This is a genomic window from Chryseobacterium sp. X308 (genome assembly GCF_020733145.1).
Lineage (GTDB): Bacteria > Bacteroidota > Bacteroidia > Flavobacteriales > Weeksellaceae > Chryseobacterium > Chryseobacterium cupriresistens.
Map to the genome: position 1 here is coordinate 1 of NZ_JAJFZH010000020.1, position 57,671 is coordinate 57,671.

The following is a 57,671-nucleotide window of genomic DNA, read 5'->3' on the forward strand; positions in this document are numbered from 1 at the left end:
CGTCAAATCTGTATAACAGACAACAATAACTCCTTTCATAGCCAAAGATAATGTAAAACCCTAAACGAAACTATACCACATTTAAAGATTCATTAAAAAAAAATTAATTTTAATTAACATTCCTAAAACATTAAAAATCAACTAAAGATGGCATGAAATTGGCCAAAGAATGTGAATTATTTTTTAATTTTGCACAATGATGAAACCTGTTGGAAAATTAATAGTTATCGGAGGCGCTGTAAACAAAGGAAGTTTTGCTGAAACCGATTATGATCAGAATATAGAAAAGAATCTTAATTTTTTTGAGCGTGGGATCCTGCGAAAGATCATCAACGAATCAAAATTAAAGGAGAATTCTGTCATTGAAATTGTAACAACTGCCTCTCAAATCCCTCAGATCGTAGGTTCCGAATATAAAAAAGCATTTGAATTTCTTGGGGCTAAAAATGTAAATGTCCTTGATATTCATAACCGCGAAGAAGCTAATTCTGATGCCATGGTGGCAAGAGCCAACGCTGCAGACGTCATGATGTTCACTGGCGGAGACCAGCTGAGACTGACTTCTATTCTTGGAGGAACAAGATTCCACGATACAGTTTTACTGAAATATCAGGAACAGGACTTTATTTATTCCGGAACTTCTGCAGGTGCTGCAGCAGCTTCTGAAAATATGATCTATCAGGGAAGCAGTTCTGAAGCTTTATTGAAAGGAGAAATCAAAACTACTCAGGGATTGGGGCTAATCGATAATGTCATTATCGACACTCATTTTGTACAGCGGGGAAGAATCGGGCGCCTTTTCCAGGCGGTAGTGAACAATCCGAGAACGCTGGGAATCGGATTGGGAGAAGATACAGGACTTTTCATTCATAATGATGTCATGACTGCTGTAGGTTCGGGTCTTGTTATTCTGGTAGACGGAAGGTTTATCAAAGATACCAACCTTACCAATATCAACCTTGGAGAGCCGATTTCTATTGATAATTTAACAGTACATGTTATGTCTATGAATGACCATTATGATCTTACGACAAAAACGCTGACGATTGAGAATTCGCAGTTTAACCCTATTCCACAGGATAAATAGAACAATAAATACAGCTATACAAACGGGACCTCGGTTCCGTTTTTTATTTAACATTCATTTTAATTTGGCTAAAGCCGATGGATTTAAAACGTTTATTATAAGGCGGGCGTTCTTCGTCTCCGCTCAGAATTATAGCCCACCTCTATTGGTGTTGATATCCAGATGCATAATAGTTGCTTAACAACATCTTTTATCTTTTATCTTTTATCTTTTATCTTTTATCTTTTATCTTTTATCTTTTATCTTTTATCTTTTATTAATTAACTTCGTAAAAGAAATCATTTATCAACCATCATCTATAATTTTATGAAAGTAATTATCCACGGCGGTTTTTTCTCTGAAAGCGATCAAAGCCATGAAGTAAAAACAGCAAAACAGGAGTCGTTAAAACAAATTGCTCAAAAGGCATTCGATTATCTTAAGACCCATTCGGCTTTTGATACTGTTGCTTATGCTGTTTCATTGCTGGAAGATGATCCGTTATACAATGCAGGAACAGGTTCTCAAATCCAGAGTGATGGTGTTATCCGTATGAGTGCTGCTATTATGAATGGAAATACCCAGAAGCTAAGCGGCGTAATTAATATTGAGAATGTGCAAAACCCGATTTTTGTTGCTAAAGATCTTATAAGTGAAGATGACAGAGTATTAGGAGGAAATGGTGCCAAAATCTATGCTACGGAAAATGGTTTTGAAAATTTTTCTACAGAAATTCCCCAGAGAAGAAAAGAATATGAAGCTAAACTTGCCAATGGAGGTAAAGGAACTGTAGGCTGTGTTGCAATTGATCGTGAAGGAAAACTGGCTGTTGCTACATCTACCGGAGGTAAAGGGTTCGAGATTCCCGGAAGAATTTCAGATTCTGCCACGGTGGCCGGAAATTATGCCAATGCTTTCTGTGCAGTAAGTTGTACCGGGGTTGGTGAAGACATTGTAAGCAATGCTACGGCTGCAAAAATTGTAACAAGAGTTACGGATGGAATGAGCCTTCAGCAGGCTTTCAATAAAACATTTGAGGAGCTTAAAACCATTGATGGGTTTGCAGGCGCCATCGCTATTGATAAAGATGGAAATGTACATCACCAGGATTCGTATCCTACTATGGTTTTCGCCAGTTTTGATGGTGAAAAACTTGAAGTCTTTTCCTAAATTTAACATTTATTTATAAGTCCATTTATTTTTTTGGCACGTATTTTACATTATTCATAATAACAAATTTTAATATTAATACTTAAAAAAATAGAAATCATGGGAAACAAGACAAAAGGCTTATTAGCTTTACTAGGATTAGGTGCATTAGCTTACTGGAAATATAAGAATTCAAGCCCTGAAGATCAACAAGCGGTAAAAGATAAGATCAATACAGCTAAAGATAATCTTAACAAATGGGGAAATGACCTTAAGAGCAAAGCCAATGATGTTGCTTCCCAGGTTCAAAATAAAGTGGACGAAGCAAAAACAAAAGCTGAGGACTCCCTGAGCTAACCAACACAGAGCAGTTTTTTTTAACATTCATATATAGGAAAAAGTCATCGTAATAATAATTGCGATGACTTTTTATTAGGATTAAAATAAATCTTATATTTTCTCTGCAATCAAAGCGAACACCAACGGTATTTTATTTCCGAACTGTGGAATTCTCCATTTTCCTTTTTCAAATTCATCTACATGTCTGAAGCACGGATAAGGTGACCAGTCAAATTCCTGAAAAGTCTCCAGTTTCAAACCTTTTTTCATTAAATTGTCAAGCACTTCTGCTAAGGAGTGGTTCCACATGACATACTCCTGTACAATAGGTGCAGACTGATCTGCATAAGTGCCTTCATAGGTTTCCACAATCGGTTTTTCATTGAAATAATGGTAAGCAACTTTTGTAAAATCATCATCAAACATCCAGACAACAGGATGAAACTCTGCCATAATAAACTGCCCTCCCGGCTTCAGAAAATGATTGATAATTTCCGCCCATCTCTCAAGATCGGGAAGCCAGCCAATGGTACCGTAACTTGTATAAACGATGTCAAACTTATAATCCAGAACACTGGGCAGATCATAAACATCTGAACAGATAAATTCTGTGTCTGTACAGCATTGCTGTGCAAGTTCCCTGGCGGTATCAATCGCTTTATCAGAAAGGTCAATGCCGGTCACTTTTGCTCCCATTCTTGACAGGGAAATAGAATCCTGTCCGAAATGGCACTGCAAATGCAGAATACTTTTTCCTTTTATATCTCCAAGAAGCTCCAGCTCTATGGAGTTCAGCGAAGTTCTGCCTTTTAAGAACTCATCTACAAAGTAAAAATCTGATTTCAGATGAGGTTCTACTTTGGCATTCCAGGATTTTTTATTGATTTCCAAGTAATTTTCCATTGTTTAATTCTTTAAATCATCTATCTCATCCAGCCTTGAATAATATAGTTTTTTGTAATTAATTTTCTATCAGGTTTATTGACATCATCTGGTTTAAACCAAACCTCTATTCTACTCCCATAAAACTGTCCCCAATCGCCTTCATAGATTGTAAAGTCATCTTTTAATTCAAATCTTCTTAATTCATCTGTTTTATTTTCAACTTCAATCTGGCTTTTCTTTTTTATGCTTTCCTCAGAAAGGATCTGGTTTTTAGTAATTTCAAATATTTTCAGATATGCTTTTCCTTTTTCAATCTTATATAAGAACAGATCATATTTATAAATCCCCGGCTGGAAATAGTCGTAAAGAATAAAATCCTGCTGATGAATATTTATCCTGTCTTTTTCATCATTAAGCTTTATAGGTTTTTCAAATTTAATATTTTCAGGAACTTTTAATCCTTCCGCAAAAAAATCATAAGGATAAAACATCAATGCAAAAGTGAAGTAACTAAAAGTAACCGCTGCCAATACTCCTGTAGAAACAATCTGCAAAATTCCTTTCAAATAATCTTTCTTTACAATTCTGATGATACCCAGAACCAAAGTTATCAGAAGAAAAATAAAAGGAAGAAAACAGCAGATATACAATGTATACCTATTAAATAGAGAAAGTCCAAAAAAGCAGAAGAAAGCTATAAGGGCCGAAACTAATACAGAGTTATACCAATTATTATTAAAAAATTTCAACATATTGTCTGTTTATGGCTGTTTCTCCATCAATTTTTTCTTTTGCTCAAGAAATTCTTCTTCGCTTAATACTCCGGCTTCTTTTAATCTTCCCAATTGTTCCAACTGATCTAAAATACCAGGTTCGGATTTACTCTGAAAATGTTGTTCCGGACGGGACATGAAATCTCTTACTTTTTCACAAAACAGCTCAGCATGATACTTTCCTACTCCGTCAATCTCTACAACATCATCACTGACCTGAATATCTATAGAGGCGAGTAAGAATTCCTTTTCATATTGGATGGAGCTTATTTTGCTGTAAGAAAAGTCTTCTACTTTCAATCCGTACATGAACTCCTTATCCACAAAAATCAGTCTTCTGTCTGTGGCTACCAGGATGATATGATGATTGTTCAATTTATTTCTGCCTTCTACGAGATAGACAATTCTTTCGTCCGGTGAAAGGATATCCGGTAATTCACGAATTTCTTTCCGGGCAAATATGGTAGGGCTGATATCCAGTTTTTTAAGCTCTTCTCTTATTTCGTCAAGTCTTGATTTTTCACTCATAGCGTTAGTTTTTTGGGTCTAAATTACTCTTTATAAGTAATAAAAATTTAATTCAATAAAATATTAGTTTTCTGATGGTATTACAATGGAAGTATGCAAACAGTATAGCTTCCAGCCTAAGGTTTCATACAACAGCTTTCCTTCTTCCGTTGCCACTAAAATATTCTTGTAAAAACCTTTGGATAAAGCGATCTTCTCCAGTTCTTTCAATAAAAAACGAGCGAGCCCTTTCCTTTGGTGATTTTTTTCGGTAATAATCCTGTCATACACAGCAACATCATCTATAAGAGAGATACGTCCTATAGAAGCCTGCTCACCATTCTCCGCCACAATAGTGATAACAAAGGTTGTATTGTACTCAGAAAATTCCAGATGGTATCCTTTTGCAAGACTTGTTTCCGGAAAATTCATCGGATGAAAACACGTCATCATATATCCCTGTGGCTGCAGTTTCCACCTTTCAGGAATTTGATCTGTAATTTGATCAGGGGGAACAGATGCTTTCAGATAAATCCAGGGCTCGGTAATTGAATTGGCAAGCTGAAAAAAATCGTCATTAAGCTCAGGAAATACAAAACGTTCTTTTTGTTTTTCATCTCCAACATGGACATGAAATCCGGATTTATAGGGAACGGCAAAAGGTACTTCTCTTGATAAGCACCAGCCTTTAAGCCAGCTTTCTACTATTTTTGCAGATACTTTATCTTTCATGATTGGGTATAAAATTTTTATGGTAATTGCTCCAGCAGTTTCTTTTTTTGTTCCGCAAATTCGGCATCGGTTAAAATTCCGTTTTCCCTCAGCCTACCCAGTTTTTCAAGCTGATTCAAAATTTCGTCTGATGAGACTGAAATACTTTTTCCTGCTGTACCCATTTGTTTTGGAGATTGATCCTTAGAATTATTATAAATGGTTTTTATTGTATCATAGAACTTCTCTGCATCTTCCTTATCCATATAGCATTCAAACTCCACTATTCTTTCTTCCAGATGCAGTTTAATAATCGGAGATCTCGGATGGGTTACAAAGCTTACCGACTGTATGTTTTCATTAGGATAAATATTGATCTTTGCGGCACCAAACATTCCTTTTGATACAGAAATCATCCTTTTGGGCGTTGCTACCAATACTCCGGCATCCAATGTATTAACAAACTGAGCATCAGTAATCGCTGTGATCTGCTCATCTTCTGAAATCAGATAAGGAAGCTCTTTGATTTCTCCTTTGGTAAACATGGACAGATTAGCATGAAGCATTTCCAGTTCCTTCTTTATTTTCTGATGTCTTCGCTTATAAACCTCTTTTGAGATTTGATGAGAATCATAGAGTACTGTTGCAGGAAGATTCTGCTCTGTAGTCATCAAAGTCTGAACGTCTTCAGCTTTTTCTGCACTCAGCATTTTATTGATATCCTTAATGCTGAATTTATTAAGATTGTAAAGCAATTCTTCATTGATATCACTTACTTTATTCAAACATTTATTGCATAAAACATTACCATCCGAAAGCGAATTCGCTCCCAGAAGCGTATCCATGGATGTTAATTCTGTATTACACAACGCACAATTATTAGTCATTCCTTTTTTATTCAAAAGTATTTAAATTTCTCAACATCCATCAAAAAAAACAACCACAAAAGTAATTTTGCAGTTGTTCTGTTTTTTTATATATAATTAAAAATTATTCTCCTAAAAACTCTTCTAAAGAAACCGTTTTCTGTACTCCGGCTTCAAGATCTTTAAAAGTAACGGTATTATTTTTAATTTCTTCTTCACCCAGGAAAACCAGATTCTTTATGCCTTTCTTTTCTGCATAGGTAAACTGCTTGTTGATCTTTGCATTTTCAGGGTATAGTTCTGCAGAAATCCCTTTAGCTCTTAGCTTCATGATCAGCTTTAATGCCTCTGTGATGCCTTCACCTCCAAAATTAGCAAACAGATACTCTATTTTGGCTGATGCTTCTTCAGGGAAAAGATTCAATTCTTCCATTACAAGATAGATTCTGTCTAATCCGAATGAGATTCCTATTCCGGGAATATTTTTAACTCCAAAAACTTCAGTAAGATTGTCATATCTACCGCCACCTCCGATGGATCCCATAGCAACTTCATCCGCTTTCACTTCGAAAATAGCACCCGTATAATAATCCAGTCCTCTTGCCAAGGTAATATTGAAGACCAGGCTTTGAATATCCACACCAAGGTTCAGAGATTGGGTAAGAACAAATTCCAGCTCTTCTACCCCTTTTAGTCCGATTTCGTTCCCTGCAAATTTTTCTTTTAACTGAAGAAGATTTTCCAGAGCATCATCCGACTGGCTGAACAGGAAATCCAGCTTATCAATAGATTCCTGAGAAATTTCTCTTTCCAACAGTTCTTTTACAACTCCATCTTTTCCAATTTTATCCAGTTTATCAAGAGCAACAGTGAAATCAATGAGTTTATCTGTAATTCCTGCATATTCTGCCAATCCGGACAGAATCTTCCTGTTGTTCATATGAATGGTTACAGGAACTTTCAGATCAGCAAAAGATTTCAGATACAACTGAACCAGCTCCACTTCCTGTAATAAACTCTCACTTCCTACTACATCGGCATCACACTGATAAAATTCTCTGAATCTTCCTTTCTGAGGTCTGTCTGCTCTCCAAACCGGCTGGATCTGATAACGTTTGAACGGAAACGTCAGTTTACCATGATTCATCGCTACGAATCTTGCAAAAGGTACGGTAAGGTCATAACGAAGAGCTTTATCTGTAAGGCTCTCTGCACTGAATGGTTTTTCCAATGCTTTTTGAAAGTCATGAAGCATCTGAGTTTTTTTCTCTTCTTTCGCTTCGTTGATGCTTGAATTTAAAATTTTAAAAATCAAGCGGTCACCTTCTTCTCCGTATTTTCCTGTCAAAGTAGAAAGATTTTCAAAACTAGGTGTTTCCAAAGGCTGAAACCCGAATAATTCAAAATTATTCTGTAAAATATTGATGATATATTTTCTTCTGGAAACTTCCTGTGCCGTAAAATCTCTCGTCCCTTTTGCTAAACTTGGCTTCATTTGTTGTATGTCATTTTGATAAATGCAAAAGTAAGGAATTGAAAGGAATTTTACACAGTATAAAAAGCTGAAGAAAGTGTTTCCCTCAGCTTTTCCTTTACTATTATCAATTATTTCAAAAAATCATACGCTTTCAAGAATCTCAAGAATCTCTTCACCATAGTTTTCAATCTTATGCTTTCCAAACCCTTTGATTTCAAGCAATTCTTCCTTCTTAGCAGGTTTATACTTGGCTACAGATATCAGTTCTTTGTTGCTCGCGATGAAGTAAGTGGGCAGGTTCTGCTCTCTGGCTTTTTCCGATCTCCAGAATTTGAGAGCATCCAGAATTTTTTCTTCATCGGTATTCAAAAGATCAGTATCGGCAGAGTATTTTACTGCCTTTGGTTCTTTTACTGTAATTTTTGTAGACTTTAATTCTTCAAAATACAATATAACAGACCAATAACGTTCTTCGTTCACAAAAGCAGTTTCTACTTTCATAATCTCATTGGCTTCCAGGAAATCGTCCAGCATTTTCTGATCTTTATAGAGAAATTCTTCCGGAAGCCTGATTTTAAAAACTTTTACTTTCATCATTTGTGTTTTTAGAATTATTTACCTCCTAATAAAAGAATCTCATCTACCCGAATTTCTGTGATATACCGTTTTACCCCATCTTTATCATCATAGGATCTGTAGGTGATTTTGCCTTCTATGGCAATTTCTTTCCCTTTCGACACATACTTTTCAAAGATTTCTGCTGTTTTCCCAAAGGCAATCAGATTGTGCCATTGTGTTTCTTCTACTTTTTCTCCTTTCGCATTCGTGTAGTGATCGCTGGTAGCTAAAGATACACTTGCTTTTACGTTTCCATTATCGAAGTTTACCATTTCAACTTCTTTTCCTGTGTAACCAATTAATGTTACTTTGTTTCTTAGTGACATAACTTTTAGATTTTAAAGATTAATAAATTCAGATAAGAGACGTTCACTGTTTTTCTCAAATCTCTGTTGCAAAGATTGCGATGTTCCGGTAAGACAGTCGGTTATAAACTATTTAAATCCGTTTGTAGTCGTTTGTAAACGGATAAAGAAATAAATAGAATTCTTTATAAAACACTATTTATCAAGTTTAAAAAGCAATAATCTTTACTTTTAAAGTAAAAATTAAATAATGAAAAGCCTTATCCTAAAATAAAATTCTTCTTTTAAAAAACATTGAAAAATAGATGTATGACAAGGATTTTTTTTCTTTTTAATTTAATTTTTTTTTGCAAATTTGTAAAAATGTCTGATATGCAAAAAGAAAAACTCCGTACAGTAAGAAAGATGAAAGGTTTCACTCAACAGCAAATGGCTGAAGTGATCCCTACCGACGTCTCCAACTATAGCAGAAAAGAAAGCGGTACTGTATCTATAACACAGACAGAATGGAACAAACTTGCCCAGTTTTTAGAGGTTCCTATCGAAGAGATTTACGAAGAAGAAGAAGCTAAAATTGTTATTGAAAATCCTGTTTTTAACGATAATAATGGAGTCAATGTAGGTAATAATAATGCTACAGCAAATATTAGCAATGAATTAAGCATAGAAATCATCAAGACGATGCAGGAATATATTGGTCTGCTGAAAGAAGAAATCAACAGATTGAAAAAGTAACAATACAAATATTAATTACGAATAGAGGCTATCGCTAAAAAAATAAATTTATATTTTTTCAGCGATAGTTTTTTTTAAAATAAGCATCAACCACTTTTTTTACAATAAACAAGATAAAAAAGGCACTCAACAAAATTGTTGAGCGCCCCCTACTTAATCATGCAACTAAAAATAAAAATTGAAACTTATATTTTTTCACATTCAATTATGGATTGTTTTTCCATAATTGTATTGGATGGTCATCTACTGCGTGTGAAAACAAGAACAAACTGATGAGTTTGTTCTTGTCTGACATGTGTCAAATTTGAAATTAAGCTTTAAATAATGAGATTAGTCTTTTGCCTGAGAAATCCTTGTTACACTGCTGATAGTAGCATCCAATGCGGTATCAGATTTTATTTTAATAAGATATCCGCTGCCTATAGACAAAGGATCGGCAACACTCACCAGGTAAAAGACCAGATCTCCGGAGGTTACCCCATTGGGTGCAACAGCGGTTTGATCTATGGAGAATGTTGAAGGCGGAACAGGATTGGAAAGATTTACCGTCACGAAGGCTACAGAACCATTATTCTTGTTGGCATAACTTACAATAACCCTCCACATATGAACCTGTCCGGCAATAGGGTTTTCTAAAAATCGTCCCGTTGCCGGATCATATATATCTCCGGGTACGGGGTTGATAATATTTTCCGGCCATGTGGTTGTAGGAGATGATGCAAAGTCTGTCACAATATTCATTGGAGTTTGATAGACAATGTTTTGATAGGTCATTAAAGGAACTCCTCCGGAAGCTCTGAATGCAAATGTGGGTTTTACTCCTGCCCCGCTATTGAGCTTAACAACTCCTTCATTAGCGGTTGTTAATGTCAGGGAAGAAATTACGGTACTCCACTGGGTTCCATTATAATACCTTAAGGTTTTATTGGTGGTATCGTAGATAATCATTCCTGCTGTAGGTGTTGTTACATTGGCCGGAGGATTGGCATTTCTGGAAAGTATGACTGCAGAATTTGCAGAAGTAACATCCAGAACTCCTTGCGGAGATGTGGTGTTAATCCCTACCTGTCCAAAAATAAGTGAAGAACACAGAAAACTGAGTAATAAATTGGATTTTTTCATGGTTTGTTTTTTTGATGCATTAAAATTACAAAAAAACACAATACAGTGAAATAAAAATTAAAATTATTCATTGAAAATAAGACTGTTATGCATAACAATAAATATTTATTAATAAAAAATCCACTCAAAATATCGATAAATACTAAATTTTTCAAAATACAGTGAGTAACACAGAATACATACCTATATTCAAAAAAAATAATTAGTCTAAATAAATTTAGATTTTTCTCAAACGTAATGACATCTCATATATAAACCATTGTTTTTCAGTTATTAAAATTCACTCCGTTCTACTGAGAAGTGAGTTTCACTATAATAATTAGCAATCTGACAGTTATCCATTTACAAACGGATATTTCTGTATCTTTGTGAAAATTCTTTTATGAAAAGAAATATCAATATTTTTGAGTTTCCTCTCAATTTGGAGCGTACTAAAAGGAATATAAAAAATAAAGAAGACTAAATGAAGAAGAGCATAAAAAGAACATTCAGAGTTTCAAAGTACGTAATCTATAAGGAAACACTTGTTGATTACAAGGAGCATTTCTGGTCATTTTTGGGCGCATTTTTTGGAATCGGGATTATTGCCTTTATCCAGTCCCATTCACTGGCAGAAACTGAGAATATATTCCTGATCGGTTCTTTTGGAGCATCGAGTGTTCTTATTTATGGAGCTATTCAGAGTCCTCTGGCCCAACCCCGGAATCTTATAGGCGGACATGTGCTGTCGGCATTGGTAGGGGTTACGGTATATCAGTTTGTTCCGGATATCATCTGGCTTTCAGCACCTTTGGCAGTAGCATTTTCCATTGTATTGATGCAGTATACGAAAACATTACATCCACCAGGTGGCGCTACAGCGCTGATCGCGGTAAGTTCTACAGGAAAAATTCCTGAACTGGGATATTGGTATGTTCTCTCCCCTGTTCTTTCCGGATGCATTATTCTTTTGATTGTTGCTCTGTTTTTTAATAATATTACACCCAACAGAAGTTATCCAGCTCACAGCATGTTCAAAAAGCTGTTGAAAAAAAGACACCACCATCACTTAAAATAAAAATTATGAATTGTCTGGAATGCGGCGAGAAAATCATCGGAAGGTCTGATAAAAAATTCTGCAACGATGCCTGCCGGAATGCCTATAATAATAAGCAGAATAAAGATTCTAACAATCTGATGCGGAATGTTAATAACAAACTCCGTAAAAACTACCGTATTCTGATGGAAATCAATACCGATGGCAAAACAAAAGTCCCCAGATCCAGACTGGATGGCTTGGGTTTTGATTTCGATTATTTTACCAACCTGAAAGTTTATAAAAATGGTTCTGAATACAAGTTCATTTATGATTACGGTTATAAACTTCTGGAAGATGATTTTGTACTGATTGTAAAAAATCAGGCATAAACCCACCCACCACAAATATAGAATTATGAAAGAAGTTGTCCTGATCACCGGCGCCAGCGGCATGATCGCTAAAGAACTGGCAAAAAAAATAGGGAATGAATACGAGATCAGATTTCTGACCCGGAAAAAAAAACATGATTATGAGTATGAATGGGACATCAAAAAAGGAAGTATAGATGAGACTGCCTTTGACAATGTTTCACACATCATTCACCTTGCAGGTGCCAATATTTCAGAAAAGCGCTGGACTCCGGAAAGAAAAAGAGAATTGATTTCCAGTCGTGTAGATTCCGCAGAATTGCTTCGAACCACTTTAAGAAAAAACAGGATTAAGCTAAAGTCTTTTATTTCAGCTTCAGGAATTAATTTTTACGGTACAAAAACCTCAGAAAAGATTTACACAGAAAACGATCCTCCGGGTAATGATTTTCTAAGTGAAGTGGTAGTTTTATGGGAAAGAGCTGCTGACGATTTCAAGGAACAGGATCTGGCAGAAAGGGTTGTCAAAATAAGAACTGCCGTAGTTCTTTCTGAAAAAGACGGAGCTTTAAAGAAAATGGTCCCTCCTATTCAGTATTATATCGGTTCTCCACTGGGAAGCGGCCAACAATATATGCCATGGATTCATATTGAGGATATCTGTTCTATTTATGAATTTGCATTAAAAAATCCGACAATGGATGGTGCTTATAATGCTGTTTCTCCGCAACATGCCACCAATAAAGATCTGACAAAAAAAATTGCCAAAGTACTTGGAAGACCCTTATTGATGCCCAATATTCCCGGATTTGTTCTGAAACTGCTATTCGGAGAACTGGCAAATGCTATTCTGGAAGGTTCCAGAGCTTCTTCAAAGAAACTTCAGGATGCAGGTTTCCATTTTAAATTTCCTGATCTGGAGAAAGCTTTAAGGGATTTATTAAAAAAGTAATTTCAAGAAAACATTTATTATAACACAACAATATTCCAATGAAAAACCCGAATATAACCTTATTAAACACGGAAATCCTTTCAGACAACTGGTATACTTTAAACAAAGTCACCTACTCTGTTTTAAAAAAAGACGGAACTACAGAAACTCAGAGCAGAGAAGCGTATGACCGCGGAAACGGGGCTGTCATTCTTCTTTATAATAAAGTCTCCAACACAGTCATTCTCACCAGACAATTCAGATTACCGACTTATATCAACGGAAATTCTACAGGCATGCTCATTGAAGCCTGTGCCGGACTTCTGGATAATGATAATCCGGAAGACTGCATTAAAAGAGAAACTGAAGAAGAAACCGGTTATAAGATTTCTAAGGTTGAAAAGGTTTTTGAAGCCTATATGTCGCCCGGATCTGTGACGGAGATTCTTTATTTCTTCATTGCAGAATATTCTCATGAAATGAAAATCAATGATGGAGGCGGCCTGGAAGAAGAAGGTGAAAATATAGAAGTTCTTGAATTATCTTTTGAAGAAAGTCTGAAAATGATTGACACAGGAGAAATCAAAGATGCAAAAACCATTATGCTTTTGCAGCATCTGAGGATCAAAGGAATCTTGTAAAATAGAATATGAGTGATGATTGATACAGAAAAACCGTCTATTTGAATAAAAGCAATAACTTAACTCCGGTAGTTTATACGATATGAAGTCTTTGGGAATACAGATAATTAAAGTTAGTGCTTTATTTTTAGTCCTTCTTTTCAGTATCCTGATGCTGAAAGTGATTTCCCAATATACTTCTTTGGATAAAAACACCGGATTTCTGGCCTTCAAACAACAGATAGTTGATAATCCGTACTGGATGGCTTTTTTCTACATTCATATTTTTTCAATAACACTTTGTCTGCTCGCTGGTCTTACACAGTTTTCGAACCGGTTTTTAGCGGAAAACAGAAACCTTCACAAGCTTATCGGGAAAATATATGTGTACAATATTCTGATCATCAATGTTCCCGCGTGTTTTGTACTGGGACTTTTTTCAAATGGCGGAATTATAGGAATTACAGGATTTCTGGTACAGGACGTACTTTGGGCTTATTTCACTTTTGCTGCCGTACTTTTTATCAAAAAAGGAAATGTGAACAGGCACAGAATGTATATGATTTTGAGCTATGCCATCACTACCACAGCTATTACTTTCAGAATTGTTAAAAATCTGTTGTATAACGAAGCTTATCATGACTACGGACTTTTTTATGGTTTGAATGTCTGGGCTGCCCTTTTTATCAACCTTTTCCTTGCTTATTTAATTCTTAGAAAAAACTCCTGGTTAACGGGAGAAATCAAGGGTAGAAAAGAAAACATACAGACTGAGGAACGACATCAGAAAAAATGACGCAATAAATATAAAGGTGTTAAAAATTAGTTCATATTTGCTTTGCCTGGTCCATTTACCGAAAAAACGCATGATGAGGTAAGAAATGCCTCCAAAAACTGCGATAATAAAAAGAAGAAAAAAATAATAGATCATGGTTTTGTGTTAATTGATGTAAATCTATTATTTTAAATTTAGAAAAACAACCAAACTGGAGAACTGATCTCAACTAACTTTATTTGAGGCAACCCACAGTTCCTGCAAGGTTAAAATTATAACCGGATGTGTAAAGAAAAATGCAATCCTTTTATTTCCGTAACCGGGATTACAGTCTTATTGGAGTAAGCAATTATCGTTAACAAAAACACCTATGTATCAGTTTATTACTGTCTATTTTTTAGAATTTGACACTCCTGAATTCTGAAAATACAAAAACGGAAGTATAAAATCCATATAAAATTTGCAAAATCAATTGAGAAAATCTATTTAATCCTTTATATTTCGAATTTAAAGCCTTAATTTTGCACTGAAATTCAGAAAATTCGGATTCTTTCAACAGGTTATGTACATGAAAAAAATGATGATCGGGCTTGCTTTGGCCTTATCCATTACTATTTGGGGGCAAAAAACTCCTGCAAAAGCAAACAGTCTGACCCCTTACAGCTATCAGACCTTTAACTGTGACAATAAAGGGTATTTTGACCCGGCCAAATATAAAAAAGAAGAAATAGACGGCATCAATAAACTTTTGTATCAGTTCAATGGGGTTGTATTTGATACCCAGCCTGTTTTTAAACTTACCCAGCTTGAAGAAATCCGTAAAAACAGAGAAACCTATTTACAGGAACTGGAAAAGCAGTATGAAGAAAAGAAAAAAGAATTGTACAGCCTTAAAGTAATTGATCTTCCAAAATGGAAAAAATTAATGGAAGAAACCATCGATTCTTTTGAAAATGAATACCAGCTTAATAAAGAAGAAATCCTTGCCTATTCTGATCCTACCACACTGAGAAACAGTAAATATTACAATACCTGCAGAGAACAGATTGACGCCATATCGTCTCCCGACAGAGAAAAGATGTTTGCCGCATGGAGAGCGTATACTGAACTTAAAAGTAAAAATAATGCTGATCCAAAGGGTGTAATGGCAAGATTTGATGCTAAAATGAATGATCCGCAGAGAGAAGACTACGCTTTGATCGACATGATAGGACTTGGTTTTCACAACTGTGCCAACAGCAGTTTCAGACAGAAACGTCATGACGAGGGAACTTCTTACAAGGATTTTGATAAGATTTTCACCAAGCTGAAGAAAACTTGTGATGAACCTTAGGATTGATGTAAAACCTGAAAGATTAAATATAGCAGCACTCAGATTGGGTGCTGTTTTTTTGTATTCCCAGATTGAATAAAAATTACGATCAAAGTTTAATCGGCCGTGAAAGTTAACTATATACATTCTACAGCACTTAATCATCCTAATTTAATGCTTTAAAAACAGCTAAATAAATTAATAATGAATAAGTTATGGTTTATCAGATTTAAATCTGTAATTTTGCACCCCGAAAATAAGGATTAGAGATATGAAAAAAATTGGTGAGCACAGAACACTTCTTGGAGTCGATAAAAACGTTACTTTAAAAGAATTAAAGACGATTTACAGAAATGTGATGAAAGATACCCATCCTGATAAATTCATTAATGATGAAGCAGGAAAGCAGGAAGCTGAAGAAAAAAGCAAATCTGTGATTGAAGCCTACCACTTTTTGGTAAGTATCAATCCTGAAACGCAGGAAAAATATAAGGAAGAATATACTGAAACCATTACAAAATCTAATATTCAGGACTTCTATCTTGAAAAGTCAATTTTAACGGTTCAGCATCTGAACGGGAATATGTATGAATATATGGGCGTTCCAAAAAACACGTATATCAAGATGATCAATGCTGATTCACCAAGCCGTTTTGCAAGAAGACATATCTACGGAAACTTCGTTTACAGAAAGTCCGGAGAGGCTATGGCAGATTAATTTTTTCCATTACAATATTTAAAGAGCTTCCAGTTTTTGCTGGAAGCTTTTTTTGTTGCCAAAACCTATATAATAACCCAAATCCTGAATATTATTAACCAACAAAAAAAGCCGCATCAAGATGACACGGCTTTCGGTTAATTAAAGGTTTAATTTATTTATCCAAATGCTTCGGAGTAAATCCGTCTTCATTCAGTTCTCTGTGTACGTAATCAGCTTTCATTTCAGCTTCGTAGTCTACTTTCTTATGTTGTCCCATTCTTCTTAAAAGAGAGTCAAATAATGAATATACTACCGGTACAATGATAAGGGTAAGGAATAGTGATGATGTCAGACCACCGATTACTACCCATGCAAGACCTTTGTTCATCTCTGCTCCGGCACCTGTTGCCAATGCGATCGGTAACATACCGAAGATCATCGCAATGGTGGTCATCAGGATCGGACGAAGACGTGCGTGGTTCGCCTGTACCAAGGCATCATGAGTATTGGCACCAGCTGCTTTTCTTGCATTCGTAAAGTCAACGATAAGGATCGCATTCTTCGCTACCAGACCAATCAACATAATCATACCCAACATGGTGAAAATGTTCAGCGAGTTGGCTGTTAAGGCAAGGATAACCATTACCCCGATCATTGCCAACGGGATTGAGAACAATACCACGAAAGGATATACGAAACTGTCATATAGTGAAACCATTACCAGGTATACCAATACGATAGCTGCCAATAAAGCAATTCCTAACGTACCGAAACCTTCCTGCTGGTTTTCCATATCTCCACTCCAGATGTAATCTACACCTACAGGTTTTTTATCGCTGTTCATGAACTGGTTTGCCCATTCATTCGCTACGTCCCCTACCGGTCTACCAACAGCTTTTGCTCTTACTTTTACAGAAGGAGATTTATCTCTACGTTCAAGCAAACTTGGTCCTGAACCCATTTCCACATTAGCAAACTGACTTAAACGAACCTGCTGCCCCTGAGGGTTTGTAAACATAAGGTTTTTAACGTCATCAATAGACTGTCTGTTCAAATCTCCGAAACGGATATTGATATCATATTCATATTCTCCCGCTCTGAATTTTCCGTCTGTATTTCCGTTGAATGCGGTCTGCATCGTCTGTCCTACACTTGAAAGATTCAGGCCTAAAGCTGCCATTTTATCTCTGTCGATACTTACCTGAACTTCAGGGCTACCAGTATCGGTTGATAATTCGGCGTCTACTGCTCCCGGAACTTTTTTCAATAGCTCAAGGATTCTTGTTGCTTCTTTTACTGCTGTAGCGTTATCCGGAGCTGTTACTACCATTTCAATAGGAGCATTTTCCGCACCCATGATACCGATTGGAGCCGTTTTAAACTCAACTCCTGTGAATTTTTCTTCCAGCTGTCTTTTTATTTTTGCAGCTTTGATATTGGTACTTTCAGAACGTTCAGACTTATCAGTTAAGTTCACCTGAACCTCAGATTGGTAAGTAGTTGCCTGGGCACCACCAAAACCTGTAGACTGCTGTCCGACTGTTGTGATAAGATCTACAACATCTTTATCATTTCTTAAGAATTTCTCAACATCTAATGTTAATTGGTTTGTCTTTTCAACGGTTGCATCTTTTGATAATTCCATTTGTACCAGGAACTGACCACGGTCAATTGGCGGGAAGAACTCTCCTCCGATGAACCCGAATGCTACCAGCATGAATGAACTGATTAAAACAATGAATGTGATTACCACTGTTGAAATTCTTCTTAACGTTGTTTTCAGACACCATTCAAGGATTCCTGTGATCCAGTGTGTAAACTTGTCAATTAATCCTTCAAACCAAAGAATGAATTTCTCAAACCAGTTTTTCCCTGTTAAATGCTCCAGCTTACCGAATCTTGATGATAACCAAGGAATGATGGTAAATGAAGCCAATAAAGATAATAAGGTGGCAATAACTACCGTGACGCAGAACTGGGCAAGGATGTTGGCTACAAGACCTGAACTCATCGCAATCGGTAAGAATACCACCACAATTACCAGGGTAATTGCCGCAACGGTGAATCCAATTTCTGAAGCTCCGTCATATGCCGCTCTGATCTTACTTTTACCCATCTCCATGTGACGGTAAATGTTTTCCAGTACTACAATCGCGTCATCCACCAGGATACCTACCACGAGTGATAGCCCCAGTAGACTCATTAAGTTCAAAGTATATCCCATCAGGTTCATTCCGATGAACGCTGCCACCAATGAAGCCGGGATAGAAACCATTACGATGAATGCGTTTCTGATACTGTGAAGGAATAGTAACATTACAATTGCCACGAGGATAATCGCTAAGAATAAGTCGAAAATAACGTGGTTGGCTGATTCAAGGGTAAATTCTGTAGTATCGTTTACAATTTTTACTTTTACTCCCTGAACTTTGTATGCTTCTTCTACTGTTTTAATGGTCTTCTGAACACTTTCAGATACTGCTACCGCATTGGCATCAGATTGTTTTTTAACCTGCATCAAAATCGTAGGAAACTGATTGAATCTCGCTACTTTCTCAACATCTTTCTGAGAGTCGAAAACGGTTGCGATATCAGATAAACGTACCTGAGCTCCGTTTTTATTGGAAACAACAAGGTTGTTCATTTCCTCCGTAGATTTATACTTTCCTGAAAGTCTGATCGTAGATTTTGTAGTTCTCGTCTTCAAACTTCCTGTCGGGAAATCTAAGTTTGATGAAAGAATGGCCTGTTGTACGTCTCCAATTGAAAGTCCGTACCCCTGTAATTTTTTCTCATCAAGATTTACCTGAATCTCTCTCTCCTGCCCACCTACAAGGTCAACCTGAGCTACACCGTTTACACGGGAGAAAATAGGTTCAATCTTTTTATCCAATAAGTCATAAAGGTCCTTACTATTCAGTTTATCCGATGAAATACTCATGGTGATAATCGGTAAATCATCTAAGGAGAATTTATTCAGAGACGGCGCCTTCACGTCTTCCGGAAGGTCTGCCAGAATAGCATTTACTTTTCTCTGTGCGTCATTCAAAGCGTAATCTACATCGGCTCCATCATTCAGCTGAACCATGATTACGGATAAGCTTTCGTATGAAGAAGATTCTACTTTTTTAACGTTTTCCAAAGAACCTACGGCATCTTCAATCTTTCGGGTTACGGAGGTTTCCACCTCTGCAGGCGAAGCTCCCGGATATACCGTAGAAATGGTTACCATATTGGTTTCAAACTTCGGAATCAATTCGTATCCCATGAGTGTATAACTCAGGATACCTCCCAACGTCAGAATTGTAAATAATACAATTACCAGCGAGGGTCTTTTGATCGATATTTCTGCTAACTTCATAGATCTGCTACTTTACAATGTTCACTTTAGATCCGTTGTCCAGGTTGATCTGTCCGCTGGTTACCACCTGCTCTCCTCCATTCAATCCACTTAAAATCTGAACTTTATCTCCGTAAACTTTTCCGATGGTTACTTTGATCAATTTAGCAACACCATTCTGAACAATGAATAATTGTCCTGAGCTTACTCCATTTACAAACGCTTCTGCAGGAACGGTCAGCATATTCTGAGTTTCTGCGCCGTTGTTTGTACTGAATTTAGCTGTTGCATACATACCAGCCTTAAGGTTTCCTCTGTTTTGTACTTCGATTTCAACAGGGAAATTCAGAGAGGCATCACTTTTAGGAGCGATGAAAGTAATTCTACCTACGAAAGAATCTTCCGGAAGAACATTTACTTTAATCGGAACTTCCTGACCTAGCTGGATTTTTCCGATCTGGCTTTCATCTACCAAAACAGAAAGTTTCAGACTGTTGATATTAACGATTTCAAACATCGATGTTCCAGGAGAAACCACCGTTCCGGGCTCAACCATTTTCTTGTTGATCGTACCGCTGATTCCTGCACGGATGCTTGTATCATTTACTTTTACACCTTGAGCTCTTACTGCAGCCTGAGCATTTTTCAGCTGTAGTCTTGAGTTATCAAGCTGTTGTTTTGTAACTCCGCCTGTTTTATATGCGTTCTCATAGCGTTGGTTATCAATAATAGCATTCTGAAGATTGTTCTGAGCCTGGGTAACATCCACTTCGATAGCATCTTTTTTAATGGTTGCCAAAACCTGTCCTGCTCCTACCCTTGAACCTTCTTTTACCAGAACGCTTACAATACGTCCTGATATTTCAGAAGACTGGTTCATTTCCTGCTTAGGAATAAAAGTTCCGTTGGCTGAGTAGTCTGTATCAATATTTTCCCTTGTAACGGTTACAATATTAACATTGATTTTATCTACCTGCTTGGCAACTTCTTTTACTTCCTGAGTCTGTTTTTCTTTGTTACCCGCAATCTTGTAAGCGGCTAGACCTACCAGTACAGCTGCTACGATGATATATATTAAAGTTTTTTTCATTTTAGTTTATTATAAGTTTTGTAGTGTGTTTAGTTCACCCTTAGCTTTTATCAGCTTGATCTCTGCCTGTTTATAATCCAGCAATGCATTGGAATAGTTCTGTTTTGCCTGCGTAAGAGCATTTTCAGAATCCAGCACTTCTGTAAGTGTTGCCAGTCCATACTGATAGTTTGACTGGGTATTTTTCTGAACTCTTTCCGCCAATCCTACATTATCTTTCATGCTTTCGAGATTGATCAATGCATTTTCCATATTGGTAACGGCATTTTTATAATCTAAACTTAAGCTCAGCTGAGTGTTTTCAATATCAACATCAAGATCCTGAATATCAATTTCTGCCTGGTTGATTTTCGCTTTGGTAGCTCCACCCGTGAAAATAGGAATATTGACATTCAAACCAATTGCTGAAAAATCGCTCCAGAGAACGCCTTTACTAAGGCCATTGGTCAATGGGAATTTTGCTCCGTTGGCCCCCCATCCGTAGTTCGCAGTAAGATTTACTGATGGATAAAGATAAGCTTCAGTCGCTTTTTTATTGAAAACCAAAAGTTCCCTGTTTTTATTTAAAACTTTAAGCTCTGTACGATCATTAAGATTTACGTTGCTCGCAATCAATTCAGGCTTTGGCTCGATTTGTTTTTCTTCAAGCTCGATGTCTGTAGAAATCGGGATTCCCATATAAAACTTAAGGGCATTTTTTGAAAGTTCAACAGAGTTGATTAAAGCCTGCTTGTTGGAACCGATATTGGTGAGCTGAACATTGGTTCTGTCCAAATCGATTGCTTTTGCCAAACCGTTATCAACCAGGCTTTTAATGACATTTCTTACTTTTTCAGTGTTGGCATAGCTGGCTGTTACCGTTTTAAGGTTTTCCTCCTGTACGAACACCTGATAATAAGCTGTTGCAACATTTTCAATAATCTGTTCATTGGTTAACTGAGCGTTCAGTACATAAAACTCTCTTGTTGACTTTGCAGCTTTCAATCCTGTAAATACTCTCTGATCAAATATCGCCTGCTGAAGTTGTACAGAAGCTGTTGAACCCCAAGGCTGCCCAAACTGAGCTCTGATCTTCTCTCCTCCAAATTCCAGCAAAGATTCCTGAATAATCGGATTATAGGTTAAACCTGCCGTCGCAGTGACCTGAGGAAGGGCACCGGCTCTGGCTTCATCAATCTTGTATTCGGCTTTTTTCACCTGTAAAGCAGCTTTTTTAGCTTCTGCTTTATTTTGAAGTGCCTGTTTAATTGCTTCCTGCAGGGAAACCTGCTGCTGGGCAGACATCAGTGTTGAGCCGAAAATCATAAATGCTGAAGCTATCCCAATTTTTAGCTTTGTAGCAGTTATACGTTTTCTATTCATAATTTTATACTTCGTTTATTTTTTATTTAATTTTCATTCATTATTTTATTTCTTTTGACGAATCATTTTCAGAAATACTTTAGTTTTTTTTAGTTTTTGAACAACATATTGATAATAATCTCTCTTCTTTCAGAAATAATTTTATCATATTCTTCATCATTAATTAATAAATTCTCCATGAATAATGGTCTTATAGCACTTGGGAATACCAACAGCGAAACCATATTCAGAATAAACTGAACGGGTGCCATTTTCTCAATATTTCCCAATTCCATTTCTTTTTCAATATCCTTGTACATATCGTTCAGGATATCTTCCTCAATTTCTCTGTGATGACAGGTTCCCTTATTGATCTGTGACACGATATATGTTTCCAGATACGGATACTGAAGGCTTGTAGAAAGACTGCTTTCTATGAATTTGCTGATCTTCTCTTTAAAAGGAAGAGCTGAATTCTGAATAATCTTCGACTTTTCCTGTTCTACTCTTTGTGCTTCATCAAAGATGATCTGGATAAGCTTATCTCTTGAACGGAAATAATAATTAATAAGGGTTCTGTTCACTCCTGCTTCATCTGCAATCTCCTGCGTAGTAGCATCAAACTTTCCTTTCACAAAGAATAAATTCTTCGCTGTCTCCTTGATCAATTCCTGTGTTTGGTCTTTTTTTGCTTGATTTGACATTTTTGTTAAACAAATTTGTGCAAATTTATAGTAAAATTTATTTTTGACAAAATTGTTAAACATAAAAATTAAACAAAAATGTCATGACATCCATCATGTTTGTGAATGAAAGTTTGTGATTAGTTATTATTTAATGAGAAGTCTATTTTTATATCTTTGCCGCAAAATTAATAACCTGATGAAGGAAATTCTTTCACTGTTCTCACTATTGAGCGCGGTACTTCTATTTTCACAGAAAAAAGTTTCTGAAAACAATTTCTATTATTTTTATGAAAACAAAGGTCAGATTACGGATCAGAACGGGAAGGTAAATCGAGATGTAAGATACCTTTTCCATTCAAACGGTCTTAATGTACAGCTTCGAACCGGAGGATTTTCTTACGATATTTACGAAATAAAGAAAACCAGCAATCCTGATTTTTCAAAAAAGGAAAAAAATGCGCTTCCGGCCCCAGATCAGTACCATATCCGTGAATATATTTATGAAAAACTGATTCACAGAGTAGATATTGATCTCGTGAATTCCAATACCCAATCAACAATTACTGCGGAAGGCAGATCTCCGGATTATGATAATTATTATAACCTTCCAGATAATCCAAAAGGCATTAGTAATGTTCACCGATATCAAAAAGTCCGCTATAAGAATATTTATCCTCATATAGATTTGGTATTCTTTAAACCTAACGATTCTTTAAAAGCTATCGAATATAATTTTATCATCAATCCTGGTGGAAAAATTTCAGACATAAAAATGAAATTTAATGGAGCTCCTACTTTAATAAAAGATGGAAGGCTCACCATGAATGTGCGATTTGGGGAAATCTATGAAAATATTCCTAACAGCTGGATTGCCGGAAATACCAAAAAAAATATTGATGTTTCTTTTAAGGATCTTGGGGATCATACTTTTGGATTTGCCGCTCCTGTAAATACTTCTGATAAGACCATTGTAATAGATCCGGTACCCACAAGAATATGGGGAAGCTATGCAGGAGGATACGGAGAAGATTACGGCAGGATAAAAACAGATCTTCAGAGTAAGGGCTATGTTTTCGGAACAACTACCAGTACCACAAATTTTGCTACTTCCGGGACCTATCAGCAAAATGTTGCCGGCGCTCTTGATGCATTCCTGATGAAACTGACCAAAACCGGGCAAAGGCTTTGGGGAACTTACTATGGTTTCGGAATGAATGACGGATTTGCAGATGTAGATTTTGATGAAAGTTTTAATATTTATGCAGGCGGAACCGTTCAAAGAGCACAATATAATGAAAATATTGTTTTGGTAAAGTTTAATAATAACGGAAGTTTTGCATTTGAAAAAGAGTTTTCTTCAAGCAGGCAGAATAAACTCTATACTGTTTCCTACAATCAAAATCATGTATACATTGGTGGTGATTCTTTCAGTGCTGACTTTCCGACTGTTAACGCCATGCAGCCTGCAAAATCAACACCGATCGGGTATACTGACGGCATTCTGGCATCTCTGAATTCAACAACAGGGAATGTCGATTGGGCTACTTACTTTGGAAGAAGTGACGGTTCTACTTCCATTTTCCAAATTCTCTCCTCAAGCGATAACCTTGAAATAATTGGAGCAACACAATCTTCTGCAATCCCTATGAACAATGCTTTTCAACCGTTAAAAGGCGGGGAATCAGACGGACTATACCTTAAGATTTCAAAATCAGGAAATACTGTTCTGAGATCAAGCTATTATGGAAACAGCGGTTCGGAACAGATATGGAAAGCCAGAATTGTAAATAATACTTTAATTCTTCCGGGAAGATATTCAACTACCGCTTTTCCAATGGGGCAGCCTGGAATATGGAGGGTAAATTTAACTACGAATGCGATTAGCAAAAGCTATTTTAACTTTACAGGCTCTTTCCAGCTATTGGCATATCCTGATACTAACGGAAATGTTTTTTTTACAGGACTGCATTCCAGCGGGCAGCCCGACATCTCTACTCCGGGTGCCTATATGGGAATGCCCGCAATGTATATTTCTACGTTTTTAATTAAATACAATCAGAATGATGTAAAAGAATGGGGAACCTATTACACAGGAAACGGTGCAACGCAACAGGGAGAGGCGACAAAAGATGATGAAGGTGCCATTTATCTGACAGGCATGTCAAGTGGGAATTCAGCTGGTATTGCAACACCGGGAACCTTTCAACAGTCGCCAGGTGGTGGAAATGATATTTTCATTGCTAAATTTCAGGATTGTACCTCTGCAGCGGTTGTTACTTCTAATTCGCCGGTATGTCCTAATGGGACAATCCAACTCAACGCTACCGGAGGAACAGTATATAGCTGGACCGGGCCAAATGGCTTCACATCCAATGAGCAAAACCCAACTATTCCAAATGCAACAACAGCTCAGGCAGGATCATATATATGCCAGGTTTCAGGATCAGGTGCTTGTGATGGGACTTTTACAGTAAACGTGATTGTAGGTGATAATGCGGCTCCGGTTCCTGATATTACTCTGCTGGCAGACATTACAGGAGACTGTCATACAATGGTTACTACTATTCCTACCGCTACCGATAACTGCGCGGGAGCAATTAGCGCAACAACAACAGATCCTTTATCTTATTCAAGCCCCGGAAACTATATTATCCACTGGACTTATCACGACGGAAATGGAAATACCGCTACTCAGAACCAGAATGTAATTGTGACATCAACAGCTCTTCCGACAACGGCTAATACCCAGCAAACATTCTGTGCCACCAATAATCCTAAAATCTCTGACCTTCAAATCACAGGCCAGAATATAAAATGGTATGATGCGGCAGGAAATATTGTACCTGCAACAACTGTTCTTATCAATGGACAGACCTATTATGCATCTCAGACTATTAATGGTTGTGAGAGTAATAAAACAGCAGTTCTGGTAACAGTAAATACAACTTCTAAACCGACAGCCAATGTAAATCAGGATTTCTGTGCTTCTGCCAACCCTACTTTAGAAAAACTGATTGTAACGGGAACTGCTCTTAAATTTTATAATGCAGCAGGAAATGTAATTCCAATGTCAACTCCTCTGGTAAGCGGACAAATCTATTATGTAACGCAAACATTAAACAACTGTGAATCTGAAAAACTGGCAATAACAGTAACTCTGTCTACGGATAATGTTCCTGCAAAAGATGTAACACAGGTTTTATGTAATTCAACTACCGCAAATTCAATGACTGTCGATCTTCATTCTTATGAAGCCAGTATTATTAATAATCCGGCCGGTTATATTTTTACCTACACTGATACTGCAGGCACCCCTATTGCCAATCCTTCAGCTTACGTATTGAATACCGGAACAACACTTATTCACGTAAGAGTAGCAACGCCTGACGGATGTTTCAAAGGAGTCCGGTTAAGTCTTACCCTAAATCCAAAACCTTTTGTTCAACTTCCTGATAAGCTTGATTTTTGTGAAGGAAAGTCTGTTGTTCTGGATGCAGGACCAGGATTTAATTCTTATGAATGGAATAACGGAGCAACCACTCAAACAATTACTGTAACGACTCCGGGAACATATACTGTAAAAGTGGCCAATATTTTCGGTTGTGAAAATACAAGTTCAATTCAGGTAAGCTATTCTGTTTTAGCACATATTGTCTCTGTCAATATCACGAGCAATACAGCGACCGTTATTCTTTCTCAGAGCGGAAACTTTGAATTTTCTTTAAATAATTCCACATGGCAGGATTCCAATATTTTCACCAATTTAAGTATGGGAGAATACACCGTTTATGTGAGAACAAAATCCGGATGTATTATAGGACAGAAAAACTTCTCGATATTTAATATTCCCAATGCCATCAGTCCTAACGGAGATGGAATCAATGATGCGTGGAGAATAGCAGGATTGGAAAACTATCCGGGAACGGAGGTAAGTTTATATGACAGAAGAGGTGCTGTAATCTACAAAGAGATTATCAGAAATAAACCTTTCCAGTGGGACGGAAGATATGAATCCCATCCTATTTCTACAGGAAATTACTGGTATACCATAAAAGTTTCTGACGGAAGAATCTACAACGGATGGCTTTTGATCAAAAACAGGGAGTAACAAAAAACGGGCAGAAATTTCTGCCCGTTTTTTATTTTTATAATAATTTGATTTTATCGTCTGAGATATCGATGATCTTATCTTTATAAAGTCCTCCGATTGCTTTCTTGAAGTTTTTCTTACTCATCTGAAGCTCATCTTTAATCTCTTCAGGAGAAGATTTATCGGACACATACAAAAGTCCGTAATTTTCTTCCAGTTTATTCAGAATCTTCTGTTTGAACTCATCAATATTTTCAAAACCTTCCGGCTGCAAAGAAACATCTATTTTACCGTCCTCACGGATCGCTTTGATGTATCCTGTTTCTTCTGACAATGGATAAAGTTTTTTGAAAACATCGGAAGCATAAATCAAACCAATGTATTTTTTGTTGATGATCACATTCCAGCCCAGTTCACTTTCGTTCATCATAATCAAATCTACTTTGTCACCTTTTTTGAACGGAAGATCATCATACTGAGGATTTCTTTTGAACTTCGTGGTACCGGTAATCAGTTCCATATCTTCGTCTACATAGATATAAACCAGATATCTTTTCCCTTCGATGATTTTGGTTTTCTGCTGCTTGTAAGGAATAAATAAATCTTTAATGATTCCCCAATCCATAAAAGCTCCGCTAGGAAGGCTTTGTACACAGCTCATTACTGCAAATTCACCTACTTCAGCCAAAGGAATTTCAGTGGTTGCTTTTAATTTATCGTCATCCTGATATACAAAAACTTCAACTTCTTCACCTGTTTCTTTTTCTTCCTGAATAAAGATTTTAGGCAGAAAAGCCTTCTCACCGGATTCATCTACGAGGATCCATCCTGAATTAATTTTTTCTGAAATTGTTAAAGTTTGAGTTTTTCCGAGTTGCATTGATGATAAAATTAGCTGACAAAGGTACGGAAATTTGAAGATGCTAACCTAGTCAATGCTATTATAATTCTTTAAAGGTCCATCTTCATCTTTGGTAAAGCCTCTGAAACCTTTATATTTGAACAAAAATAATCATGAAAAAATTGATAATCCTACCTCTTATTTTTTTAACGTTTTTTTCAAATGCTCAGCTGCTGAAAAAAACAGCACTGGGTATTTCCTACCGTTATACCGGAAGGAATGTTCTTCAGGCAGGATTAGAATACAGATTGGGTGAAACCTATGATGGTTCCATTATCGTTGGCCCTTCCCTGCTTTATACCAGAGCTGACCAAACTGATAAATTCATCCCGGAGATCCATATTAATTTTTTACGTTTCGGGGAAATGTTTGGAGTATCAGCTAATCCATATTCATTGGAACCGAGAATAGGTTTTTCGTTATTTAATGCAATATTTCTCAATACAGGATATGCTTTTCCCATTCATAAAGAAAAATATTTTAAAGGGATAACTTTTGGGATCCAGTTCAACATTGCACCAAAACATTCTAAGTTTTATGACCATCTGAAAATGATGTAAACAGTTATTGGTTTATAGATGAATTTTTTTTCAAAACCAAGTTTCGTTCTTTATAGCAAAAACATATAAAAAAGGCTGTCTCCAAAAGAAACAGCCTTTAATTTTAAATATTTAAAATGATTAAATCTCTTAATCAATCATTACATATGAATAGGTCTTTTTGCTGTAGCATCCAATGCAGCTTCTTTGATAGCTTCTGCATAGGTTGGGTGAGCGTGAGAACTTCTTGCGATGTCTTCAGCGCTTGCACGGAATTCCATAGCAATTACCCCTTCTGCAATAAGGTCAGCAGCTCTTGCTCCTACGATGTGCATCCCTAAAACCTCATCAGTTTTTTCGTCTGCAATAATCTTCACAAGACCGTCAATATCACCACTTGCACGGCTTCTACCTAAAGCTCTCATCGGGAAAGATCCTACTTTGTAAGCAACACCTTCTTCTTTTAGCTGCTCTTCAGTTTTACCAACTCCAGCAACTTCCGGCCATGTGTACACAACACCAGGAATCAGGTTATAGTTGATGTGAGGTTTTTGTCCTGCCAATGTTTCAGCAACGAAAACTCCTTCTTCTTCAGCTTTGTGAGCAAGCATAGCTCCTTTGATAACGTCACCGATAGCATAGATATTAGCAACATTAGTCTGCAGGTGATCGTTTACTTTTACTCTTCCTCTTTCGTCAAGCTCTACACCTGCTTTTTCAAGACCAAGACCGTCTGTATAAGGTTTTCTACCTACAGAAACCAAACAGTAATCTCCTTCTACAACTACTTCTTCACCTTTTTTATCTTTAGCCGTGATCTTTACAGTATCTCCGTTTCTTTCAACTGCAGAAACCGCAGTGGAAAGCATAAACTTCATTCCTTGTTTTTTAAGAACTTTAGTCAATTCTTTGCTTAAAGCTCCATCCATTCCAGGGATGATTTTATCCATAAATTCAACAACAGTTACCTGTGCTCCTAATCTTAAGTATACCGAACCTAGTTCAAGACCGATAACTCCACCTCCGATTACTACTAAATGCTTAGGAATTTCTTTAAGGTTTAAAGCTTCCGTAGAAGTAATCACTCTTTCTTTGTCTAAAGAGATGAAAGGCAATGTAGATGGCTTAGAACCTGTTGCAATGATAGTATATTTAGACTCGATCGTTTCCGAAGAACCGTCATTTTTAGTCACTTTAATCTGAGTAGCAGATTCGAAGCTTCCTACTCCTTCAAAAACAGTAATCTGATTTTTGTTCATCAGGTAGCTGATTCCGTCAGTATTCTGCTTGATCACTTCGTTTTTACGTTCGATCATTCTGGCAATATCCGCTTGCGGCTCGTTGATGATGATTCCGTGACCTGCAAAATTGTGTTTTGCATTTTCGAAATGCTCAGAGCTGTCAAGAAGCGCTTTTGACGGAATACATCCAACGTTAAGACAAGTTCCGCCTAAAGTTGAATATTTTTCAATAATTGCTGTTTTGAAACCTAACTGTGCTGCACGGATAGCAGCAACATAACCACCGGGACCAGAACCTATTACGGTAACATCGAATTGACTCATGTTATTGTATGAATTTGTTTATTATTATCTATCTTAATTCTCACAAATTTACATATAAATTACCAAGCACCAAAGTGAGTTTTATCAATTTTAAAAATGATAATTATATGCTCTAGTTTTATGAAAAGTATTATTTTATGAATTTTATATTTTCTTCATCGCCTTCCTTAAGATAAATTGCGGTAAACACAAGAGGTTTTTCAGATGATGCATTATCAAAATGAAGAATTTTCACATTTTTAGGTTCATAAAAAGCATCTCCTGTATGAAGTACTACTTTCTCCTGTCCTTCTATCTGAAAAACGGCTTCTCCGGAATTGATGATTCCTAAAACCGGACAGGGATGCAGATGTTCGGGAGCTCCTTGTCCTGCAGCCATTGTTATTTCCTGAATCTCTGTGAATTTTACTTTCTGATCAAGAGCAGTTTTTAATAATTCTTTTCTGGAGATGGTCTTCTGCTGAGCAATCATAACGACAGAATTCAGCATTAAAACAGCAATAATAAATGGCTTCATGAGTGGATATTTAATGGTGAGAAATCATTAGGGATTATTATACATTCAACTTTCCTTGTCCAATGGTTCCCGTACTTTCAAAAAATGAGCCTCCATAGACATACCATTCAAGGCTTTCCAGATATTCCACTGCGTTTTCCGGAGTGATGTTGGGACGGTCTTTTTTCGAAACAATTCCTTTATACCATCTTCCTGATTTGGAATAATGCTCATATTCCACAAGGTAATGAATCCAGATTCTCTGGCATAATTTGCACTGTTGGATGGACACTTCTCCATTTCTTCCGTTGGTATAATCGATCCCTAATTCTGAACTTCTGAATTCGGTATAATGGAAATCAGGTTTCTCACAGGCACATCCTAATTTTTGGATTTTATTCATGAATAAAATGGGTTTTCAGATAAAATTTGTAGCCTCAAAAGTAAGAAATTAACAGTCTATAAAGCAAATGGAGTCATTATGGTTTGACCAGATCCAATAAGACCTTTTCATATTTATCAAGGATAATATTCTTTGAGAACCTTGATTTAATAGAGTTTTTTACAGCATCCCGATTATAATTGCCCTGAAGGATTCTTACAATCTCCCGGGCAAACCTGTCATGGTTCTCAATATCTGCAATCTCTCCGTTTATATTATGCTGGATAATCTCGTTGATTCCGCCGGGACAGTTATTGGCCAGGGAATAAGTTCCGCAGGCACCAGCTTCCAGAAGAACGTTGGGGAATCCTTCGTATCGTGAAGAAAGCACAAATAAGTCCGCATATTTAAGATACTGGTAGGGATTTTCCTGTCTGCCGTGAAAAATCACTTTTTTTAATCCTAAGAGTTCCCTCGTCTGAAGCAAAAGGTCTTTATCTTTTCCATCACCCAGAATATGAAGCATAATATTTTCATTTTTAAGCCTTGAAAAAACCTTTAACAGGTTATCAAACCCTTTTCTGGAAGACAGATTTCCAATGGCCACTACATTTTTATAATTGTATTTGAAGCATTCGGGTTTTAAAGACATGGCCATTTTATCTTCAATAAAATCAAAGTCTACAGGATTATTGATCTTGACAATTTTTTTCTTTTTAATATTAAAATTATCGACAAGATCTTTCATCATATCATCGCTTTGAGCAATGATCTTCTGATAGTTGTTGTAAAAATTATAGAAAAACTTAATCTCCTTGCGGGTTACATGCTGTGTAACAACATTAGTTTCCCTCGCAATAAATTTCGTTCTTGGAAACAGTTTTATAAACAGGGATAAATAAGCATTTACCTCACCAAAACCCGAAAAGACAATATCCGGTTTTCTTCTGTAGATTTCTCCTAAAATAGGCCTTAATGAATGTCTTATTCTTTCAGTATTGATATCGATAATTTCGACATCTTTTTTCAGAAAATTCAAATATCCGCCCTGCTTACGTAACAGCAAAATCTTAGGCTCAAACCGATCTCGGGAGAGATGATTCGCAATAGTAGTAACAATCCTTTCTGCACCCCCGGTTTCTAAGTCCGGCAGAATAAATATGACAGATATTTTTTTCATCAGTGTAAAGTTAGTAAAAAGTTTTGTTAACCTTCAAGCCTAACTCGTTAAATAAAGGAATAATTTCGTTAATATTTCCAACACTTAGAAAGGCATACTTATCTTCAGTAAAATTGACTCCTCTTCTCTTAAAAAAAGAAAAACTTTCATCATTTTTACCGAAAAAAGTCTCAGGTTCACCAAAAATGATATTACCAAAATGTTTAGTATTCATTTCGGCATTTACTTCCTTTATTTCATTCAATTCCTTATACTTTACAATCTTCCCATTTTCCTTTTCAACAATAGCTATTCTTTGATTTGTAATTACATAATAATTGTTTTTCAGTCTCCAATACTTTACAATCCATCTTAAAAAAGCAACATATAAAGCATTACAAAAAACACCAAATCCTATTATTGAAAAAAGCCAAAAGCTGGAATTTAAACTACTTGTAATGAAAAACACACCTATTGCAAGGTAGAATACAGAAAAAGCTATCCTCAACTTTTCTGTCATATTAAAAAAGAAACTCTTCTTAGGAAGAATTTCTTTTAAAATTATTTCGTTATTGTTTAGAGTCATTTTAGTTCGCTACGTCACTGATGAATTTAATTCTCAACATTCTCACTTCCTCATCCGAAAGTTCATCCCCGAATTCATCCAGCAATACCTTCATACTGTCACTTTCAGATTCGTTCATGAATTCCATGAATCCGTCTACAATGTCCTCGTCGAAATTATCTTCAATGTAATAATCGATATTGAGTTTGGTGCCCTGGTAAACAATTCTTTCCATCTCTTTCAGGAGTTCATCCATAGAAAGGTTTTTAGCTCTTGCTATATCTTCAAGATCAATCTTTTTATCAGTACTCTGGATAATAAAAACTTTATGGCTGGATTTATTGGCCACCTGCTTCAATACCATATCCTGGGTACGTTCGATGTTGTTATCTTCTACGTATGTTTTGATGTAGTCTGCGAATTCTTTACCGTATTTTTTTGCCTTTCCTTCCCCTACTCCGTAGATTTTGGTAATTTCATCTACTGTAATCGGATACTGAACCGTCATATCTTCCAAACTTGGATCCATAAACACCGTATATGGTGGAATTCCATGTTTTTTAGCTACTTTTTTCCTCAGTTCTTTCAACAGGTTAAAAAGATTCTGATCCAGACCTCCTCCAGCCTGCTGCTGTACCTGGTCACTCTCAGCTTTCGCCTGGGTAAGATCAAATTCTCTGTCTTCAGCAATTAAAAAGGAGTCTTTAGATTTGCCATTCAGAACACTTTTCCCTTTCTCTGTAATTTTTAAAACCCCATAGGTTTCAATATCTTTCTGTAAAAAATTCTGAACAGTTGCCTGTCTTAAAATTGTTTTCCAGTAGTTATCTTTTTCATCCTTTCCAAAACCAAAGTGAGAACTTTGCTCAAGTTTATAGGATTTCGTCACTGCATTTTCTTTTCCTACAATGACGGATATCAGATCTTTTGATTTGAACTTCTCGCCTGTGTCTCTAATCAGCTCCAGGGCCTTTTTTAAATCGGCAGTAGCATCTTTCAATTTTGGTGGATTGGATGAGTTGTCACACATCTTTGCACCGTCTCCGTTCACAGGATCGAAACTTTCTCCAAAATAATACAGGATATATTGTCTTCTGCTCATGGAAGTTTCAGCATAGCCTACCACTTCATTCAGAAGCTGCAATCCGATTTCTCTTTCAGAAACGGGCTTCTGTGCCAGGAATTTTTCCAGTTTTTCAATATCCTTTGGATCATAGAACGCCAGACAGTGGCCTTCTCCTCCATCTCTTCCAGCTCTTCCTGTTTCCTGGTAATAACTTTCCAGTGATTTCGGGAAGTCGTAATGGATCACAAAACGTACATCCGGTTTATCAATCCCCATCCCGAAGGCAATGGTGGCTACAATAACATCTACCTCTTCCATCAGGAATTTATCCTGATTGGCTACTCTTACTTTTTGATCAAGACCGGCGTGATAAGGGAGGGCGTTGATTCCGTTCACCTGCAGAAGCTGGGCAAATTCTTCCACTTTTCTACGGCTCAGACAGTATACAATTCCTGATTTTCCTTTATGCTGATTGATAAATTTTACAATTTCCTTATCTACATTGATTTTAGGACATACTTCGTAATAGAGATTAGGACGGTTAAAGCTTTCTTTAAACACCAATGCATTGGTCATTCCTAAAGTTTTCTGGATATCATCCTGAACCTTAGGAGTAGCAGTAGCCGTTAAAGCAATCACCGGTACATTGGCGATTTTGTCTATAATCTGTTTCAGATTTCTGTATTCCGGTCTGAAATCATGTCCCCACTCTGAAATACAGTGAGCCTCGTCGATAGCAAAGAAAGAAATTTTCACTTCTTTCAAAAAATCCAGGTAATCATCTTTAATTAATGATTCAGGAGCTACATACAGAAGCTTGGTTTTGCCGCTTTTGATATCGTCAAAAACCTGTTTGGTCTGCGTTTTGTTTAATGATGAATTCAGTACATGTGCTACCCCATCATCAGATGAAAGGCCGTTCACGGCATCTACCTGATTTTTCATCAACGCTATCAGGGGCGAAACTACTATTGCCGTTCCTTCCGAAATAAGAGCCGGAAGCTGGTAACATAATGATTTTCCGCCACCTGTAGGCATTAAAACAAATATATCCTTCCCATTCAATAGGTTATCTATAATCTGTTCCTGCTGGCCCTTAAATGTAGAAAACCCAAAATACTTTTTCAATTCGCCTGATAAATTGGCTTTTTTTGCGCTCATCTAATTTTCTATTGCTAAATTTGCATCTCACCCAAAGTTATAAAAATTCTGCTTAAAATAAAAGCGAACGAATTTATAAAAAATAAAATTTATATTAAATATTCTTTTTAAAATATAACATTTTTTAGGAACTTTTTTGTATACCTTATCATCGTAAAATGGATAGAACCAACATTATATCAATTGCAAAAAGCACTTTAGAAATAGAAATTTCTGAACTTGAAAAATTAAAAAACAGAATTGATGACGAATTTGCCCGTGCAGTAGAGATCATTCATTCAGCAAAAGGGAAGCTCATTGTTGTAGGAATCGGAAAATCGGCACATGTGGGTAACAAAATTGTTGCTACATTAAACTCAACAGGTACTCCTTCACAGTTTTTACATGCTTCGGAAGCGATTCATGGTGATCTTGGAGTTATTCAGAAACAGGACGTGGTTTTGTGTATCTCAAATTCAGGAAATTCTCCGGAAATTGCCAATCTGGTTCCTTATTTGAAAGATTACTCTTCTTCTTTAATTGGAATGACCGGAAACAGATCCAGTAAACTGGCAGAATTTTCGGATGTTATTCTGGATACTCATGTTGATATCGAAGCCTGCCCGAATAAACTGGCTCCTACCAGTTCTACAACTATACAAATGGCTTTGGGAGATGCTTTGGCTGTTGCTTTAATGGAACTGAATGATTTCAAAGCGAATGATTTTGCCAAATTCCACCCGGGAGGAAGTTTAGGAAAAAACCTGACATCAAAAGTAGAGCAGTTCCTTTCTTCTCAAAAGCCTCAGGTTACGGAAGATTCTTCAATAAGAGATGTCATTATTTCCATCAGTGCCTCAAGCCACGGAATCACGGTGGTAACGAATGGAGACCAGATTATTGGCGTTATTACAGACGGAGACCTAAGAAGAATGCTGATGAAAGGAGAAGATATCAGTAAGGTATCAGCAAAAGATATCATGTCTGCCCGTCCGAGAACAATTGAAAAGGGTGCTTTGGCTAAAGAAGCCATGAAAATTCTGAAAGAAAATAACATCGGTCAGCTTGTAGTAACGGAAAACGGCAAGTATTTCGGGATTATCGATCTGCATAAACTGTTAGACGAAGGGATTAATTAGAACTTATAAATCAGAGGAGATGTTAAACTGAGGGATGATTTTGCAGATTACAGGTAAAATCTAACTAATCATTCACAGACTCTTGCTTCTGTCATTTTTTTTATAAATTTGCGCTTTAAAATTTTATTCTGTGAGTGAAGGTAAAGACATGTCCTTTCTTGGGCATATAGGAGAATTAAGAGGGCACCTGATCCGATCGATTATTGCTATCATAGTTGCCGCTTTTGTGGTAGGCTTTAACATCAACTGGATTATGGACCATATCTTTTTTGGGCCTACCAGAAATGATTTCCCTACCTTCAGACTTGTTAATCATTTTTCAAGAATGATTTTAGGTGAAGACAGTATTCATCTTCCAAAGGACTTTCCTGTTCGTGTACAGAGATTGTATCAGCAGTTCAATGTCATGATGGCTGTTTCAATTTTTGGTGGAATGGTAGTGGCATTTCCTTATATTGTATGGGAACTGTGGCGTTTTATCAGTCCGGCTTTACATCCGAGAGAGAAAAAAAATTCTATTTATATTATTAATGCGGTATGGATGCTTTTTATGACCGGAGTTTTATGCGGTTATTTTTTAATCCTTCCGTTTGCAGTCAATTTCGGGGTTATTTTTAAAATCTCAGATATTATTGTTCCCCTTTATGATTTAAGTGATTATACCACATTATTCTTACAGGTGGTTTTGGGTATGGGTGTTATTTTCCTTTTCCCGATTCTGATCTATTTCCTTACCAGCATCGGAATTCTTACACCTACGTTCATGAAAACTTACCGTCGCCACGCTATTGTTTTAATTATGGTAGTAGCTGCAATCATTACTCCGGCAGACGTTTTAAGTATGCTGATGGCTGCATTCCCGCTGTTGATTTTATATGAATTCAGCATCATGATGTGTACGTTTACTTATAAAAAAGTACGGAAGAACAACGCAAATCTTCCTGCAGTACAGAAATAAACAGTATTTTTTACTCATAAAAGCATAAGCGCTACTATTCAGCTGAATAGTAGCGCTCATTTTATATAAAAATATTAATCTTAATTATATTTATTCTTAATTTAATTAAAAACAACAATGAAATTTAACCAACAATATAAAGTTTGGAATAATTAACACAGTTATATCAACATTTCTTTTAAAAAAATACGCTATCTTTAAAAACTTTAACAACAATCAATAAAAATATGAAAAAGAAAATTATTTTCGTCTGTGCACTGGCTTTAAGTCTGGGCGGTTTGCAGGCACAACGCTGGGAACCTGTCTCGGAAAAAATTACTCCGATAAGAAAGGAAGTAAAGGTAGAATATGCTTACAAATTTGACCTTTCTGCATTAAGAAATCAACTAAAGAATGCTCCTGAAGCAGGAAAAGGTGGAAACGCTGTAATCGTTTCTATCCCTACAGCAGATGGAAGAATTGAAAGGTTTTCGGTTTACAGTTCGCCTGTAGTTGAAAAATCAATGGCAGACCGATATGAATTGGGAGCTTATGCCGGTATCGGGTTAGATAATCCACATAAACAAATCCGGTTCAGTACAGCACCTAATGATTTCCAATCTATGACATTCGATACTGATTCAGGAAAATACGAATTCATAGAACCCATCAATAAAGAAAAGGATGTATACGGAGTCTTTTTCAAATCCAACAAATCCCATGAAGACCCTTTCGAATGCAGAACTGCTGAGCCTGAGAAGGCAAAGAAAGAAATGAATAAGCTGCTTAAAACAAAAAACGTTTTAAAGGGTTTAGGGAGCGCTAATAAAAGTAACGAACAAAAATACAGAACCTATAGAATTGCCATCTCGGTAAACGGTGAATACACACAGCTTGCCGGAAGTGTTCCTTTGGCAGCAGCGCGAATTAATGCTACCATGAACCGTGTAAATGGTGTTTTTGAAAAAGATTTTGGGATCCACATGATCGTACAGGATCTTCCCCAACTTATATTTGCAGATCCCGCGACAGACCCTTATTCGAATGTAATTACCAATTCAAATGGTACCTATAGTGCTCCCGCAGCATGGAACCTTCAGCTTCAGCAAACCCTTACCAATACCGCTGGTGTAGGTAACGCTGCCTATGATATAGGACATTTCTTTGGCCACAGAGGTGGCGGCGGAAGTGCCGGAGATGTAGGAAATGTCTGCAGAAACCCTGCAAACAACAATGATGCTACTTCTAAAGGAGCAGGAATAACTTCTCCTTCTACTCCGGATCAGCCTTTTGGAGATAATTATGATATCGATTTTGTAGCGCATGAAATTGGCCACCAGTTCGGTGCTGCACACACCATGTCTATTGCTTTGCACGGAGCCCACATGGAACCGGGATCAGGATCTTCGATTATGGGATATGCCGGTATTACCAACTATAATGTTCAGATGCATTCTGATGCTTATTTCCATACCAAAAATATTGAAGAAGTAGGAGCCTACGTTAATGCTCAGGACTGTGGAATTATTACAAATGTGGCGAATACACCTCCTTCTATTCAGCCAATGGCTAATAAAATGATCCCTAAAGGAACAGCTTTTGTGTTAACAGCTTCTGCAACAGATACACAAAATGATCCGATGACCTATACCTGGGAACAGTATGATCTGGCTACGTCTGCTTTTGGTCCGGTAAGTGCAACCAGAAATAATGGCGCGAATTTCAGATCTCTGATGCCTACCACTTCCCCTACCCGTTATTTCCCTAAATTCAACAACGTTCTTAATGGTACTCTTACCAGCCCTACAGACTGGGAAACTGTATCCAATATCCCAAGAACCATGAATTTCAAGGTAACGGTGAGAGATAACAATCCGGATGCTGCACAGCAGCAGACACAAAGCAGCCTGATGAAAGTGGACATAGGAAATGAAGGTCCTTTCAAAGTGACTTCAACCACCGTTTACAATAATACACCGGGAGCTGTTACCTGGGATGTCGTAAACACTAATAATGCACCATACAATGTTCAGAATGTTAAAATAGATTATACTACAGATAATGGAACGACATGGACGGTTATCAGCCCATCTACAGCTAATGACGGATCTGAGCCGTTTTCATTCTCTTCTCTGGCTACAGGCACCGGTGTAAAAATAAGAGTAAGTGCCATTGATAATGTATTCTATGCCATTGGGAATGCTGCTGTTTCCGCATCAGCGGGCGCCTGTACAACATCTGCTCCAACAGGAGTTACGGTAAGTGGTATTACCAGAACATCTGCATCTGTAAACTGGACAGCGCTAGTTGGAGCAACGTATTCTGTACAGTACAGAAAAGTGGGGACAGCCACATGGACTACTGTTCCTGTTTCAACAAATTCTTATAACATTTCAGGGCTTACAGAAGCTACTCAATATGAAGTACAGGTAGCCAATGTCTGCGGAGGTTCGGTTGGTTCTTATTCAGCATCAACGAATTTTACCACATTATCTTTTGCTAAATGTTCAATCACCGGAACCAATGCCGCTGACGAGTATATTTCCAATGTTACAGTAACCGGCGCAGGAATGAGCCCAGTTTCAAACACCAGCAGCAACACTCCTTACACAGACTATACTACAGATCCTTCGAAACTGATCACTCTAATGGCCGGATCTTCAGGGAATAATGTAAGCATCTCCAAGGCGTGGACGAGCTCACAGTATAACGATGGAGTAACCGCCTGGATCGATTTCAACAAAGACGGAGTATTCTCTTCTTCTGAAGTAATCTACACCAGTGCACCTAGCATAGCAACACCGGTTTCCGGAACATTCTCCGTACCGGCAGATGCTTATACGGGAGGAAACGTTATTATGAGAGTTGTATTAGGATATGAAAGCCAGCCAAGCAGCGGATGCAGCAATCAGCAATATGGTGAAGTTGAGGATTATCCGGTGTTGATTCAGCAACAGCTTTCCACCAGTGAGACAGTGAAGGATAAGAATTCAATCCAGATCTACCCTAACCCGGCAAGTGATATATTGAATGTAACTGAAATCTCATCTAAAGCTCAGTTTGTCATTACGAATATGGCCGGTCAGAAAGTAATGAACGGACCAATTAATGATAATAAAATCTCTGTTTCAAAATTAACGACAGGAACTTATATTATTTCAATTGAAGACAAAGGAACGACTTCAAATCTGAAATTCATCAAAAAATAAAACCTAACCCGTTTTTAGAGCCCGGCAATGACCGGGCTTTTTTTATGCCTTTCTAAAATCTTTATTTAATTTGATTTCCGGCATCAGCCTATTAATTTAATTTTATACTTTTGAAAAGATTTAATAACAGTTTACATGAAAAAATTGTCATACACCCTCTTATTTGCATCAGGACTGGTTTTCGGACAGTTCTTTGAAAAAGATAAGACTTTTACCAAACAGGATACTTTAAAGGGTTCCAATACCGAGTTCAGAAATTTTTGGGATGTCAAAAAATATGACCTTTCCGTAGAACCGGATTTTGAGCAGAAAAGTATCAAAGGAAATAATAAAATCAGTTTTGAGATTATAAAAGATGTTACCAATCCTGTATTTCAGATTGACCTTCAGCAGCCTATGAAAGCTGACAAAGTGGAAGGAAACTTTCCTATTGCCAATTACAGACAGGATGGAGACTTTATTTTCATTACAGCGAATAAAAAATTCAAAAAAGGCGAAAAATATACGATTAACGTCATCTATTCCGGAAATCCTACGATTGCTAAAAATGCGCCATGGGATGGAGGATGGGTTTTCACTAAAGATGAAAAAGGAAACCCATGGATGACAGCTGCTGACGAGGGAATAGGAGCTTCCATATGGCTTCCTACCAAAGATATCTGGAGCGATGAACCTGACAACGGAATCATTATGAAAATTATAACTCCTAATGATCTGGTAGGTGTGGGTAATGGCAGACTCACTGATAAAAAAACAACCGGAAATAAAACTACTTATACCTGGGAGGTTAAAAATCCTATCAATGCCTACTCCATTATCCCGAGTATAGGAAAGTACGTCAATTTTAAAGATGTATTTGAGGGTGAAAAAGGAAAACTGGACCTGGATTACTGGGTAATTGACTATAATCTTGATAAGGCAAAAAAACAGTTTCAACAGGTGAAACCTATGCTCTCCGCATTTGAATACTGGTTTGGTCCGTATCCGTTTTATGAAGATTCATACAAACTTGTAGAATCTCCTCACCTTGGCATGGAACATCAGAGTAATGTTGCTTACGGAAATGGGTACCAGAACGGGTACAGAGGAAAAGATCTTTCCGGTACAGGAGTGGGTCTGAAATGGGATTTCATTATTATTCATGAAAGCGGCCACGAATGGTTCGCCAATAATATCACAGCAAAAGACCAAGCTGATATGTGGATCCATGAAAGTTTCACCAATTATTCCGAGACTCTTTTCACGGAAAAATATATGGACAAAAAATCTGCTGAAACCTATGTTCAGGGGATCAGGAAATTGATAGACAATGATATTCCTATTATTGGCAGGTATGGTGTAAGAAATGAAGGCAGCGGAGATATGTACCCGAAAGGAGCCAATATGCTTCACACGATAAGACAGGTTATCCATAACGATGAAAAATTCAGACAGATTTTAAGAGGTTTGAATAAAGATTTTTATCATCAGACCGTTACCACACAACAGGTAGAAAATTATATCTCCTCAAAATCGGGAATCGATTTTTCAACAGTATTTGATCAGTACCTGAGAACAATAAAAATTCCAACCCTTGAGTATGCCCAGGATGGTGATACTTTAAAATTCCGGTATACCGATGTGGTAAAAAACCTTAAACTGCCGATACTCATCAATGGTGACCAGACCATAAATCCAACGGAAGAATGGCAGACTGTAAAGCTTAAAAACAGCTCTCCTGTTGAGCTTGATCCCAACTATTATATTAATTATAAAAATATTAAATAAAGAAAAAGGCAGATTTGCACACCAGCAGATTTGCCTTTCATTTTTTTGATCTTAAAATTTTAAGAAAAGTTTAATACTTTTTTTCGTAACAAATTCAGAAAAAAAGCAACTATTTAACTATTAATTTAAACCTAATGAGAAAAACAGTACTTAGCCTTGGTATTTTTGCTGCTTTTTTAGCAAATGCACAGTCTATAAAAACCACTATTGACCTTGTCAATGTAAAAGATGATAAAGTAGCCGTTACCATGGAGTTCCCAAAAATGAAATCCGGTGACATTAAATTTCATTTCCCTAAAACAGTTCCGGGTACTTATTCTGTAGACGACTATGGAAGATTCATCGAAGGAATCAAATTTTATGATAATAAAGGAAAAGAGCTTACTTATACTAAAGTAAATGACAATACCTATTCATTGAAAAATGCTCAGGGTCTTTCCAAAATCTCTTATCTTGTGAATGACAGTTTTGATGATGAATTGGATACCTCAAAGCATAAAGCCGTATTTTCTCCTTCAGGAACTGATATTGAAGAAGGAAAGATATACATGATCAATACCCACGGATTTATCGGATATATCGAGAACATGCAGGATGTTCCTTATCAGCTTGTCGTTCAGAAACCCACTGATTTCTATGGAACGACAGCACTGGTAGATCAGGATAAATCTGAATCTACAGATACCTATACTCTTGCCAACTATGCTAAGGTGACCGATTCACCATTAATGTATACAAAGCCGGATTATATTACCTTCAATGCCGGAGGAATGGATCTTGTACTGGGCGTTTATTCTCCGACAGGAAAATATAAAGCTGCCGATTTCAAAGAAAATCTTGAAAAAATGGTGGTTGCCCAAAAGAAATTCCTGGGCGATATGAACACGAATAAAAAGTATGCTATCATGCTTTACCTTTCCGGTGGTGACGGACCTAGCATTAAAGGCTTCGGAGCATTGGAACACCACGAATCTACAAGTGTGGTGCTGCCTGAAGCAATGCCGAAAGATGCCATTGACAATACGATTACAGATGTGGTTTCCCACGAGTTTTTCCATACGGTAAACCCTCTGAAAACCCATTCCGAAGAGATTCATTATTTTGATTATGCAGATCCGAAAATGTCTCAGCACTTATGGATGTATGAAGGCGGAACGGAATATTTTGCCAACTTATTCCAGATCCAGGAAGGTTTGATCAATAAAGATCAGTTCCTTGAAAGAATTGGTGAAAAAATTGCCAATTCCAAGAGCTATGACGATACAATGCCATTTACAGTAATGAGTAAAAATGTATTGGTAGAACCTTATAAAGATCAGTACAGAAACGTCTATGAGAAAGGAGCTCTCCTTGCAATGTGCTTAGACATCGAGCTTAGAAAATTATCCAACGGAGAAATGGGATATCGGGATATGATCAGAAAGCTGTCTCAGAGATTTGGTGAAAACAAACCTTTCAAAGATGATAAACTGATTGACGAGTTGGTAACAGTTACCGGATATCCTCAGGTAAAAGAATTCTACAACAAATATATCGCAGGAAACCAGCCAACACCTTACGCACAATATCTGAGCATGGTAGGGGTGGATATTAAAAAGCAGGAAAGCCAGCCTTTGTTCTGGTTTATCAAAGATCCGAATCAGACAGGTTTTGATGAAAAGACCAATGCCTTTGCTTTTGATGAACATTCTGCACTGTCTCCATTTGCAAAAAGTATCGGATTCAAAATCACAGACCAGGTTCTTGCTTTAGATGGAAGAACGGTAGATATCAAAAAGGTACAGGATTTTATCGGATATACCAGAACGATCAAGGACGGGCAGGAAGTTACGGTAACCATTCTAAGAGACAATGCCGGCAAAAAAGAGAAAATGACATTGAAAGGAAAAGCAATTCTGGATAAAATGACCATGGAAACACTTTCTTTTAAAGCGAATCCAACACCGGAAGAACTGAAACTGCAGACTCAATGGCTTACAGGTAAAAAATAAAGTGAAAAGCGGGGAAAATTTCCCCGCTTTTTATTTTTCTCAGCTTTATCCTGATACAAACCTAACAGGTTTTGAAAACCTGTTAGGTTTATTATTTGCTATAATTTCAACGAGAATCAATCCTCTTTTCTGATTGTAATCCTGAAAGTACTTCCCTTTCCTACTTCAGTCTGAGATATTTTGATATCTCCGTTGTGGTATTCATGAATTACCCTTCTTGCCAGTGACAATCCTAGTCCCCAGCCTCTTTTCTTGGTAGAATATCCGGGATTAAAAGCATTTCGTGCCTGCTGTTTGGTCATTCCGCTTCCATTATCCTTTACTTCAATTAAAATATTCTTATTTCTTTCAAAAACAGACATGGTAATAGAGCCTTCACCTTTCATCGCATCCACCGCATTTTTTACCAGATTTTCAATGACCCAACTCATCAGAATTTTATTGTGAGGAACCAGAACGGTATACGTAGGTAAATTAAGCGTAAAATTTATCTTTCTGGAGATCCTTGTTTTTAAATAATCATAATTCTCCTGAATGGTTTTATTAAAATTTCTGTCATTCAGTTCTGGAACAGAACCTATTTTTGAGAATCGCTCTGAGATCGTTCTGAGTCTTTCAATATCTTTTTCTATTTCATGTACTCCTTCCGAATCCGGATTATCAAGCTTCATAATTTCCATCCACCCAATCATGGATGATAAAGGTGTTCCGATCTGATGCGCGGTTTCTTTAGCCAGACCCGCCCAAAGATATCCTTCATCCGTCTTTTTAATGGTCTTGAAAAACCAGAAAGAAAAACCAAAATACAGCAGAATAAACAGCCCTAAAATATAGGGGGAATACCTGAGATTATTAAGCAGACGCGAGTTGTCATAATAGACAAACTGATTATTTCCATCCGGCACTTTGATCTCAATAGGATCATAATTTTTTTCCATATTGCGGATCAGATCCTGCAGTTTTTCAGGACTTTTAATCGTACTTTCAGGAATATTTCTGTAGTATCCAAGGTCAAGAATCGGGTTTTTATATTTATCTGTTACAATGAACGGAATGGTATTGTTAATGTTCAGAATATCCGGCAGCAGATCCAGCACATCAGTATCCGGAGTTTTAACCTCCTGTTGTATTCTTATCGCTTTGGAAAGAAGACTGATCCTTTTGATCTCCTCTTTTCTGAGAAAATTAATAAGCGATGTTGAAGCCACTACAATGGCAATAACCAAAGTAGTCATCACAACAAAAATGATCCAGTTATTCAGTCTGGTGAGGATGGATTTTCTCAAAGTATTTTATTTTAAAACATTCAGGATTTTCTGCAGCTCAGTATTTCCGCTTCCCTGATAGTTGTTGATGATAATCGAAAATACATATTTTTTCCCATCTTTTGCGGTGTGGTATCCGGCAAATGATTTGGTATCTCTCATGGTTCCGCTTTTCATTTTCATACCATTATCCTGAACCGGAAATCCATCGTAGTATGCTTCAAACCAGGATTGTTTTTTAGCATATAAAAGAGCCTGCACTTCTGCTTTTGCAGACACATAATTCTGGGGGGAAAGCCCACTTCCATCTGCAAAGTTGATCATATTAGGATTGATCCCTTTTGATTTCCAGAATTCTTTCAGATAGGCAACTCCGCTTTTGAAGTTTGAACTTCCTTTTTTCTCTTTTCCTAATGTTTTAATTAATGTTTCTCCATACAGATTGATACTTTTTCTCAGAAACCAGTACACAATTTTATCAAGAGTCGGAGATTGATAAGTGAGGATAATATTATTTTTTGGAGCTGATAAAGGATTTTTTCCTTCTATTTCAAGCTGAGAATTCGTTACAGCTTTTCCAGAAAGTTCAATTCCTGATTCCTTCAGCCATTGTTTTACTTCTGCTGCCAGCTGCAGCGGCGGATTGGGAGCAGAGCCGGAAACCGTTACTGTTTTTCCAGCCGGAAGCATTCCATTAATCAAAGCGACATCAGAGTGAGGAGCAGTAAAGATCAGGCTTTGATCCGAGTTTCCTCCTGTTTTCAGGTCATTCAGCCACTTCACACCTTCCAGCGGATAAGAAAAGCTTTTAAAATCGGTTCCATTAATATTGATATCAAACTGGTTCTCTTTCCAGTTGATTCCCCATACACCCGCACCATAGTAATTCCCCAGGTCATCCCACGGCCAGCCTCCCGGAATCGTTTGATGATCAAAATAAGAATCATCAATGATCAGATCTCCTGATATTTTTGTTATCCCTGAATTTTTGATAGCATCAATCAGTTTCTTTTTAAAATTTTCGGGTTTATAGCCATCATATCTCCAGCTTCCCAAAGTAGGATCGCCGTTGGAGCTGATGAAAAGGTTTCCATTAAGTGTCCCTCCGGAGATATTTCCGGAATAGCTTGAAGTGGTGGTAAAAGTATAGTTTTTTCCTAAAGTTTCCAGTGCAGCTCCTGCTGTGAAAATCTTTTGTGTAGAGGCAGTAGAAAGACCTTTATTTCCCTGATATTCATATAAAAAGTTCCCGTTTTCATCGGAAACATAAAAAGACAAGCTGGAAGATATTGCTCCTGAAGAATCCATAAGATCCTTTGTTACTTTATCTAATTTTTGGGCTATATTCTGTGCAGCAACCATCTGTACAGAGAGTATGAGAACTGCAAATGTTTTTTTCATTACATTGTTATTTGGGTCTGCATGCAAAGGTTTCCGTTACAGTTTACAAAGAGTATCCGGGCCTTTTTCTATTGATTTAAATTCTGATCAAATATAGTTAAAATAAAAGCTTTTCATACTCACTGAGCTCTTCGGAGGTGAAAAGTATCTGATGGCCAGGAGATTTTTCAAATGAACGATCATGTTTGAAATATTTCTCATAATCATCTTCATCTACAAAAATGTCCATCTGGCATTCCTTTATATAGTTCGATTTGTCCCCGTAATCTGCGGTAAAAAATCCGGAATCGTTCCAGGGCTCGTGGTGGCATCTCAGGCAGTGTCTTTGGTATACGGCTTTATAACCGCATATTTCACAATTCCGGAGGTCCTGAAATACTGCTGAGATTTCATTCCGGTTTTCTTCTGGAAAAAGAGACAGGGGAACGCTTCTCAAAAGCAGATAATAATTGGGTTCCTGCCATGAGAAATAAAGACCCTCTTCATGATGGGTATAAAGCCATAAACTCTGAAGATCATACTCAACCTCGGCTTTGACAATATCTTTACTATTCAGAACGGTCTCATTATTTCTTTTGATATTCTGTTTATCATCAATCTCAATAACGGGCTGCTGCTCCAGAAAATGGTTCAGGCACAATGTGGTCTGCCATGAGCCTATGGTTCTCATTTTACCTTCTTCTCCACAGATCTCACAGGTCTTGACAGAAAGTTCCGAATATTTACTTTTGATCTTTTTAAGTTTGTCATTAAGCGTTTCATCCTCAGAATAGGTATAGCATCTCAATTCACCAAACTTCTCCTTTCCAAAGACACGGTATTCCATATTCCAGCCTGCCAAAGCAAATTCATACAGCAATTTCCGGATCAGTTCATTCCATCCGGTACTGTTCACTGAAAAATTAGTGAGATTGCGTTCTATGAAAAGATTAATTTCATTTTCGCTCATTAAAGTCTGCTTCCTGCTTCTATTTCGTAAGGCTCTTTTCCTTTTTCAAAAATCCTTGTCAGTTCACTTCCTTCTACAGTAATGGAATCATTGGTCCTTCTGATCCAGTTCCCTTCTCTGAGACCAACCACTTTGATATCATTCTGGGTAAGAAACTCCTGAATACGGGTTTCTCTGGTTTCTCCGTTATGCTTTAAGTCGGGATTAGGATCAAGATAATGCGGATTAATATTGAAAGGCACCAATCCCATACAGTCGAAACTTGGCGGATATACAATCGGCATATCGTTCGTTGTCTTCATATTCTGGCCTCCGATATTGCTTCCTGCACTGCATCCGAGATAGGCTTTTCCTTTTGATACATTTTCTTTCAGGACAGACATCAGCCCTTCTTCATGTAATGTTTTAACCAATAAAAAGGTATTTCCGCCTCCTGTAAAGAAACCTTTTGCCTGATGAATGGCTTCCTTTTTATCTTCAAATTCGTGAAGACCTTTCACTTTTATATCGATAGTTTCAAAGAAAGAACGTGCTTTTGCGGTATAATCATCATGGGAAATTCCGCCTGGTCTTGCAAAAGGAATAAATACAATTTCATCAATTCCGTTATAAAGTTGGATTAATTCTTCTCTTAAGTATTCCAGATATTCTCCACCAAAAAGTGTAGATGTTGAAGCTAATATGATATTCATACCACGAAATTTATAAGTATTATTAAAAAACGAATCACAAAGATAGCCTCAAAGATCAACGAATCAAAAATTAAATTAAAAAAAACATCAATCCCGTTAATATTTTCTAAAAAAACTTAAAGCCTCTAAAATTTACGGTTTTGTGGAATTATTATTGAATTTTAGATTTTGACTTTAAAATATAAGATTATGAAAATGAGTAAAATTAATAGCCTGTTTTTAGGCTTAATACTAGCAGGAAGTGTAAGTCTTGTAAATGCACAAACGACTCAGCCTGAAACTTCAGCAGCAACGAGTCAAACAACTAATCCAACTATCGAAGATCTTAAAAAACAGATCGCAGCCAATCCCAAGGATGCAGAATCATTAGCAAAACTGGCTAATGCTTATCAGGAGGCTTCAGACTGGCCAAATGCAATTGATACCTGGAAAAAAATATCAGCTTTATTACCGGACTGGGCTCCGGCTTATTACAGCCAGGCTTATGCCTATCAGTCTGCAAAAGATGATGCCAACGCAAAAATTGCTTATGAAAAGTATATTGCAACGGTAAAACCTGAAGAAGTAGAGCAAAACAAGAAGAATCTGGCATATGCTTATTTCTATCTTGCCTTTACAGAGCAGAAAACAGATCCTAATAAAGCAAAAGAACATATTGCGAAATCGATACAGTATGATCCTACCAACCAGGATGCTGTGAAGCTTAGCAAAGCATTAAATTCTTAGTAAAAAAGAAAATGCCGGAAGTTTTTCCGGCATTTTTGTTTATTTATATATGTTTTAATATCAAAAATCATGATTTAAATTTAACGCAAAGATCAGGTAAATGCTGTTAAATTTTTGAGGAAGCCAAGGATGGAATCTATTTCATTGATTCTTTCTAAGCGCATGTATATCATAAAGCTTCATCAGCAATATTGTCGCTTTCTTAGCACCCTTAGGAATAAGAGAATTTAAGCTAATCTTTGCATTAAATTAAAATATATTTTTTTGTGCAGAGTTACTCTTTTATAATTCCAGATTTCCTGTATTATTTGAAATTTTGTCTTGCTATGATCCTACTCAATCATCTTTCCGAAAAAATCTGTTTCACCATGCAGATGCCTGATGATTTTCTCAATATTTTTCTGAATACTGGCTTTAGTTTTTAAATTATTAATATACCTTACCAGCTCATTTTTTCTTGAAGGAATCAGCTTTTCAAAATTTTCCTTAGCTAAAGCACTTTCTTTGATTGCCTTTTCTAATTGAGGATGAATAGGTATACTTCGGTCGGAATCATCATATTCCAGAACAACTTCAATAATTTCCCCGATTCTTTTCGGAGAATTTTTCAGCATAGTCAGATTCACGTAAAGCCTCCACTCACCTAAATATTTCATAAGATTCTGTTTGAATTCTTTCCCGTTCACCGTTCCTTTTACAGCGATTGGGCTCTTATTTCTACCAGATTTTTCAAAAATTGTGTCCAGTATTTCTTCCGGAACAAATACAAAAGGATTAATTCCTATGATTTCCAATGTGGCGCTGAAACTATTGTTTTTCATGGATGGTAATTTAAGTTGGTCTGGCTGGAAGCTGGAAGCTAGAAGCTAGAAGCTAGAAGCTAGAAGCTAGAAGCTAGAAGCTAGAAGCTAGAAGCTAGAAGCTAGAAGCAAAAATAACAGTTTGACGAATATGTAGGGAATTTCTTTTTTATTATTTCAAAAACAATTACTTTCATACACTCCCACAGCCAAACCCGTTTCCCCTCAAACCCTCTCACTCTACCACCGCAAACCCAAAACCCCGTAACTCAAAATTCATACCTCATAACCCAATTAATTCCCTATATTTGTATCAATAAATCTATTTATCAAAATGAAATTTTTTATTGACACAGCTAATTTAGAGCAAATCAAGGAAGCAAGAGATCTTGGAATTTTAGATGGTGTAACAACCAACCCTTCACTAATGGCAAAAGAAGGTATTCAGGGAGCTGAAGCCATCAAAAACCATTATAAAACGATCTGCGAGCTTGTAGACGGAGATATTTCTGCGGAAGTTCTTTCTACAACGTATGAAGAAATGATTAAAGAAGGAGACGAATTGGCTGCTATTCACCCGAATATCGTTGTAAAAATTCCGATGATCAAAGATGGAATCAAAGCTTTAAAATATTTTTCCGATAAAGGTATCAAAACTAACTGTACATTAATTTTCTCTCCGGGACAGGCTCTTCTGGCAGCTAAAGCGGGAGCAACGTATGTTTCTCCTTTCTTAGGAAGATTAGATGATATCTCTACAGACGGTTTGAACCTTATTCAGGAAATCAGATTGATTTTCGATAACTATATGTACGAAACTGAAATCCTGGCAGCTTCTATCCGTCACTCAATGCATATCATCGACTGTGCTAAAATCGGAGCTGATGTTATCACATCTCCACTTCCTCCGATCCTGAGCTTATTGAAGCACCCATTAACAGACAGCGGATTGGCTCAGTTTGTTGCAGATTCTCAGAAATTAGCATAATCACTGATCCTTGTTCAAACATAAAAATCCCGGAACATTGTTTCGGGATTTTACTTTATAGTGATCCTGTATATTATTCTTCCGGGATATTTTTCACAATCTTACACGGATTTCCCACGGCCACTACATTCTCAGGAATATCTTTCGTTACCACACTTCCAGCTCCAATCACAGAATTATTTCCGATAGAAACACCCGGAAGTACAACGACGTTTCCTCCCAGCCAGACATTATCGCCTACTTTGATGGGATGTGCATATTCCAGTCCTTCATTCCTTTGCAGTGCATCAAGCGGATGGCCTGCAGTATAGAAACTGCAGTTGGGACCGATAAACACATTATCACCAAACTCTACTTTGGCACAATCCAAAATGACAAGGTTATGATTGGCATAGAAATTCTCTCCTACGGTTATATTATATCCGTAATCACACCAGAAACTGGGCTCTATACAGATATTTTCTTTTATACTGCCGATAATCCTTTTAAGAAGCTGGTATCTGTTTTCGGAATCGGAGTTTTTGAGAGCATTATATTCCTGGCACAAATCTTTGCATGCAATGCGTTCCTGTATCAGTTCTTTATCGTAGTTGGCGTTGTATAAAAGTCCGGCTGCACATTTTTCCTTTTCTGTCATAAGATATAAAGTTTATTGCTTATTGCTTATTGCTTATTGCTTATTGCTTATTGCTTATTGCTTATTGCTTATTGCTTATTGCTTATTGCTTATTGCTTATTGCTTATTGAAAGATAAAAAAATATATTATAACATCATGAATTGATATTTGTCACATTTTATTTGACTTCTTTTGTCAAACAAAAACAGGATGACACGTATGCCATCCTGCAGATATTAGAAAATATAATTTTTAATTTACCAGATCCGGTTCAATCGGATTGTTATCTTTTTTTAGGGCTTCTTTAGTATTTTTTTCTATTTCCCTAAGTACCTGATTGGGATCTGAGATTTCTTTGCCGCCTTCTGTTCTCAGCTTGAAACTAAATTTGGTATTGCCATCACCATTTTTCATCAACATTTCTCTCATATTCTTTGCCGGATCATTTACATAAGCCTTCCATACTTTTTTGAACTGATCTTTTGTGACTTCCAGTTCTTTTCCGCCTATTCCCAACACTTTTACATGATCAGGCATCTGCATTTCCGAGTCAGCAGCCGGAGTATTAATCGTTTTATTGCCTATCATCGTCATGATATGAGATCCGGTGGTGTCCTCAATCTTTACGATGAGACCGGGAAGACCGTAAAAGACATAAGGCCCATCCTGAAAAGGAAGATCTGTCGTAAACCAGGCTATCCATTCCCTTCCTCCAAAGCTGGCAGTGGCTTTCTGAGCCTGATACGCTCCTATTTTTTGTTTCTCGGGCAATATCTTCCATTCCGGTTTCTGATCTTCTTTTATTTTATATTTATCTGTGGAAATGCTTCTGAAAAGATAAGTTTTAAAATCCGGGTATTGTTTGGTTACTTTATAGGAAACCTGCCCCGGCCTTTCTCTTTTGTTGATACTGATATTTCCGCTGCCTGCTTTCAATTGTTTTTCAAGTTCTGCTTTTCCGGTGGAATCTGCTACAAACTTATCACGGCTGTAATAGCTTGATCCGTTTTTATCGATATCGAGCATCATCATTTCCGTCTTTACATCTTCCTTATTATTGGAATCCGGAATAAACTTGTATTCATAAAAAAACCTGTTGACCTGTGCACTGACAAGCCCACCCAGAAATAAAAAAAATAGAATTTTACTTTTCATAATGTATGTTTAAAAAAAGGCTTTGCCAATCTGAAACTGACAAAGCCTGATGGAACTTTATTTCTTTGTTTCAATTCTTATTTCCCCTTGCTTAACATCTCCTTTTTTCTGAGTATTGACATTAACTTTCGATATATTACTTGTATCCAATGAGTTAACATCGTCCTTAGAAACTTCCCTTCCGTCAATATAATACTTGTATTGTACATCATCATTACCGCTTATTCTGAAATTTTTCACCCCATTCATGGCAATATTTCCGTTGCCATCTTTTTTGATAAAATCAGCATTCATTACAATAACATCAGGTTTACCGTCAAATTTAATAAATGCTCCGTCTCTGAAGCTGACAGATCTTTTCTCTGCTTCTGCACGGGCTTTTTCAACTTGTTTTCGGATTTTTTCCCCATCAATTCTGATTCTTTCAGCCTTCACTCTGATTCTGTCTCCTTCGGCTCTTGCTGTTTCACCTTCTACTCTGGCTTTTAAAGCTTCTTTCATCGCATCTCTGGCTTCTGCCATTGCTTTGCGTACTTCTTCTTTTTCTTTAGCGCTCAGATCCTTATAGTAAACGGTGTTATTATTTTTAAAATAAACTACTTTGGGAGCTTTAGGAGCCTTTGGGGCAAGTGGAGCTTCTGGAGCTATTGGCGCCAGAGGTGCATCCGGTGCATTAGGCGGTGTGGGCGGAACGATGTCTTTTACCGCTCTTGCAGCCTCTCTTCCCGCTTTTTTAGCTGCTCTTTTTATTTTGCGAAGTTCTTTCTTATCAAGAGGATCCATATTTTCAAGCTCCTTCATCTGATTTTTCCATTCAGCAGAATTGAAATATTTATCAACTTCAACTTTGGCAGCGACCTCTCCAATCTCTGATGCCAGATTACTTATTTCTTCAATTTTATCACTGAAGGCATCACTTTCCGGATCCAATCCATCCAGCTCCTTCTCTTTTTCTTTTATCTTCTTTTCAAGATCAGTTAATTTTTTGTGTTCACCGGGTGATAAGGTTTTTAATTCCGGGATATTTCCCTGAACCGATTTTTCAGGTCTGATGGTATCTTTTTTGATTTCTGAAACTGCTTTTTTAATAGAAAGATTGGTTTCTTCGATTTCTCTGTTCTTCGCATTTACCAGATAAGCAAACGCTACGGTAAATAAAACCGGTAATGCAAGAATTCTTCGCGCATATCCGAACTTGGTTTTTGGTTTTTGTAACATCTTAAGTCTTTTTTTAAGGTTTGAACTTAGAAACGGACTGGCAGCAGGCAACTGTGTTCCGGAAAAGTGGCTTGCTAAAAGCATCTGCGCAAATGCTTTGGTGTCCGACTGCTGTACGGCTTTTTTATCCGCCAGGTATTCGTGGATGAGATTAATTTCTTTTTTGATGATATGAAAAAACGGATTGAACCAGAAAACAGAAGTAATAATCTCGATAAAGATCTTATCAAAGGAATGTTTCTGCTCAATATGTACCATTTCATGCTTTAAAATCTGTTTTCCGATATCAGAATGCAGGGTAATTGTATTCTTCCAGAACAGGTTTTTAAAATAGGAAAACGGAGCTTCATTAAGGTCTGTACGGTAAAAGTTGATCCCGTCAAAGCTTTCTTTCTGAAATTGATTTTTAAACTGCTGGATTTTAAAAATCCCATACAGCAGCCTTCCTAGAAAATAGAAAGAAACCAGTCCCAGAGCTGAAAAAATAATGTTAAAATAAAGGTTACCATTGTTTATATTTTTTTCTGAATTAAAATTCTGAATCTTGTCAAGAAGCATATACATATCATTATTCACCTCTATCGTAAAATCATCTACTCGGATGAGCGGCAATAACAGGGATATCACAATTGCTGCCAGCAGATAAAATCTGTTATAATGATGGAATGTCTTGTCCTTTAAAGACAATTGATAATACAAAAATGTTACACCTGAACATAAAATAATTTTTCCAAAGTATAAAAGTATTGCTTCCATAGGTCCTAGTCTTTATTTTTGAGTTCATCCAATAGCATCTCAAGATCTTCTACCGTCATTTCATTTTTTTCTACCAGAAATGAAACGGCACTTTTGTAAGAGCCTTTGAAATAGTTCTTTACAAGACTTTTCATGGTTTTCCCGGAATACTGTTCTTTTGAAACCAGCGGAAAATACTCATGCTGTCTTCCATGTACACGATAGTCTACAAATTCTTTGTCTTTCAACACTTTTAAAATGGTAGATACCGTATTGGTGTGGGGCTTGGGTTCCGGAAAAAGATCAAGAACATCCTTAAGAAATCCTTTTTCTATCTTCCATAAATACTGCATTACCTGTTCTTCTGCTTTTGTTAAAGTCTGAATTTTCATATCCTGTTCATTTATCATTTATCGTGATATAAACCTTTTGACTTCTATATCACTAAGAACTTAGTTATACAAATGTAGAAATAAAATTGAATCAAACAACTATTTTTTTAGTGATAAGTACCAGCAAAACATTAAACGCTTGATAATCAATTAAATAAAAATAGTTAAAATATATTAAATTTTTAAGAGAGTGAAAATATAGCCTGCTTAATTGATAGAAAAAGTAGCAATTCAGAGGTAAATTCTTAAAACTTGTTAAATTTTATTAAATAAAATTAAAATGAATTTGTTTTAACCGGGAAATTATATTTATTTTAGTGCTTTAAAAATTTCTCATGAAAAGATATAATTTACTGATTGTACTATTACTGCTTATTTTTAATGTTACTACAGCACAAAAGAAGGGTTCTCCTGCTGCCGATCTTAGCATACTGAAAGATACAAAATCAAAAATCGAAGCTACCGTTCCATTGGTTATTCAACATCTTCAGACGATCGCTACAAAAGAAGGCGATAATAATATTGTGAATAACGGAAAGATTGCTTTGGGTAGAGAATATGGTATTGTAGAATCTGAATGGTTTTTATACAGAAACAACATGAAAAACTGTATCCTGAACAATTCATCTAAAAAAGCTAAGAAATGTATGGAATACCATAACAATATGATGAGAGGAACAATGATCAATTACAACAATTATATTACCAACCTTACAAGAAAAAACGGATATCTTGGAGTTGAAGGAGATACAAAATTCGATTTCAAACCTGCTGATATCGCTACAAAACTAAGTGAAGCTTATTTCAATGCGAATGATGCTGCAGGCAGAATGAAAGCGGATCAGAAAAGAGACTTTCTGGGACAGACGATGTCTGATGACAACAAGCTTACTCCTTACACTCAACTAGCTCAATAATATTTACATATATTTTAACAATACAAAAAGAGAATGACGATCGTCATTCTCTTTTTGTATTCAAAAGCAAAAAATCTCCGCCGGAAAAAGCAGTTTTGTGGTACTAATCATAAAACCTTGGGGAAAAAGTAGAAAATAGGCAGAGATTTTTTTGCATACGCTCTACAGATCAACTGTCCTACCCATGATCTGTAAGAGCTTTACAAAAATAGGATTATACCCTTCTGCTGGCTGAAAATACCTGTAGAATTAAACGTTCAGAACTGTAGAACTAATACTACTTGTCCTTATAGAAGTAAAAGTAGCTGAAAAAGCTGCGGTATGATCAGTACTGAATAGCCTTATTCTACTTCCACCAGTGGTAGTAATTATGTAGTCCGTCATATTCAAACCCACAGCGCGGGTACAATGTGTTTCCTATATCATTCGTTTTTTCGGTTTCAAGCATAAGTCCACAAGCTCCTGTCTCTTCACACCATTGTTTACTTCGGTCAATTAATGCCACGGAAAACCCTTTTCCTCTATAGTCCGGATGAACAAACAGATCACTTAACAGCCATTGTTTTTGCAATTTGGTATAGTGAAATAATTTGTAAAGCTGCACGAATCCTACTGCTTTGTCCTCTGCTATTACAAGAAAAATATCAGATTCACTATTTAAAAACCTTTCTTTGAGAAAAGCCTTCCCCTTTTCAACATCTGATTCCTGTCTGTAAAAAACACGATAAAGATTGAACAATTCAGCTGTTTCATCAAGATCCTCAAGACTTGCCTTTTTAATAATGTAATTCATCGTTATATCTATTTTATTAACAGAGCAAAGGTAGCCTTAAACAGGACCAGTGGTATCATCCAGAAATATATTAAATCAATAGGCCAGATATTTTATAACTCTTTATTCATCTATAAAAATACCGCATGTTTCGGATTGTATTGTTCTGAAGAACTGTAGATTTTTGCAGAATAAAATCAAAACAATGAAAGATATCATTCATACAATCAAGAATATTGACTGGGAAAGCCTTACGGAAACAATGCATCAAAACGGCTATGCCATCATTCATGATCTGCTGTCTGAAAATGAATGTGAGATGTTAAAATCGGATTATGATCATCCAGCTTTTTACCGGAAAACAGTTGTCATGGCCAGACATCGTTTCGGATTGGGTGAATATAAATATTTTAACTATCCATTGCCTGAAATTATTCAAACCATACGAAAAACTATTTATCCTTATCTGGCTCCTGTTGCCAATGCATGGTTTAAAGCTTTACAAATAGACACCCAGTTTCCTTCAGATCATCAGGAATTCTTAGACCAATGTCATCTTAACGGGCAGCAAAAAGCGACGGCTTTAATTTTAAAATATGGAAAAGGCGGATTCAATACGCTGCATCAGGATTTATATGGAGATATTTATTTTCCCATTCAGATTGTTTTAATGCTCAGCGAACCCGGCAAGGATTTTACGGGTGGTGAGTTTGTGCTTACCCAACAGATTCCCAGAGCTCAGTCAAAGGCTATTGTTCTGCAACCCCAAAAAGGAGATGTTCTTATTTTTACGACTCAGTTTAAACCAGAGAAAGGAACCAAAGGCTATTACAGGGTCAATATGAAACATGGCGTAAGTGAAGTTAAAGATGGAAACCGTTATGCTTTAGGTATTATTTTCCATGATGCAGCCAGTTAATTATTAAACGTTATCAATAGATGAATCATGATTCAGCATTCTCAACTATCATCTGAAAACCTTAGAAGTAAAATTCATAGCAAGGAAATTCGTTTTGGAGGAAATAAAAAACTGAAAATCTATGGATTGCTCAGCTGCCGCTCAGGAAAAAGAATGAAGAAAGAGAACAGGGTTTTCTTTGCAGATGAAAAAGAAGCATTACAAAACAATTACCGTCCGTGCGGTCATTGTATGAAAGAAGCTTATAAAAAATGGAAGGAAATGAATACTGATTAAATCAAATTTCCGTGGGCTTCATTTTGCCTACAATGGCCGGGAAATAAAAAGAGAAGCAATATGATATTGCTTCTCTTTCGTTTAGTAGCGGGAACCGGACTCGAACCGATGACCTTCGGGTTATGAGCCCGACGAGCTACCTACTGCTCCATCCCGCGGTATATTTTTA

General features: G+C 36.8%; 53 protein-coding genes and 1 tRNA gene. 23 read left to right on the forward strand and 31 right to left on the reverse strand.

All coding sequences use genetic code 11. The features are described from left to right. The first annotated feature begins 199 nt into the window (after positions 1 to 199). The 3 genes from LIV57_RS18150 to LIV57_RS18160 all read left to right on the forward strand — a co-directional run bounded on the left by LIV57_RS18150 (position 200) and on the right by LIV57_RS18160 (position 2,572). Positions 200 to 1,087 carry a cyanophycinase gene (locus tag LIV57_RS18150; RefSeq protein WP_002979057.1) on the forward strand — a complete coding sequence of 296 codons (888 nt, stop codon included), beginning with the start codon at positions 200 to 202 and terminating at the stop codon, positions 1,085 to 1,087. Positions 1,088 to 1,393: 306 nt separating this feature from the next. Then, on the forward strand, positions 1,394 to 2,236 hold the full coding sequence (locus LIV57_RS18155; RefSeq protein WP_227943741.1) for an isoaspartyl peptidase/L-asparaginase: 843 nt from the start codon (positions 1,394 to 1,396) through the stop codon (positions 2,234 to 2,236). Between the two features lie 99 nt (positions 2,237 to 2,335). Next, entirely contained in the window at positions 2,336 to 2,572 is a 237-nt protein-coding gene (locus LIV57_RS18160; protein ID WP_110010931.1) for a YtxH domain-containing protein, read from the forward strand. A 93-nt stretch (positions 2,573 to 2,665) separates the two neighbouring features. On the opposite strand, the gene LIV57_RS18165 is transcribed toward LIV57_RS18160, so the two are convergent. From LIV57_RS18165 to LIV57_RS18200, 8 genes are all read right to left on the reverse strand, one after another. Then, positions 2,666 to 3,457, reverse strand: a complete 792-nt coding sequence (locus LIV57_RS18165) for a class I SAM-dependent methyltransferase (protein ID WP_227943742.1) — start codon at positions 3,455 to 3,457, stop codon at positions 2,666 to 2,668. Positions 3,458 to 3,477: 20 nt separating this feature from the next. Next, entirely contained in the window at positions 3,478 to 4,005 is a 528-nt protein-coding gene (locus tag LIV57_RS18170) for a hypothetical protein (RefSeq protein WP_227943743.1), read from the reverse strand. Positions 4,006 to 4,200: 195 nt separating this feature from the next. Then, positions 4,201 to 4,740, reverse strand: a complete 540-nt coding sequence (locus tag LIV57_RS18175) for a PH domain-containing protein (RefSeq protein WP_227943744.1) — start codon at positions 4,738 to 4,740, stop codon at positions 4,201 to 4,203. Positions 4,741 to 4,803: 63 nt separating this feature from the next. Beyond that, positions 4,804 to 5,451 carry a GNAT family N-acetyltransferase gene (locus tag LIV57_RS18180; protein ID WP_227943745.1) on the reverse strand — a complete coding sequence of 216 codons (648 nt, stop codon included), beginning with the start codon at positions 5,449 to 5,451 and terminating at the stop codon, positions 4,804 to 4,806. Positions 5,452 to 5,468: 17 nt separating this feature from the next. Continuing rightward, on the reverse strand, positions 5,469 to 6,317 hold the full coding sequence (locus tag LIV57_RS18185) for a PH domain-containing protein (RefSeq protein WP_227943746.1): 849 nt from the start codon (positions 6,315 to 6,317) through the stop codon (positions 5,469 to 5,471). 103 nt (positions 6,318 to 6,420) lie between these two features. After that, positions 6,421 to 7,791: a histidine--tRNA ligase gene (gene hisS / locus LIV57_RS18190; protein ID WP_227943747.1), complete on the reverse strand. Its 1,371-nt coding sequence runs from the start codon at positions 7,789 to 7,791 to the stop codon at positions 6,421 to 6,423. Positions 7,792 to 7,914: 123 nt separating this feature from the next. After that, positions 7,915 to 8,370 carry an HRDC domain-containing protein gene (locus tag LIV57_RS18195; protein ID WP_227943748.1) on the reverse strand — a complete coding sequence of 152 codons (456 nt, stop codon included), beginning with the start codon at positions 8,368 to 8,370 and terminating at the stop codon, positions 7,915 to 7,917. Positions 8,371 to 8,384: 14 nt separating this feature from the next. Continuing rightward, positions 8,385 to 8,717: a single-stranded DNA-binding protein gene (locus LIV57_RS18200; protein WP_047429680.1), complete on the reverse strand. Its 333-nt coding sequence runs from the start codon at positions 8,715 to 8,717 to the stop codon at positions 8,385 to 8,387. 351 nt (positions 8,718 to 9,068) lie between these two features. On the opposite strand from LIV57_RS18200, the gene LIV57_RS18205 reads away from it, so the two are divergent. Then, positions 9,069 to 9,431 carry a helix-turn-helix domain-containing protein gene (locus LIV57_RS18205; RefSeq protein ID WP_227943749.1) on the forward strand — a complete coding sequence of 121 codons (363 nt, stop codon included), beginning with the start codon at positions 9,069 to 9,071 and terminating at the stop codon, positions 9,429 to 9,431. Positions 9,432 to 9,761: 330 nt separating this feature from the next. Here the strand turns inward: LIV57_RS18205 and LIV57_RS18210 are convergent, their stop codons facing one another. Further along, entirely contained in the window at positions 9,762 to 10,553 is a 792-nt protein-coding gene (locus LIV57_RS18210) for a hypothetical protein (RefSeq protein ID WP_227943750.1), read from the reverse strand. Positions 10,554 to 11,016: 463 nt separating this feature from the next. On the opposite strand from LIV57_RS18210, the gene LIV57_RS18215 reads away from it, so the two are divergent. The 7 genes from LIV57_RS18215 to LIV57_RS18245 all read left to right on the forward strand — a co-directional run bounded on the left by LIV57_RS18215 (position 11,017) and on the right by LIV57_RS18245 (position 16,295). Then, positions 11,017 to 11,610: an HPP family protein gene (locus LIV57_RS18215; protein ID WP_227943751.1), complete on the forward strand. Its 594-nt coding sequence runs from the start codon at positions 11,017 to 11,019 to the stop codon at positions 11,608 to 11,610. 5 nt (positions 11,611 to 11,615) lie between these two features. Beyond that, positions 11,616 to 11,960: a hypothetical protein gene (locus LIV57_RS18220; protein WP_110010942.1), complete on the forward strand. Its 345-nt coding sequence runs from the start codon at positions 11,616 to 11,618 to the stop codon at positions 11,958 to 11,960. A gap of 25 nt (positions 11,961 to 11,985) precedes the next feature. Next, a complete protein-coding gene (locus LIV57_RS18225; protein ID WP_227943752.1) occupies positions 11,986 to 12,891 on the forward strand; it encodes a TIGR01777 family oxidoreductase in 906 nt (301 codons plus the stop codon). Positions 12,892 to 12,929: 38 nt separating this feature from the next. Then, positions 12,930 to 13,511, forward strand: a complete 582-nt coding sequence (gene nudK, locus LIV57_RS18230) for a GDP-mannose pyrophosphatase NudK (RefSeq protein WP_110010944.1) — start codon at positions 12,930 to 12,932, stop codon at positions 13,509 to 13,511. 91 nt (positions 13,512 to 13,602) lie between these two features. Then, positions 13,603 to 14,286 carry a DUF2306 domain-containing protein gene (locus LIV57_RS18235; RefSeq protein WP_227943753.1) on the forward strand — a complete coding sequence of 228 codons (684 nt, stop codon included), beginning with the start codon at positions 13,603 to 13,605 and terminating at the stop codon, positions 14,284 to 14,286. Between the two features lie 547 nt (positions 14,287 to 14,833). Further along, positions 14,834 to 15,598 carry a hypothetical protein gene (locus LIV57_RS18240; RefSeq protein WP_227943754.1) on the forward strand — a complete coding sequence of 255 codons (765 nt, stop codon included), beginning with the start codon at positions 14,834 to 14,836 and terminating at the stop codon, positions 15,596 to 15,598. 250 nt (positions 15,599 to 15,848) lie between these two features. Beyond that, entirely contained in the window at positions 15,849 to 16,295 is a 447-nt protein-coding gene (locus tag LIV57_RS18245) for a KTSC domain-containing protein (RefSeq protein ID WP_089692357.1), read from the forward strand. 154 nt (positions 16,296 to 16,449) lie between these two features. On the opposite strand, the gene LIV57_RS18250 is transcribed toward LIV57_RS18245, so the two are convergent. From LIV57_RS18250 to LIV57_RS18265, 4 genes are all read right to left on the reverse strand, one after another. Continuing rightward, positions 16,450 to 19,638, reverse strand: coding sequence for an efflux RND transporter permease subunit (locus tag LIV57_RS18250; RefSeq protein WP_227943755.1), 3,189 nt, complete (start codon positions 19,636 to 19,638; stop codon positions 16,450 to 16,452). A 7-nt stretch (positions 19,639 to 19,645) separates the two neighbouring features. After that, positions 19,646 to 20,707, reverse strand: a complete 1,062-nt coding sequence (locus LIV57_RS18255) for an efflux RND transporter periplasmic adaptor subunit (protein ID WP_137905617.1) — start codon at positions 20,705 to 20,707, stop codon at positions 19,646 to 19,648. 9 nt (positions 20,708 to 20,716) lie between these two features. Continuing rightward, a complete protein-coding gene (locus LIV57_RS18260; RefSeq protein WP_227943756.1) occupies positions 20,717 to 22,069 on the reverse strand; it encodes a TolC family protein in 1,353 nt (450 codons plus the stop codon). An 89-nt stretch (positions 22,070 to 22,158) separates the two neighbouring features. Further along, positions 22,159 to 22,752 (reverse strand): TetR/AcrR family transcriptional regulator, encoded by a 594-nt coding sequence (locus tag LIV57_RS18265; protein WP_227943757.1) that lies wholly within the window; start codon positions 22,750 to 22,752, stop codon positions 22,159 to 22,161. A gap of 178 nt (positions 22,753 to 22,930) precedes the next feature. Between LIV57_RS18265 and LIV57_RS18270 the strand changes: the two genes are divergently transcribed. Then, positions 22,931 to 26,842 (forward strand): T9SS type B sorting domain-containing protein, encoded by a 3,912-nt coding sequence (locus LIV57_RS18270; protein ID WP_227943758.1) that lies wholly within the window; start codon positions 22,931 to 22,933, stop codon positions 26,840 to 26,842. 37 nt (positions 26,843 to 26,879) lie between these two features. Here LIV57_RS18270 and LIV57_RS18275 read toward each other — a convergent pair whose 3' ends face one another. Next, entirely contained in the window at positions 26,880 to 27,704 is an 825-nt protein-coding gene (locus LIV57_RS18275) for a S1 RNA-binding domain-containing protein (RefSeq protein WP_202838803.1), read from the reverse strand. A gap of 134 nt (positions 27,705 to 27,838) precedes the next feature. Here LIV57_RS18275 and LIV57_RS18280 point away from each other — a divergent pair, with 134 nt between their 5' ends. Further along, the gene (locus LIV57_RS18280; RefSeq protein WP_227943759.1) at positions 27,839 to 28,285 is read left to right on the forward strand and encodes a hypothetical protein; all 447 of its coding nucleotides are present in this window, start codon (positions 27,839 to 27,841) and stop codon (positions 28,283 to 28,285) included. Between the two features lie 140 nt (positions 28,286 to 28,425). On the opposite strand, the gene lpdA is transcribed toward LIV57_RS18280, so the two are convergent. From lpdA to recQ, 6 genes are all read right to left on the reverse strand, one after another. Then, positions 28,426 to 29,829 carry a dihydrolipoyl dehydrogenase gene (gene lpdA, locus LIV57_RS18285; protein WP_047429636.1) on the reverse strand — a complete coding sequence of 468 codons (1,404 nt, stop codon included), beginning with the start codon at positions 29,827 to 29,829 and terminating at the stop codon, positions 28,426 to 28,428. A 130-nt stretch (positions 29,830 to 29,959) separates the two neighbouring features. Continuing rightward, entirely contained in the window at positions 29,960 to 30,346 is a 387-nt protein-coding gene (locus LIV57_RS18290; protein WP_227943760.1) for a cupin domain-containing protein, read from the reverse strand. 37 nt (positions 30,347 to 30,383) lie between these two features. After that, entirely contained in the window at positions 30,384 to 30,728 is a 345-nt protein-coding gene (locus LIV57_RS18295; RefSeq protein WP_227943761.1) for a hypothetical protein, read from the reverse strand. Positions 30,729 to 30,804: 76 nt separating this feature from the next. Continuing rightward, positions 30,805 to 31,887 carry a glycosyltransferase gene (locus LIV57_RS18300; protein WP_227943762.1) on the reverse strand — a complete coding sequence of 361 codons (1,083 nt, stop codon included), beginning with the start codon at positions 31,885 to 31,887 and terminating at the stop codon, positions 30,805 to 30,807. Between the two features lie 10 nt (positions 31,888 to 31,897). After that, positions 31,898 to 32,452 carry a hypothetical protein gene (locus LIV57_RS18305; RefSeq protein WP_227943763.1) on the reverse strand — a complete coding sequence of 185 codons (555 nt, stop codon included), beginning with the start codon at positions 32,450 to 32,452 and terminating at the stop codon, positions 31,898 to 31,900. Between the two features lies 1 nt (position 32,453). After that, on the reverse strand, positions 32,454 to 34,658 hold the full coding sequence (recQ, locus tag LIV57_RS18310; protein WP_227943764.1) for a DNA helicase RecQ: 2,205 nt from the start codon (positions 34,656 to 34,658) through the stop codon (positions 32,454 to 32,456). Between the two features lie 158 nt (positions 34,659 to 34,816). On the opposite strand from recQ, the gene LIV57_RS18315 reads away from it, so the two are divergent. The 5 genes from LIV57_RS18315 to LIV57_RS18335 all read left to right on the forward strand — a co-directional run bounded on the left by LIV57_RS18315 (position 34,817) and on the right by LIV57_RS18335 (position 43,680). Beyond that, on the forward strand, positions 34,817 to 35,776 hold the full coding sequence (locus LIV57_RS18315; RefSeq protein WP_227943765.1) for an SIS domain-containing protein: 960 nt from the start codon (positions 34,817 to 34,819) through the stop codon (positions 35,774 to 35,776). Positions 35,777 to 35,906: 130 nt separating this feature from the next. Beyond that, positions 35,907 to 36,734: a twin-arginine translocase subunit TatC gene (tatC, locus tag LIV57_RS18320; RefSeq protein ID WP_227943766.1), complete on the forward strand. Its 828-nt coding sequence runs from the start codon at positions 35,907 to 35,909 to the stop codon at positions 36,732 to 36,734. Between the two features lie 227 nt (positions 36,735 to 36,961). Next, the gene (locus LIV57_RS18325; protein ID WP_227943767.1) at positions 36,962 to 39,922 is read left to right on the forward strand and encodes a reprolysin-like metallopeptidase; all 2,961 of its coding nucleotides are present in this window, start codon (positions 36,962 to 36,964) and stop codon (positions 39,920 to 39,922) included. Between the two features lie 135 nt (positions 39,923 to 40,057). Then, the gene (locus LIV57_RS18330; protein WP_227943768.1) at positions 40,058 to 41,689 is read left to right on the forward strand and encodes a M1 family metallopeptidase; all 1,632 of its coding nucleotides are present in this window, start codon (positions 40,058 to 40,060) and stop codon (positions 41,687 to 41,689) included. 134 nt (positions 41,690 to 41,823) lie between these two features. Next, positions 41,824 to 43,680 (forward strand): PDZ domain-containing protein, encoded by a 1,857-nt coding sequence (locus LIV57_RS18335; RefSeq protein WP_227943769.1) that lies wholly within the window; start codon positions 41,824 to 41,826, stop codon positions 43,678 to 43,680. A 116-nt stretch (positions 43,681 to 43,796) separates the two neighbouring features. Here the strand turns inward: LIV57_RS18335 and LIV57_RS18340 are convergent, their stop codons facing one another. The 4 genes from LIV57_RS18340 to pepE all read right to left on the reverse strand — a co-directional run bounded on the left by LIV57_RS18340 (position 43,797) and on the right by pepE (position 47,987). Further along, positions 43,797 to 44,966 (reverse strand): sensor histidine kinase, encoded by a 1,170-nt coding sequence (locus tag LIV57_RS18340; protein ID WP_227943770.1) that lies wholly within the window; start codon positions 44,964 to 44,966, stop codon positions 43,797 to 43,799. Between the two features lie 6 nt (positions 44,967 to 44,972). Continuing rightward, positions 44,973 to 46,346 (reverse strand): D-alanyl-D-alanine carboxypeptidase/D-alanyl-D-alanine-endopeptidase, encoded by a 1,374-nt coding sequence (gene dacB, locus LIV57_RS18345; protein WP_227943771.1) that lies wholly within the window; start codon positions 46,344 to 46,346, stop codon positions 44,973 to 44,975. A gap of 97 nt (positions 46,347 to 46,443) precedes the next feature. Beyond that, the gene (locus LIV57_RS18350) at positions 46,444 to 47,295 is read right to left on the reverse strand and encodes a hypothetical protein (RefSeq protein ID WP_227943772.1); all 852 of its coding nucleotides are present in this window, start codon (positions 47,293 to 47,295) and stop codon (positions 46,444 to 46,446) included. Continuing rightward, entirely contained in the window at positions 47,295 to 47,987 is a 693-nt protein-coding gene (pepE, locus tag LIV57_RS18355; protein WP_110010963.1) for a dipeptidase PepE, read from the reverse strand. The genes LIV57_RS18350 and pepE overlap by 1 nt, the downstream gene beginning before the upstream one ends. A gap of 195 nt (positions 47,988 to 48,182) precedes the next feature. On the opposite strand from pepE, the gene LIV57_RS18360 reads away from it, so the two are divergent. Then, entirely contained in the window at positions 48,183 to 48,713 is a 531-nt protein-coding gene (locus LIV57_RS18360; protein WP_227943773.1) for a tetratricopeptide repeat protein, read from the forward strand. A gap of 332 nt (positions 48,714 to 49,045) precedes the next feature. Here LIV57_RS18360 and LIV57_RS18365 read toward each other — a convergent pair whose 3' ends face one another. Beyond that, positions 49,046 to 49,534 carry a YdeI/OmpD-associated family protein gene (locus LIV57_RS18365; protein WP_227943774.1) on the reverse strand — a complete coding sequence of 163 codons (489 nt, stop codon included), beginning with the start codon at positions 49,532 to 49,534 and terminating at the stop codon, positions 49,046 to 49,048. Positions 49,535 to 49,847: 313 nt separating this feature from the next. Between LIV57_RS18365 and fsa the strand changes: the two genes are divergently transcribed. Next, complete coding sequence (gene fsa, locus LIV57_RS18370; RefSeq protein WP_002978975.1) at positions 49,848 to 50,501, forward strand: fructose-6-phosphate aldolase; 654 nt, start codon at positions 49,848 to 49,850, stop codon at positions 50,499 to 50,501. A gap of 73 nt (positions 50,502 to 50,574) precedes the next feature. Here the strand turns inward: fsa and LIV57_RS18375 are convergent, their stop codons facing one another. The 4 genes from LIV57_RS18375 to LIV57_RS18390 all read right to left on the reverse strand — a co-directional run bounded on the left by LIV57_RS18375 (position 50,575) and on the right by LIV57_RS18390 (position 54,618). Beyond that, on the reverse strand, positions 50,575 to 51,138 hold the full coding sequence (locus LIV57_RS18375; protein WP_227943775.1) for a sugar O-acetyltransferase: 564 nt from the start codon (positions 51,136 to 51,138) through the stop codon (positions 50,575 to 50,577). A 232-nt stretch (positions 51,139 to 51,370) separates the two neighbouring features. Continuing rightward, positions 51,371 to 52,273, reverse strand: coding sequence for a GLPGLI family protein (locus tag LIV57_RS18380; protein ID WP_227943776.1), 903 nt, complete (start codon positions 52,271 to 52,273; stop codon positions 51,371 to 51,373). A gap of 57 nt (positions 52,274 to 52,330) precedes the next feature. Beyond that, positions 52,331 to 54,247, reverse strand: coding sequence for a M56 family metallopeptidase (locus LIV57_RS18385; RefSeq protein WP_227943777.1), 1,917 nt, complete (start codon positions 54,245 to 54,247; stop codon positions 52,331 to 52,333). 5 nt (positions 54,248 to 54,252) lie between these two features. Further along, on the reverse strand, positions 54,253 to 54,618 hold the full coding sequence (locus LIV57_RS18390; protein WP_202838784.1) for a BlaI/MecI/CopY family transcriptional regulator: 366 nt from the start codon (positions 54,616 to 54,618) through the stop codon (positions 54,253 to 54,255). Between the two features lie 335 nt (positions 54,619 to 54,953). Between LIV57_RS18390 and LIV57_RS18395 the strand changes: the two genes are divergently transcribed. Then, the gene (locus tag LIV57_RS18395; RefSeq protein WP_227943778.1) at positions 54,954 to 55,535 is read left to right on the forward strand and encodes a hypothetical protein; all 582 of its coding nucleotides are present in this window, start codon (positions 54,954 to 54,956) and stop codon (positions 55,533 to 55,535) included. A gap of 346 nt (positions 55,536 to 55,881) precedes the next feature. Here LIV57_RS18395 and LIV57_RS18400 read toward each other — a convergent pair whose 3' ends face one another. Further along, the gene (locus LIV57_RS18400; RefSeq protein WP_227943779.1) at positions 55,882 to 56,328 is read right to left on the reverse strand and encodes a GNAT family N-acetyltransferase; all 447 of its coding nucleotides are present in this window, start codon (positions 56,326 to 56,328) and stop codon (positions 55,882 to 55,884) included. A 184-nt stretch (positions 56,329 to 56,512) separates the two neighbouring features. On the opposite strand from LIV57_RS18400, the gene LIV57_RS18405 reads away from it, so the two are divergent. Together LIV57_RS18405 and LIV57_RS18410 are read left to right on the forward strand one after the other, a co-directional pair. Next, entirely contained in the window at positions 56,513 to 57,226 is a 714-nt protein-coding gene (locus tag LIV57_RS18405; protein ID WP_227943780.1) for a 2OG-Fe(II) oxygenase, read from the forward strand. A 27-nt stretch (positions 57,227 to 57,253) separates the two neighbouring features. Then, positions 57,254 to 57,502, forward strand: a complete 249-nt coding sequence (locus LIV57_RS18410; RefSeq protein WP_227943781.1) for an Ada metal-binding domain-containing protein — start codon at positions 57,254 to 57,256, stop codon at positions 57,500 to 57,502. Between the two features lie 85 nt (positions 57,503 to 57,587). Here LIV57_RS18410 and LIV57_RS18415 read toward each other — a convergent pair. After that, positions 57,588 to 57,660 (reverse strand) — tRNA-Met (locus tag LIV57_RS18415). Between the last annotated feature and the right edge of the window lie 11 nt (positions 57,661 to 57,671).

Excerpts from the sequence above, each read along its gene's own strand:
- LIV57_RS18150 (WP_002979057.1), top strand. The coding sequence starts at position 200 with ATGAAACCTGTTGGAAAATTAATAGTTATCGGAGGCGCTGTAAACAAA.
- LIV57_RS18155 (WP_227943741.1), top strand. The coding sequence starts at position 1,394 with ATGAAAGTAATTATCCACGGCGGTTTTTTCTCTGAAAGCGATCAAAGC.
- LIV57_RS18160 (WP_110010931.1), top strand. The coding sequence starts at position 2,336 with ATGGGAAACAAGACAAAAGGCTTATTAGCTTTACTAGGATTAGGTGCA.
- LIV57_RS18165 (WP_227943742.1), bottom strand. The coding sequence starts at position 3,457 with ATGGAAAATTACTTGGAAATCAATAAAAAATCCTGGAATGCCAAAGTA.
- LIV57_RS18175 (WP_227943744.1), bottom strand. The coding sequence starts at position 4,740 with ATGAGTGAAAAATCAAGACTTGACGAAATAAGAGAAGAGCTTAAAAAA.
- LIV57_RS18180 (WP_227943745.1), bottom strand. The coding sequence starts at position 5,451 with ATGAAAGATAAAGTATCTGCAAAAATAGTAGAAAGCTGGCTTAAAGGC.
- LIV57_RS18185 (WP_227943746.1), bottom strand. The coding sequence starts at position 6,317 with ATGACTAATAATTGTGCGTTGTGTAATACAGAATTAACATCCATGGAT.
- hisS (WP_227943747.1), bottom strand. The coding sequence starts at position 7,791 with ATGAAGCCAAGTTTAGCAAAAGGGACGAGAGATTTTACGGCACAGGAA.
- LIV57_RS18195 (WP_227943748.1), bottom strand. The coding sequence starts at position 8,370 with ATGATGAAAGTAAAAGTTTTTAAAATCAGGCTTCCGGAAGAATTTCTC.
- LIV57_RS18200 (WP_047429680.1), bottom strand. The coding sequence starts at position 8,717 with ATGTCACTAAGAAACAAAGTAACATTAATTGGTTACACAGGAAAAGAA.
- LIV57_RS18205 (WP_227943749.1), top strand. The coding sequence starts at position 9,069 with ATGCAAAAAGAAAAACTCCGTACAGTAAGAAAGATGAAAGGTTTCACT.
- LIV57_RS18210 (WP_227943750.1), bottom strand. The coding sequence starts at position 10,553 with ATGAAAAAATCCAATTTATTACTCAGTTTTCTGTGTTCTTCACTTATT.
- LIV57_RS18215 (WP_227943751.1), top strand. The coding sequence starts at position 11,017 with ATGAAGAAGAGCATAAAAAGAACATTCAGAGTTTCAAAGTACGTAATC.
- LIV57_RS18220 (WP_110010942.1), top strand. The coding sequence starts at position 11,616 with ATGAATTGTCTGGAATGCGGCGAGAAAATCATCGGAAGGTCTGATAAA.
- LIV57_RS18225 (WP_227943752.1), top strand. The coding sequence starts at position 11,986 with ATGAAAGAAGTTGTCCTGATCACCGGCGCCAGCGGCATGATCGCTAAA.
- nudK (WP_110010944.1), top strand. The coding sequence starts at position 12,930 with ATGAAAAACCCGAATATAACCTTATTAAACACGGAAATCCTTTCAGAC.
- LIV57_RS18240 (WP_227943754.1), top strand. The coding sequence starts at position 14,834 with ATGAAAAAAATGATGATCGGGCTTGCTTTGGCCTTATCCATTACTATT.
- LIV57_RS18245 (WP_089692357.1), top strand. The coding sequence starts at position 15,849 with ATGAAAAAAATTGGTGAGCACAGAACACTTCTTGGAGTCGATAAAAAC.
- LIV57_RS18250 (WP_227943755.1), bottom strand. The coding sequence starts at position 19,638 with ATGAAGTTAGCAGAAATATCGATCAAAAGACCCTCGCTGGTAATTGTA.
- LIV57_RS18255 (WP_137905617.1), bottom strand. The coding sequence starts at position 20,707 with ATGAAAAAAACTTTAATATATATCATCGTAGCAGCTGTACTGGTAGGT.
- LIV57_RS18260 (WP_227943756.1), bottom strand. The coding sequence starts at position 22,069 with ATGAATAGAAAACGTATAACTGCTACAAAGCTAAAAATTGGGATAGCT.
- LIV57_RS18265 (WP_227943757.1), bottom strand. The coding sequence starts at position 22,752 with ATGTCAAATCAAGCAAAAAAAGACCAAACACAGGAATTGATCAAGGAG.
- LIV57_RS18270 (WP_227943758.1), top strand. The coding sequence starts at position 22,931 with ATGAAGGAAATTCTTTCACTGTTCTCACTATTGAGCGCGGTACTTCTA.
- LIV57_RS18275 (WP_202838803.1), bottom strand. The coding sequence starts at position 27,704 with ATGCAACTCGGAAAAACTCAAACTTTAACAATTTCAGAAAAAATTAAT.
- LIV57_RS18280 (WP_227943759.1), top strand. The coding sequence starts at position 27,839 with ATGAAAAAATTGATAATCCTACCTCTTATTTTTTTAACGTTTTTTTCA.
- lpdA (WP_047429636.1), bottom strand. The coding sequence starts at position 29,829 with ATGAGTCAATTCGATGTTACCGTAATAGGTTCTGGTCCCGGTGGTTAT.
- LIV57_RS18290 (WP_227943760.1), bottom strand. The coding sequence starts at position 30,346 with ATGAAGCCATTTATTATTGCTGTTTTAATGCTGAATTCTGTCGTTATG.
- LIV57_RS18295 (WP_227943761.1), bottom strand. The coding sequence starts at position 30,728 with ATGAATAAAATCCAAAAATTAGGATGTGCCTGTGAGAAACCTGATTTC.
- LIV57_RS18300 (WP_227943762.1), bottom strand. The coding sequence starts at position 31,887 with ATGAAAAAAATATCTGTCATATTTATTCTGCCGGACTTAGAAACCGGG.
- LIV57_RS18305 (WP_227943763.1), bottom strand. The coding sequence starts at position 32,452 with ATGACTCTAAACAATAACGAAATAATTTTAAAAGAAATTCTTCCTAAG.
- recQ (WP_227943764.1), bottom strand. The coding sequence starts at position 34,658 with ATGAGCGCAAAAAAAGCCAATTTATCAGGCGAATTGAAAAAGTATTTT.
- LIV57_RS18315 (WP_227943765.1), top strand. The coding sequence starts at position 34,817 with ATGGATAGAACCAACATTATATCAATTGCAAAAAGCACTTTAGAAATA.
- LIV57_RS18325 (WP_227943767.1), top strand. The coding sequence starts at position 36,962 with ATGAAAAAGAAAATTATTTTCGTCTGTGCACTGGCTTTAAGTCTGGGC.
- LIV57_RS18330 (WP_227943768.1), top strand. The coding sequence starts at position 40,058 with ATGAAAAAATTGTCATACACCCTCTTATTTGCATCAGGACTGGTTTTC.
- LIV57_RS18335 (WP_227943769.1), top strand. The coding sequence starts at position 41,824 with ATGAGAAAAACAGTACTTAGCCTTGGTATTTTTGCTGCTTTTTTAGCA.
- dacB (WP_227943771.1), bottom strand. The coding sequence starts at position 46,346 with ATGAAAAAAACATTTGCAGTTCTCATACTCTCTGTACAGATGGTTGCT.
- LIV57_RS18350 (WP_227943772.1), bottom strand. The coding sequence starts at position 47,295 with ATGAGCGAAAATGAAATTAATCTTTTCATAGAACGCAATCTCACTAAT.
- pepE (WP_110010963.1), bottom strand. The coding sequence starts at position 47,987 with ATGAATATCATATTAGCTTCAACATCTACACTTTTTGGTGGAGAATAT.
- LIV57_RS18360 (WP_227943773.1), top strand. The coding sequence starts at position 48,183 with ATGAGTAAAATTAATAGCCTGTTTTTAGGCTTAATACTAGCAGGAAGT.
- LIV57_RS18365 (WP_227943774.1), bottom strand. The coding sequence starts at position 49,534 with ATGAAAAACAATAGTTTCAGCGCCACATTGGAAATCATAGGAATTAAT.
- fsa (WP_002978975.1), top strand. The coding sequence starts at position 49,848 with ATGAAATTTTTTATTGACACAGCTAATTTAGAGCAAATCAAGGAAGCA.
- LIV57_RS18375 (WP_227943775.1), bottom strand. The coding sequence starts at position 51,138 with ATGACAGAAAAGGAAAAATGTGCAGCCGGACTTTTATACAACGCCAAC.
- LIV57_RS18380 (WP_227943776.1), bottom strand. The coding sequence starts at position 52,273 with ATGAAAAGTAAAATTCTATTTTTTTTATTTCTGGGTGGGCTTGTCAGT.
- LIV57_RS18385 (WP_227943777.1), bottom strand. The coding sequence starts at position 54,247 with ATGGAAGCAATACTTTTATACTTTGGAAAAATTATTTTATGTTCAGGT.
- LIV57_RS18390 (WP_202838784.1), bottom strand. The coding sequence starts at position 54,618 with ATGAAAATTCAGACTTTAACAAAAGCAGAAGAACAGGTAATGCAGTAT.
- LIV57_RS18395 (WP_227943778.1), top strand. The coding sequence starts at position 54,954 with ATGAAAAGATATAATTTACTGATTGTACTATTACTGCTTATTTTTAAT.
- LIV57_RS18400 (WP_227943779.1), bottom strand. The coding sequence starts at position 56,328 with ATGAATTACATTATTAAAAAGGCAAGTCTTGAGGATCTTGATGAAACA.
- LIV57_RS18405 (WP_227943780.1), top strand. The coding sequence starts at position 56,513 with ATGAAAGATATCATTCATACAATCAAGAATATTGACTGGGAAAGCCTT.
- LIV57_RS18410 (WP_227943781.1), top strand. The coding sequence starts at position 57,254 with ATGATTCAGCATTCTCAACTATCATCTGAAAACCTTAGAAGTAAAATT.